A 41987-nucleotide genomic window follows, 5' to 3' on the forward strand; every position below is an offset into this window, starting at 1 on the left:
CCCCTCCTTTTACATTTACTATAAATAATAGACATTTTATGAATTCTATATATTAAATTATCAATGAATGATGACTACATTATGCATTTTATAACAGGATTGTTAAGGAAGTTATTTATGAACAATGTTAAAAATTATCGAAAAAAAGTAATAACTTTTAGTATGTAGGTAAATATAGTTGAGTAAATAAGATTTATTTAAAACACAATAAAATCACAACTATTAGAGAAGGAGAAAAGTAAAAAAATGAAAAAACACTTATTAACAAATTTTCTAACTATCTTGACAGTGTTCATGATGTCGACCATGATAGTATTTGCAAATGGATCGGTAGAGGGAAATATGACAAGCTCAGAATTTTTAGCTAAAAGTAATTCCCAAGGGGACATTACTTTAAGTGATAATGTGGCACTTTCTGATGCATTAAAAATAAATGGAACTAATTATACGATTGATTTAAATGGCCATACTTTAACTCTCACAAAAGATTCAAATTATTTGACTAATGGCGCAAATGTAACCTTTAAAAATGGAACAATGATTCTAGATAAAATCAAAGGTCATGCAGATTGTATCTTAGGAGTAGGTGATTATGGAAGCAGTGCTAACTTAACACTCAATCAAGTAACGCTACAGGCAAGTAACTATACTTCACCCTATGCTTTAATTTATGTCTACAATGACAGTACCTTAAATATCGAAAACAATTCTGTTTTAAATGCCAAAAATGAAAAAAGTTTATCAGGAGGAGTGATAAAAACGAATGCCGGAAAAAATGGAAAAATTAACATCACTGACTCTACTTTAAACTTTCAAAATACTGCACGTGGCTTTTTAGATGGAACAATCAATATAAAAGATTCTACTGTCAACATGAAGGGGTTAAGCAATGGGATCAATACAACCGCTGAAGGGCTAGATTTAACCATCGACCATTCCAAACTTACAATTACCGAAAGCCTAGGACGTGCTTTAACAGTTGATGGAACAAACATAAATATTAAGAATAATTCTGTCGTTGATTTGAGCCATTCCGTTGAAGGCGACATCAGATTTAAAAATTCAGGAAAAATTCAAGTCGATCAGTCTTCTGAATTAAACTTTAAAACCGTTAAACTTGATGATCGAGGGATGGATTTAGGAAACTTAATCGCATCAGAAAAATATGACTATCAATTAGATGATCAAGGAAATGTGATCAAAATAGAAAAACCAATCACTCCAGAAACAGATATGCCTGATACAGGAGATGAGACTAATCTATCTCTTATGATTGGAATGGCCCTCATCTCTACTATCGGTCTATTATATTTCAAAAAAACGACACCTAAAAAAACAGTAGCTAAATAATAATATTCATCAAAAAAGGCGAGAAAAGATTTCATCTTCTCGCCTTTTTATTGATCCTACTTTATATTACTTTTATCTTCAATAGATGATTTCCTTTCACATCTATAAAAAACCTCTCTAAATAATTGAACCTCATGCTTCATTATATATTCCAGATTCCCATTATAGATCCCCCCTAGAAATACGTATTAATCTTGATATATAAACACCTAACCCTTCTTTAAATAAGAGTATTATCCTAACATTTATTGAAATATTTTCACATCATTAATTTCCGTTGAATCTAATCCTGAAAATTTCTCTAACGTCAGCATCACTTATAAATATCCTTTTTCTTTTAATAACATAAAAGTGTTGCGGTAAATATAGTCACTATATATATCTTCTTCGCAGCTTCCTTCCTAATTTTCTAATATTTTATTCTGTTCTTAAAGCAGTTACTGGATCTTTCCTTGCTGCTTTTTTGGCAGGGATGAACCCCCCCATTAAAGTTAGTATGATACTTAAAGCAATAAGAAGAAGTGCACTACTAAAAGGTAATGAGGCATTAACAGTATCTGTACCCGTTAAAGTGTGAATGATAGAATTTGCTGGTATTAGAAGTAACAGCGTAATTCCAATTCCAATTGTTCCTGAACATATACCGATTATAAATGTTTCTGCATTAAACACTTGAGAAATATTATGTTTTGAGGCCCCAATTGCACGAAGTATTCCGATTTCTTTAGTACGTTCCATAACTGAAATATAAGTGATAATTCCAATCATTATTGAAGATACTATTAAGGAAACTGCAACGAAAGCAATTAATACATATGAAATTACATTTATAATTGTTGTTACAGAAGACATTAAAAGTCCTACATAATCTGTATAAGTAATTTGACTTTCCTCATCAACCAATTCGTTGTATTTCCCAATATAATCAGCTATAACATCTTTGTCCTCAAAACTATCACAATATATGTTGATACTAGATGGTGCATCTAAACTTACAACACCAAAAGTTTTCATATTATCATCATAAGTTCCAGTAGATATATAATGATCATAAATCGAAAGAAGTGCCTCATCATCTAAATTTTCATCTAGTGCCGCTGCAAGTTGTGTTTCATTCATTGACATCATTTGAGATGTTGCAGTTGGATTATCTGAATAAGTGTATTGTAAAATCTGTTTAGCAAGATTAGCTTTCTCACTAACTCCTAAATGATCGATATAAGTTTTTGCATCTTTGACTTTATCTACATCATCACTAGGCGAAAATTCCATACCATTTAATACATTTAGATTCTTACTAGCTTCCTGTCCTTTTACAACCTCACTGTTATTTGTATAATCAATGATATAATCTGTTAATGCTTTTGTATAACCTACAGTATTGCTAATTAAAACAGTTTCTGTATCTTCTTTAGGACGAATAATACCTACCACTTTTAACTCAACTGCATCTTCAAGTAGATTTTTTATCTCTGAGTTATCGTCTCCAATATAATCGAAAGTACCATTATCATTTTCTACATATAAATCACAACTAGGGATCATATAAAATGTTTGAGCTATAATATCTTCATAACTTAGTTTTTGTGTATCTAAAGTAACTGTTTCTCCGTCTTCTATCTTCGATATTAATTCATTATATTCAGAAGAAGGAAGAAGTCCAAGTTTATAAAGAGTTGTGGCAGAAATCTCATTATTATGGTTAAGCACTATAACAAGCTCATTGTATTTGCTCGGCCATGAACCATATAAAACATCATAGCTATCTGTAATAGTTGAACTGATTAACTCATCTTCAGTACCTGGTAATAACTCTTCAAAATGATTAGAACTACTTGAACTCATAGCTGCCATCATTGGAGAGCTGACTGAAGCAGAAGATTGACTCCCCTCTAATGTACTACCATCTGTATTTACAAGAGTATCCTCTGAGTCATAAGTATATACATCGAATTTTGTATCGTAAGAATACACAATTCCGTTTTCACCAATATACTGGTGAATTTCATTTTCTGTATCATCTAAGTACTTTTTAAATTCTGTTAGATTATTTTCGGTAATACTTGTCGTCATCTTAGATGCCATTTCAAGTTCTGTACCATTTGAATAAACTGCATCTAAATCATGGTCAACCTCACCGCTTTTCAGTTTCTTCATATTCTCTTGTCCTGATGACATAATGCTACTTAAATCTATAGACTGAGATTGAATGGATATAGGATAAGAAGACATTGTACTTTTTTGAATATCAGAAATATAAGTATTAACTCCATTAGAAATCGATAGAATTAATGCAATCCCTATAATTCCAATAGAGCCCGCAAAAGCTGTTAATAATGTTCTTCCTTTTTTACTTTTTAAATTATTGAAAGACAATGAAAGCGATGTCGAAAATGACATTGAAGATTTACCCATATTTTCATGTCTTGCTTGCCCAAGTTGTGAAGCATCTACCTGATATGGATTAGAGTCATCTATAATTTTTCCATCACGCACTTTTACGATACGAGTAGCATACTCTTCTGCAAGCTCAGGATTATGTGTAACCATAACAACCAGTCTATCTTTTGCTACTTCTTTTAGAAGTTCCATCACTTGAACACTAGTTTCAGAATCAAGTGCACCCGTAGGTTCATCAGCAAGTAAAATATCTGGGTCATTAATTAATGCACGAGCTATAGCCACACGCTGCATTTGTCCACCAGACATTTGATTAGGTTTTTTATGAAGTTGATTACCTAATCCAACTTTTTCTAAAGCTTCTATTGCACGTTTTTTACGTTCTGACTTTGAAACCCCAGAAATAGTAAGTGCAAGTTCAACATTTGAAAGTACCGTCTGATGAGGTATTAAGTTATAGCTTTGAAACACAAAGCCGATTGTATGGTTTCTATAAGAATCCCAATCTCTATCTGTATATCTTTTAGTCGAAATTCCATTAATAATTAGGTCACCGCTATCATAATGATCTAGACCACCAATGATATTAAGTAAGGTAGTTTTCCCCGAACCACTAGGTCCAAGAATAGCAACAAGCTCATTGTCACGAAGATTTAAACTTACGTCATTAAGAGCTGTTTGCACTAAATCTCCAGTTATGTACTTTTTATGGATTTTTTCAATTTGAAGCATCTTTATTCTCCCCCTTTGTTTCCTTGTCATCATATTTTACAATGCTTTTATAAACTGAATGTTAATTTTAGGAATTTATTTATGCTTTTTTTCTAATACATTTAAATTTTCACTTAATCTTTTGAAATATAATAATTTGGATATAGATAAACAACACATTGCTTTAATTATATTAGATGTGATGATGCCTAAAATGGATGGCTATGAATTTACTATGAATTTACAGAGTATCTACGTAACTGTCAGAATAATATAGTGATTCTAATATTTACAGCTAAACAATTACTCGAAGAAACATGTAAAGGATTCCTAGTAGATACCTATGATTATATGGTGAAATCTGTTAACAAAGAGGAGATACTTCTTCGTATGAGAGCACTTTTGTGTCATTCTCAGATTATCAATAAACACAAGTTACATATTGGAAAATCACTTTAGATTAGAATGCGTTAACTATTTCACGATAAGGAATTAGTTATAAAGTAGTATTAAAATATGAATAAAGTAAAAAAAGTATTAAAAGATATGCGACTTTCTTTGATGTTTTCAGTTATTTAGAGATAATAGGTATTTCGAATTTCTTTCGGACGTGGATACTAACCGCTCCCTCCATCTCCACCCTAACTTATAAAAAAACTTCTCTACACCAGAAATCAATTCTGAAATTAAAGAAGTTTTTTTATTTTATATCATAAACCAATGTCTAACACTTAGTAACACAGATTTAACTATTATTCATCTTTTTATAGGAAACGAATTACAAATCTTATAAATGATTCATAACTAAAAGTCTAAGTCATAGTACTTTGTGATTTAAACACTTGAACCTCACACCCCACAGACTCAGTAACTGGACCTCAGTTGAGTTTCGAAGACCAAATGCTCGCCCTACTAGCGATAGAAAACCACGAGCTACGCTACGTGGTGTAGGGAAACCATAAAGTTTCGTCTACACTACTCCTAAAAAGCAGAGGAGTGAGGTAGACGTCAACTCACTATACTTCATACCCTACAGTCACAGTAACTGGAATACAATCTATCTTCGATAACCTGACTCTTGAGAGCAAATACATAAGATTCTCTAGATTTCTTTTAGAAATCAGTTCATCTAAAAAATCGGGAGCATCCCATGTTTCAAAAAGAGAAACACAGGCTACTTCCTTGCATTTTAGAATATCTAGTTGAACTTCTAGTGAAACTTTAGATATTCTTATCCCTTTAGGGGGGGTCAAGAGTCAAAGCGGTTATCTCAGCCTTTTAGATATTCTCGCTGAAGTATGAAGCGTTAGACTATCTTATCCTGGGTATTTAATCTTTCTAATCTCGAAAATTCGAGATTTAGAAAGATTTTACTCAGGGTTACTTCGCGTCGTACCATGTTGGTCCGTATGAGTAGTCTGCTTTTAATGGCACCTGAAGCTTTACAACGTCTTCCATTGTTTTAGTTACAAGTTCGATCATTAAATCTAACTCTTCTTGTGGGACTTCGAAGATTAATTCATCGTGTACTTGAAGTAATAAACGAGATTTAACTTGTTTTTCTTTCATGGCATTTGCGACGTCAATCATGGCTTTTTTGATAATATCGGCTGCTGTTCCCTGGATTGGTGCATTCATTGCAGTACGTTCTCCAAACTGACGAAGTGCATAATTTTTCTGACTTAATTCAGGGATATAACGACGACGATTAAATAAAGTCGTTGCATAACCATGGAATTTTGCATCTTTCACGGTATCTTCCATATACTGATTGATTCCTGAATAAGTCTCTAAGTAATGATCAATATATTTTTTCGCTTCTTTTTGCGTAATATTTAAATTTTCAGATAATCCGAAGGCACTCATTCCATAAATAATTCCGAAATTAATTGCCTTAGCTGAACGTCGTAAGTCTGATGTCATTTCTTCCTCAGATACTTTGAACACATCCATTGCTGTTTTTTTATGAATATCTTCACCTTCTTTAAAGGCTTCGATTAATGACTCCGTATTTGAAATATGAGCTAAAATACGAAGTTCGATTTGTGAGTAGTCCGCTCCTAAAATAACCCAACCTTCTTCACTTGGGACAAAGGCCTTACGAATTAAACGCCCTTCTTCTAAGCGAATCGGAATATTTTGTAGGTTGGGTTCAATCGATGATAAACGTCCTGTTTGAGTTAAAGCTTGATTAAAAATCGTATGAACTTTTCCATCACTGTAGCATGCTTTCTTTAAACCCTCGATGTAAGTTGAATAAAGTTTGGTTAACGTACGATACTCCATAATCGATTTAATGATTGGATGAGCATCACTTAATTTCTCTAATACATCGGCATTTGTTGAATATCCTGTTTTCGTTTTCTTAATAACTGGTAAGGATAATTTCTCAAATAACACCTCTCCTAATTGCTTAGGTGAGTTAATGTTAAATGACATTCCAGCATGTTCATAAATCTCATTTTCAAGCGCCGTGATGCGTCCTTTTAAATCTTGCCCCATCTCATCAAGTGTCTTTAAATCCAGAGCCATTCCGTTAAATTCCATCTCAGCCAACACATCTGCCAGTGGCATTTCCATCTCTTCAAATAACGTTAACTGATCTTGTTCTTTCAACTGTTCAAGCGCTGTCTCCTTTAACTTCAAAACGGCAGTCGCAATATCAATCGAGTGACGGGCAATTTGACTCTCTTCTGCAATAGCACGCTTAGCCCCTTTACCATAAACCTCTTCATCGTACAACACATCATCGTAGTCATAACTCATCGCCACTTTTTTAAACTCATTGCTGACATTCGTCGGATTAATAATATACGTTGCGAGTAATAAATCAAATGCCACCCCACGTAAATCAAATCCTTGCCACATCAGGGCAACTCGTGAACGTTTTAAATCAAAGATATCTTTTGCAATCTTTTCATCTGCTAAGAATGCCATAAAGGCCTCAGACTGCTTCGCTAATTCAAATGGGACATAATAAGACTCTTCATCATTTACAACCGCAATCCCTAAAATATTAGCATGATGATAGTTCTCTTCAAAAATCTCAACATGAATCGCACTATGCTTAAAGATTTTAGTGTTTAATTCTTCTAAACTTCCGATGATTGCAACAGGAGCTTTAGGTGTTTCATCCTTCACCTCTTGCAGTTTCATTTTTTTTAGGAAAGCATTAAACTCCATTTCTTTAAACAATTCAATTAAACCCGCTACATCAGGTCCTTGATATAATAAATCATCAAAAGTCACTGAAAGCGGCACATCTGTATGAATGGTCGCCATTCGTTTGCAAAGCAAAGCTTGCTCAACATTCGCCTCTACTTTCTCTTTCATCTTCCCTTTTAAAGAGGCCGTATTAGCGACTAAATTTTCAACTGTTTGATACTCTTTTAATAATTTAATTGCTGTCTTTTCCCCAACACCTGGGATTCCTGGTAAATTATCTGATGGATCGCCCATTAAACCTTTTAAGTCAACAATTTGGCTTGGTGATAATTCATATTTTTCAAACACCGCTTCTGGTGTAAACGACTCAATATCGGTAACCCCTTTTCTTGTAATATGAACCGTCGTTTTCTCATCCGCCATTTGAAGTAAATCTTTATCTCCTGTGATAATATGAATTTTTTCAAAATCGGCTTTCTCTCCAAGACGAGCCAATGTTCCAATAATATCATCTGCTTCATAAGTTGGTAGCTCTAATCGCTTGACACCTAGTAAATCAAGATACTTCTTAATTAAATTAATTTGAGAACGCATCTCATCTGGCATCGGCTTACGACCATCTTTATACGTTTCTAAAAATTCATGACGAAATGTCGTTTTACCTGCATCAAACGCCACTAGCATATGCGTATGATGATAATCATCCATCACTTTATTCATCATATTAACGAATCCATAAAGAGCATTCGTAAAAATCCCCTGACTCGTCTTCATTAAATTCCCGCTATATGCCGTTGCATAATATGCGCGATACATTAAACTATTTCCATCAATTAAAACTAATGTGTTCATGCTAATCAACCCTTATCTTTGGCATATTTGAACGCCTAATTAACTATACTTTAATATTATTTTAACACAATTTATAAACTGATACATATTTAAAACATACTTTTAAAAGGATGGTGCTAAAAATGGTCGAAAAAACAACAAAAAACTCACAAAGTCTGTTCCTCTTATTCAATATCACCTTATTATTGACCTTCCCCTTCAAACCTAATCACCCCCTCATCTCGCAACTTATCCAGACGTCTAAATTTATGCTCGATTGGATTCCAATTTTAGGATACCTTAGCTTAATTACCTTCACCTTTATCAAAAAGGACAGTGAATTTCCTGCTACTATTCGAATCCTTTCCTTACTGTTTGCTTTTTACCACCTTATCCACTTACTCTTTTACGTTTAATGCATTTTCCCAAACCGAATTAATCTGTGATATAATAAAATATATTTAGATTTTTTGGTAAAGGATGAGTAAAACGTGAAAAAATTTCCTATCTATGTTTTAACGGTCGCAGGTCTTATCATACTCTTTTTCTTCTACTCGCTTTGTATCTTAAAATTTTCGATCAAAGTGGATGAAACGATTATAAAAAACCCGAATATTCCAACTACCTTTGATGGAATCCGCCTCATTCAATTTGGAGATACACTACTTGAGAATGAAGAAGATTTATCCGTATTTGAAAAAGCAGTGAATGAAATCAACCGTTTAAATCCAGATATCGTGATTTTCACAGGAGGACTGTTTCAAAAGGGAACTATCTCATCAGCTCTAAGTAATGAAGCTTCAAAGTTACTTTCAAACATCCAGAGCCCTTTAGCAAAAGTAGCAGTTCTTGGAGACGATGATTTAGAAAATGAACAGGCCATAACCGACCTTCTAACGAATGCCGGCTTTAGAGTTCTAAAAAACGAATCCTTACCTTTATACAATGGTTCAAGCGAATCTATCACGTTAATCGGTGTTAATTCATTAACCACAACGCCTCCACTTCAAACCCTTCTAGCACAGAACAGCGATGCTAATACCTTTAACATTTTATTACTTCATGAACCGACTCTTGCATCAGTTGTTACCGATTATCCGGTTGAATTACAACTATCTGGCCACTGCCGAGGCATTACGTCAAATGATAAGACACAACCCAACTATTGTAGTCAATTCTATAACGGCACTTACCGTTTTGCCGATCGTCTAACTTTACATGTTAACCAAGGACTTAACCGCTCTAATGAGGTGGCAGCCCTTTTAAGAAGACCAACCCTTCAATCATTTTTACTCATAAAAGAGCAATAAAAAAATCGACTTTTAAACGAGTCGATTTTTTTATTAGCGAGAACCTAAACTCAACAGTCTGCATACACTAAAATGAGAACTGCATACTGAAGGAGGAGTTAAAGTTGAATCAAAATATGAGATCGTCTTATCATGGCCAAGTTCCATTGACAAATCAAGTCCCCTATCTAGCGACTATGCCAGGTATTGAAAATGATGAACGATGGGGATTTTGGCCATTCATTGGGGGACTTGCTCTCGGGGGATTAGGTGGATTAGTCCTTGGTGGTGGACGTCCATGTTGTGGAGGATACAATTATCCAGTGTACCAACAACCCATGTATTACCCTCAACCTGTTTACTATCCTCAACCTGTTTATTACCAACAACCAAGCTATCCAATGGGATATCAACAACAAATGGTTCAAAACAGCTATTATGGACCTTATTCGGTGACCACAACCCCTAGCCAAGAACCGATGATTGAATCAAATAAATACTATATTTTATAAAAGAAAGACCTTAAACACTTTAATTAATGTTTAAGGTCTTTCTTTTATTTTTCATACAATTTATAGAGTGCCTGCGTTCCTAAATTTTCAAACTCACGATTCGCACATTCTTCATATAAACTTAAGACAAGATTAAGTCCTGGTAAATCAACTGACATTTCAGATGCTTCTGACGTTGCAATTTTCATATCTTTAATAAAATGTTTAATAAAGAATCCAGGATTAAAATCGTCACGAATAATACGAGGGGCCATATTGCTTAATTGCCAACTTGCAGCTGACCCACTTGTAATGGCACTTAAAACTGTCTCTAAATCTAAATTAGCCCCTTTAGAATAAGCTAAAGCTTCAACCATTCCAATCGCAGCTCCAGCAATCGCAATTTGATTGGCCATTTTTGTATGCTGTCCACTGCCTGCTTCTCCCATATAAACAATTACTTTTCCCATCAAATCTAAGATTGGACGAATACTTTGATAAACAGACTCTTCTCCTCCAACCATAATTGTTAACGTTCCATTTTTAGCTCCAACATCTCCACCGGTAACGGGAGCATCTAAACATTGAATCCCTTTTTGCATTCCCGCTTCATAAATTCGCTTTGCAAGTTCTGGTGTTGAGGTTGTCATATCAACTAAGATTGTTCCTTCTTTTGCCGTATCAATTAACCCACCTTCACCTAAATAAACAGCCTCAACATCTGCAGGAACACCAATAATCGTAAAAATTAAATCAGCATGATGCGCAACCATTTGAACATCTTCGCACCAAATAGCACCAGCTTCAACAATTTGATCTGCTTTACTTTTTGTACGATTATAAACATACATCTTATGGCCAGCGTTTAATAAATGAGTCGCCATGGCTTGCCCCATGACACCAATTCCGATAAATCCAATGTTCATTTAAATCCCTCTTTCAATTTCTTAGTCATCTTAATAAATTGATTATAACACAGGCAACAAAAAAGACTAGGAAAACTTCCTAGCCAATTTATCTATTTTTTGAAAATATAATCTAACGTCCCTTTATTTGCGATACTTTCATAATAAGCTGTTTTCACCGTATAATAAGCCTCAACTGTTGTCATATAGTCTGTATGTAACGTTTGAACTTCACTGAAGGCCACATTTACACTTTGAAAATATTGAACAGCCTCACTTGTTTTCGTGTTATAGAACATTTCTTCAAAGTTTGATAAGGTGTTAACTAATGAAGAAAGTTGTGCTTCTAAAGCCGTTAACTTTGTTGTACGTTCTTGTTGAAGGGATGTCATATCATGACCTAATGTCTGTAAATCTGTTGGTAATTTTTTAATCACTTTTTCAATTTGTTCAAAATTAGTTTTTTCAATGGCTGATGAAATACATGTTGCCACCGATTCATTATATTGTTTTAACATGTTATATTGTGTGTTAAATGACTCAAATAACTCAGTTAAGTCTGCACTTCCATCGTAAGTCTGACCTGCACTAATCAAACTGCTCACCGATGCTTGTAAAGCATTTAAATTATCCTCTAATGTATTTGTATTTTGTTTTTCACAAGTGACAATTTCTTGATCTAAATGTTGATACATTTGAAATACTTGTACTTCAGGAATCTTATAAGTTAAGGCAAAGAAAATTCCTACAGCCGAAATAAGGATTACAATTAAAACTGGTAAAAATGGTCGACGCATTTAGAATTCCCCTTTCCTATAAATCGCTACTTCCAAATAAATTTTTAACAATATGATTATCAGGATTATAAGGTAAGAACTCATATCCTAAATCTAAATAATACTGAATAACAACAGGTAAAACTTGTACGGTAATATCTTTTTCATGGAATAAAATAACCGTATTAGATGGATAGTTCCACAACTTCATATTACTTTCAACATTTTTCATAATACTATCAACTGTTGCTCCCGATTCCCAATCATATGAATCAACGTCCCAATCCCAACATTTTACGCCAATTTCATTTAAAGCAACAACATGTTCATCCGTAAATGTTCCGCCCGTTCCATAAGGAGCACGACATAATTTACTTTCAAACCCACCTGTAATCTCTTTAATTAAGGCTTGTTCTTCCTTCATCTCACCAGCGAAATTAGAAGCGGCATTAGCATCTCCATATAAATAAGCATAATCATGAGTCATTGAATGCATCCCAATGTAATGACCGTCATTAGCCATTCGTTTTAACATGGCCTCCGAGTCAGAGTAATTATCGATAGCTGTCCCTAAAACAAAAAATGTCCCCTTAATTCCATAGCTATCTAAAATGTCTAAAATGGCACTTGTATTGCGTGAAGGTCCATCATCAAATGTTAAATAAGCAAATTTAACTTCTTTATTATGCCAACTTTTAACCGTTTTGATTTCCTCGAAATCTAAATAGGTCGGCTCTACTGTTGCCATACTTAATCCTTTTACTTGTCCTGCAACATTAGCAAAGAAACATCCTGTCATCACTAAAATTGCAATTAACGTTACAAAAACATAAAAACGTGGTTTAACACGTCGACGTCGTCCTCGACTACCATAATTTGAATAATACTGCTGTTTTGCCACTACTCTTTCCTCCATCTATGCTATTTGTTTTAATTATACAATATTAACTTTAAAAAAGCATTCTAAAACCTTGCATAATGTGACAAATTATGCAAGGTAATTTATGGATGACTTCTTTCTTTATTTTTCATTTGATAAGGTACAATTAAAATCTTCACCTTCACAATAAGGCATAAATTCATAACCTAAACTGCGATAATATTCAATCACTTGAGGTAATACTTCTAACGTGAATTTTTTTTCATGAAATAACAAGACAACTTCTTTTGCATCCTGATTGCGTTTTTGTTCTGCAACAACTTGTCTAAATATTTGATCGGCACTTGATTTTGACCAATCTAAAGAATCAACATTCCAATCGATACATGTGATTCCTGCTTCTTCTAAAGCAACATAATGTTCTCTTGTTAAATGATTTCTTCCACCATATGGTGGACGGCATAATTGACTTGTAAATCCTTCCGTTAAATCATAAACCATTTTTTGATCAGCCAACATTTCCTTAACAAAGTTTTGAGGAGCATTTGGACCATGATATAAACTATCCATATTATGTGTCATGCTATGAAGCCCAATATAATGTCCACGCTCCACCATTTCTGTTAATATCTCTTTGGCATTCGAAAACAGTTCAATATTTTCACCAATCACAAAGAAAATGGCGGGTACATCATATTGATCTAGCACATCTAAAATCTCTAAACTATATCTAGAAGGTCCATCATCAAATGTTAAATAAACGACTTTTTCTGGTTTTTCCTTATTATAAATAAAATCGTCCACTCTATCTTCAACGGTTGCCGCAAATGTATCAAATGACCCCATAAATAGACTACAAAAAGTTATCATCAGGAACATAAAAAATAATCCACTTTTTAAACTGATGGATCCAAAAAATTTAGTTTTTAACACTGATATCATTTTTATCTCAACTCTTTTCCTTTCGAAGTTCTTTATTAGGATGTCGTTTTTTGTCTTAATTATTCTTCAATTTAAATTTCTGCTCTTAGAAAACAAAAAAAATGTGAAGAATAAATTCTTCACATTTTAATTTGGATTATTTTTGAATGTTTTCAACTAATTCAATAACTTCTTCAACTGTTGACATATTTAAAGCTTTTTGAGCTAATTCAGCCATTTCAGCTTTTGATAATTTGCTAATTAATGAACGAGCAGGTAAGATTGAAGTCGCTGACATTGAGAATTCATCTAATCCTAATCCTAATAATAATGGGATAGCTGTTTGATCTCCTGCCATTTCTCCACACATTCCAGTCCATTTACCTTCTTTGTGAGCAGCATCAATAACCATTTTTACTAAGCGTAAAATACTTGGGTTATATGGTTGGTATAAGTATGAAACTTTTTCGTTCATACGGTCAGCAGCCATAGTATATTGGATTAAGTCATTTGTTCCGATAGAGAAGAAGTCAACTTCTTTAGCGAATTGATCAGCTAATACCGCAGCAGATGGAATTTCAACCATCATTCCGACTTCGATTTCTTCAGAAACTGTCACACCTTCTGCAATTAAGTTAGCTTTTTCTTCTAATAATAAAGCTTTAGCAGCGCGGAATTCATTTAAAGTTGCAATCATTGGGAACATGATACGTAATTTTCCGTATGAAGAAGCACGTAATAAAGCACGTAATTGCGTACGGAATAAATCTGTATCATCTAAACATAAACGAACAGCGCGGTAACCTAAGAATGGGTTCATTTCTTTTGGTAAATGTAGATATGGTAATTCTTTATCTCCACCGATATCTAATGTACGAACAACAACTGGTTTTTCTCCCATTGCTTCTAATACTGCTTTATAAGCTTCGAATTGCTCATCTTCAGTTGGGAAGTTATCGCGTCCCATATATAAGAATTCAGTACGGTATAATCCAACGGCTTCTCCACCATTAGCAAGTACTCCTTCAACATCTTTTGGAGTTCCGATATTAGCAGCAAGCTCTACATGTTGTCCGTCTTTTGAAACTGTTGCTTCATTTTTTAATTTTGCCCATTCAGCTTTTTGAGCATCATAAGCTTTAGCTACTTCTTCGTAGTGTGCGATTTGCTCAGCTGTTGGGTTAATGATAACATTTCCTTCTAATCCGTCTAAGATAATCATATCTCCATCTTTAACGTCTTCTAAGATTGTTTTTGTTCCAACTACAGCTGGAATTTCTAATGAACGAGCCATAATCGCTGAGTGAGATGTACGTCCCCCGATGTTTGTCGCAAACCCTTTAACGAAGTTACGATCAAGTTGAGCTGTATCAGAAGGTGTTAAGTCTTCAGCAATAATAACCACTTGCTCATCAATTGTACTTGGATCATTTACTTTAACACCTAATAAGTGTGCTAAAATACGTTTTTTAATATCTTTAATATCTGCTGCACGTTCACGGAAATATTCATTATCCATGCTTTCAAACATCATAATAAACATGTTTGATACTTCATCGAATGCATAAGGTGCATTAACGCTTTCAGATTTAATTTTATCTGTTGTTTGAGAAAGTAACTCAGGATCATTTGCCATATTAATATGAGCATCGAATACAGCCGCTTCTTCTTCACTTAAATTTTGAGCAGCTTTTACTTTAATCTTTTGTAAATCTTCTGTTGTTTTAACTAACGCCGATTTATAAAGTTCTACTTCGGCTTCAATATCTGTAACTGTTGATTTAACAACTGTTAATTCTGGTTCAATTAATTTAAATGCTTTTGCAATAGCAATTCCGTTTGATGCTGCAATACCTTTAATGTTCACAATGCTACCCCTTTCAATTATGAAATGCTTTTGTACCTAACTATTATAACAGATAAAACCCGTTACACAACACCGTTTTATTTTTTTAGGTCGTCTGAAACCCGTTACATATAGTGATTTTGTCGCAAATTAATGTTTTTTTGACATATTTTATATTTTTATTAAAATGAAGGTAAAATAATTTAATAACGCTTAAAAATATGTTTTTCAAAAAACAAAAAGTACTGGCGAGCCAGTACTATTGTTTGTTATTTGAAAAGGTATTATTCACCTAATCCTTGAGTTGTGATAGTTTCTGTTAATGCTGCGATAGCTGCTTCTGCATCGTCACCTTCAGCAGAAATAGTGATTTGTGCACCTTGTTGGATTCCTAAAGACATAACACCCATGATTGATTTTAAGTTAACTTTTTTATCACGGTAAGTTAATGAAATTTCTGATCCAAATTTGCTAGCTGTGTTTACTAATACTGTCGCTGGACGAGCATGTAATCCAGTTTCATCTGTAATTGTGAAAATCTTTTCCATCAATAATCGCTCCTCTTTGTGATAGTGATTTCAAGTTTATTTTATCTTGTCACTATCTAAAAATCAAGATATATGTTTACGAAATTATTTAATCTCTAAAATATCAGCTTTACCGTGTGTAACTGGACCTGTTACTTTTAATTCAATAACTTTTTCATTTAAGTTAGTGAAAACAACTGGTGTTACTAAAGATGGTACTTTAGGACGAACAGCGTCTAAATCTACTGATAATAATAAAGTCTCAGGTGTAACGATATCTCCTTCACCTACGTGAGCAGTAAATCCTTCACCTTTTAATGTTACAGTATCCATACCGAAGTGAATTAAAATTTCATGTCCTTCGTCAGATTGTAATGCAACTGCATGTTTTGTTGGGAATACGTTTAACACTTTCCCGGCAACTGGAGAATATACTTTTCCTTCAGTTGGTTCAATTGCAAATCCGTCTCCCATCATTTTTTGGCTAAATACTGGGTCTGGAACTTCAGTGATTGATAATAATGTTCCTGTGATTGGAGCAAAAACTCCTTTTTTAGGTTCTTCTTTCTTCTTTTTGAATAAATCGAAAATTCCCATGTTGCACCTCCTAATATCTTTCATATATATTATATTGTTTTTTTCCAACAAATATAGATATATTTCGATATTTTTTATAAAAATAACGCTAACATTAGTTAAAAAATGTTTTTTTTAAGGTCTTTTTGTCTTATTTTTACTTTTCTTTTGCCATAATTGCTTCAATTTGCGTTTTCAATTGATCAGAAGTTGTTCCGAAAATAGCCTGTAAATTATTTCCTGAAACAAACATTCCAGTGGCACCTAAAGCTTTGATTTTAGTCTCATCCACTTCGTCTATATCATGAACTGAAACACGTAAACGTGACATACAGGCATCTAATGTTTCAATATTACTAGCCCCACCTAATGCTTCTAAAATAGCCGCTGCTTTTTCACTTGAATTCGTTCCTTTAGCCGCTTGGTAATCAGCTTTACTCATCAGCTTATCTTCAGCTTCACCACGTCCTGGTGTTGGTAAATTGAAACGACGAATCGCAAAACGGAATAAGAAATAATAAATTGGAGCGTAGAAAATTCCGACAATGATAATACGAACCCAGTTCGTAAAATCATTACCAGGTAAAATTCCGTAAATTAATAAGTCAATTAATCCACCTGAAAATGTCATTCCGACATGAACATTAAATAAGTACATCAGCATGAATGATAATCCTGCTAGTACCGCATGAATTGCAAATAAAACAGGTGCTACAAATAAAAAGGTGAATTCAATCGGCTCTGTAATTCCTGTTAAAGCAGCCGTCAACCCAGCTGATAACAATAATCCACCAATCGCTTTTTTACGGGCTGGTGCTGCTTCTTGATACATCGCATAAGCAGCCGCTGGTAATCCAAAAATCATAAATGGATATTTTCCAGTCATGAATCGTCCTGCAAGTGTTGCACCTTGTGCCTGAACATTTTCAATCATCGCTTGATAGCCATATGTCGAATAATCAGCTAATTGCTGGAACCAAATTTGTTGGTCCCCCATTTTCATCACACCATCAATTGAAGTATAAATACCTCCTGCTTCTGTGTACCATAATGGGAAATAAAAAACATGATGTAGTCCAAACGGAATCAAGGCACGTTCTGCAATTCCATAAATCCAAATATAAAGAGGATTCGTTCCTTCTGCTGCCACAATTTTACCAAAGCTTGCAATTAGGTTTCCAATTGGAGGCCAAATAAAAGCCAAAATAACCCCTACAATAATCGCTACTACTGATGTAATAATGGGAACAAATCGTGCCCCAGCAAAGAAAGATAAGAAATCAGGAAACTTAACGGTATAAAATTTATTATATAAATATGCCGTTAATAACCCAATAAGCACTCCACCAAAAACAGAGGTCTGTAACGTTTCGATTCCTAATACATTTGCATATAACTGATCAGGTAATGTAACCGGCATAAATACCCCAATCACCACATTCATAATTAAGAATCCAACCGTCGCCGCTAAAGCAGCCACTCCTTTGTCTCCTGTTAATCCAGAGGCAACTCCAATTGCAAATAATAACGGCAAGTTATCAAAAACAATCTGTCCCGAACTTTTCATTACCATTGCGACCATCTGCCAAAATTCTGTACCTAAAAACGGTAAATAATCTAATAATGATTGCTGCATTGAGGCCCCTATTCCTAGTAGTAGACCTGCCGCTGGTAAAAGCGCAACCGGTACCATAAAGGCTTTACCAACGCGTTGTAATGTTTTCATTATAGAATAAACTCCTTTCTATGATTTAAACTCTTTGTAGTACACCAACTATACTCTCTCTTTCTAATTTTAGAAAAATTATACAAGTACTACTTGTTATATTGTAACCTAACAAGTAATGATTATGTAGATTACAAATTCATTATTTTTCTATTTTTTTACTTAATAAGAATAGATTATATTAAAATGGGAATTATTCAATTAAATATGACTTATAAAATAATAATTTTACAAAAAAAAAGACAAATCAGAAAATGATTTGTCCATTGAAATTTCATTATTAGTGTTGACGAGCTAATAATTGATTGGTAACCCATTCTAGATGATCACGGGCTTGACCTGCTGGCAAACTTTTAATTTCTTTTAAAGATTTCACTGTATATTTATGTGCTAACTCTTGAGCTTGTTTAACACCACCCAATTCATTAACGCGTTCAATAATACGTGAAACTACTTCATCTGTATAAGTTTCTGACGCTAATAACTCATTTAGCCTATCATCATTATGTTTTAAAGCATATAGTAACGGAAGCGTATAATACCCTTGACGAATATCATTTCCTAATGTTTTTCCAACGCGAGACGCGTCACCAACATAGTCCAAAATATCATCAATAATCTGGAATGCGTTTCCAATATGAAGCCCAATTTTTCCAAGCTTCTTACAGAATTTTTCGTCACATCCACTTTCATAAGCCCCAACGGATAAACTAACAGCTAATAAAGCAGATGTTTTAGCACCAATGACTTTTAAATACTTTTTAACCGAAGTATGAGATTTAAATCGGCCATCAAATTGATCAATTTCTCCCATACAAACACGAGAAACTGTTTTAGATAATTCTTTCATATGATGCAATTCATAATGCTCTGCTAAGATTTCAAAACATTTAGTAAAAATATAATCACCTGTGTAAACAGCATAATCTTTACCGTATTTTTGTTGTGTCGTTAACTGACCACGACGTTGTACCGAATCATCTATAATATCATCATGAACAAGTGTTGCCATATGCAACATTTCTAAAACAGCAGATAAGTGATAAAGATGCTTAATGTCCTTATCTCCAAATTCACCACCGATAATACATAATCCTGGACGAATTTTTTTACCTCCAGACTGAGCTAAATCTTTTAAAATCTCATTCATTTTTGATTGTTTAACGGTTAACTGTTGATTAATAATATGATTGACTTGTTCTAAATGTGCGACAATGTCTGGCTGATCCTTCCAGAATGATTTCATGTGTTATCACCTACATTTTTTGACTAACGATTGTATGTATTGCTTCTTGTTGAATTTGTTAGATACTACAATAACACTAAATGAGAAGAAAAACATAGCGAATACTACTATAGTATTCTCTATGTTTCTCTTTCAAATCATATTATTTAGTCAACGTATAAATACCATTTTTTAAGTAATGGAATACGTTTCATCATTTCGCGTAACCAAGGCCACACATAATAGTCTAATCCAAGTACCATACCTGAATTTCCGATTAACGCAAATCCACCTACTAAATACCATAACATCTCAGTTGGTGCCATTCCTGAAGCCCAAATCATACATCCCATTGCAATAGTACCAATAGCAGCGACCGGTGTGAATAAACCAATAATTAACATAATACCAAAGATGATTTCTCCGAAAATCATTCCACCTTGAACTAAGCTTGCAAGAGTAGTGAATTGTGTTCCATCTGGAGTATAGAAGAAGGCATCCATTGACCAATTAACCATATCTGAAACAAATCCTGGAACTGGTAATACTGCAATCCAGTTCATGAAATCATGAATTAAATTTGAAATTGTTGTAAAGATATCACCATTTGCAGCTACTTGATTTACAGTTTCAGTCACAACACCTGATGCTTGAGTGACAGCATCTGCTACAGCTCCTGATGCTTGAGTGACAACTTCCGTTACAACTCCTGATGCTGCTGTTACAGCCTCTGACACTGCTCCTGATGCAGCAGATAATGTATCTGCTTTTGGAGGTGAAGGTAATAAGAAAACATTATTAAAGTCATGAATAACTTTAGGTAATTTTGTTAAACCTTGTTGTAACCACATGAATCCGACAAAAATACGTAATGGGAATTTCCAGAATACTGGAGCTGAATTTGATAATAATCCACCTACCATTGAACGGTTATTTTTTGTATGGAAGAATTCATGCATTAAATAAGACCAAATTTTATTAAATCCTAAAACTTGAACAAAGTACACTAAGTTAATGAAGTGTTTTGAGAACATCGCGAAGAATCCAGATAAATTCATCCAGAATCCTGGCATTCCAACTTGAGCTACCCCATAACGAGAACCGATACATACCATTGAACCATGGAATGTTGGCTTGTATGATTTGTGCTCTCCACCTTTAATATCTACATAGATGTTATGTGCAACAACTGGCGCTGAATGCTCTGCATTTTCAACCATCTGTGGCACAGGACGTTCTTCTCCCTCAGGAATGTAGAAAATGTTATCTCCAACAACATAAACATCTTTATGATCTTTAGCCTGTAATTGAGCATTTGTCACAATACGTCCGCGTCCTGCTTTTTCTACTTGAGCAGAATCAACAATATCTGATCCTTCAATTCCTGCTGCCCAAATAACAGTACGTGTATTGATAACCATTTCACCTTTGTTTAAGACAACACTGTCCGCTTTAATTTCACTTACAGCAGAGTTCATCACTAATTGATTTCCTAATTTTTCTAAACGACGCTCCGCTTTTTTAACTAATTTATCTGGATACATTGGTAACACTTTTGGAGCAAAGTCTACGATATATAAAGACACTTCTTCTTTATCGATATGGAATGAACGGCATAATTCATCTTTCCATTCTCCAAGTTCCCCAGCCATTTCAACTCCTGTGAAACCAGCTCCAACGGTTACGAATGTTAATAATTCTTTACGTTTTTCTTTATCGCATGTTAGCGCTGCTTGACGGAACATATTTAAAATGTGTTCACGTAAGTTGACAGCATCTGTATATGACCATAATTGGTGAGCATTTTCTGAACCTGGAATTCCAAAGAATGTTGGTTTACATCCTGTTCCCATTACTAAATAATCATAGTCATATTTTGTTGAATTTGAAGTTAAAACTTTTTGTTCAAAATCAATTGATGTAATTTCATCTAAAACAACATCCACTTTACGACCAGCAAAAATCTTTTTTAAATCCATACGGATTGATTCTTCATCCACACGACCAGCAGCAACTTCATGTAACTCTGTTAACATTGTGTGATAAGATTGCTTGTCAATTAATGTAATGCTTACATCTTGATCTTTTTTGAATTTTTTTGCTAATTTTTTTGCGGTAAGTACACCTGCGTATCCTCCACCAAGGACAACAATCTTTTTCATGATACTCCTCCTAAAATCTTTCATGTTTTATTTTCCTACGTTAATACTCCTTAACATAAAAAAGCTAACTCTATTAACACCACTTGATTAGTAGATGTATCTAACCTTTACCTATAAAAAATCCATTCATTTGTAATAGCATCAAATTAGATAAAAGTTAAATATAAGAGTTATTTGTAAAAACATGTCGTAATTTACCCACCTTAATTTTATCACATTTTTTCACAAATTCAACCTTTTTATGTAGATGCAATCCCTTCAAAATTCCTACCTTCCCTCTTTATAACTATATCATTTATAAATTTTTTTTATACATATTCGACAACAATTACATCTTTTTCCTATATAATAGTCTTTCAACCTATGTTAGAATAACACTAACTATACTAAAGATAAGACCATAATTTATTTAAAGTTATAGGGAGGGGTATTTTTATGAATTATAAAGTCGTATCTCTGACAATTATTTCTGCGTTTAGTCTATTAACAGCCTGTAGTGCTAATGAAGTTAACTCTAAAGAGCCACTATTACTAAGTGATAACAATTTAGTTCAATTAAGTGATATAGATGCCCGTGAACAGCTTACTGTTTTAAAAGATGGTCTATACTTCGCTGAAGATTCAACTTATTCAGAAGATGGATGGAAAAACACGGTAACCTTAGAGATTAAAGACGGCATCATCACCACCATTGAATTTAACTCAATTAATGAAACTGCAACTGAAGATAAACGCACTCTGTCACAAACAGATGAGTATCTTATGTCTGATGCAGATACTGAATCCTTAAAGTGGCACGAACAAATCGAAAAATTAGAATCATATATTATTAATAATCAAGATACTTCTGCTATCCAAACAACAGAAGATGGAAAAACTGATACTATTTCTGGTGTGACAATCTCAGTCACTCCATTTTTACAACTTATGAATACGGCTCTTGCAGACGGTCCAATTGAAAAAGGAAACTACCAAGATGGACATTATTATGCAGAGCAGGAAACATTTACAGATGGATATAAATATAATATTAACCTTATTGTTGAAAATGGCTACATTGTTGCAGCCCATTGGGATGCCATTAAAGAAGATGACAACTTAACAGGTGGACATTCAACAGAGGAAATTCAAAATTGGAATCACCAAGCTCAACTTTTGGAATCTTATCTTATTAACATCCAAGATCCAACCCTAATTACTTATAACGAAGATAATAAAACTGATGCTATCTCTGGCGTTACAATTGAAGTGAATCAATTTATTGAATTAGTCATTCAAGCCTTAGCAAGCGGACCAACAATCGATTAAAAAAAACGACAAGATTTCACAAAGTGAACATCTTGTCGTTTTTTTATGCTCTATATTGTGGTATCCTATTAAAGGACAATTATTGGAGGTTACATACTATGAAATATTTGAAATCCTTAATGCTAGTAGCCGTTTTACTCACAACAGGTTGCCAAGCAAAAGAACAAGTAGAAACACCTAACCAGAATCTAGGAACTGAACAAAAAAACTACGAACCTGTCTCGCAAAATAAATACTTACTAGGAACCATCGTTACGATTACCTTATACGATAATCCTGAACAAGAAATCTTTGATGAAATTTTCAATGCGATTGAGCAAATTGAAAAAGAAATGACCATTAATAATGCTACAACGAGTGAAGTAATCAGTATCAATCAACAAGCAGGAGTCGACTACGTTCCTGTTTCAAAACAAACATTCGATGTCATTAAAGCGGGAGTTTACTATTCGCAACTTGGAAATGGTAGCTTTGATATCACAGTCGGCCCTCTCGTTAAACTATGGGAAATTGGATTTGAAGATGCTCATGTTCCAAATAGTGATGAAATTGCACAAAGCTTAACTCATATCGATTATCATAAAGTGCTACTTGATGAAGAAAATTATGCTGTTAAACTAGAAGATAAAGGAATGCAACTCGACTTAGGTGGCATTGCAAAAGGATATGCAGCTGATGTCGCAGCCCAAATTCTAAAAGAACACGGAAATAAACAAGCCATCATCAATTTAGGTGGAAATGTCTATGCCTATGGTGAAAAAGCAAATGGAGACTCTTTTAGAATTGGAGTTCAAAATCCATTCTCTCCACGTGGTGACTACTTAGGAATTTTAAGTGTCAAAGATAAAACCGTTGTGACATCTGGAACATACGAACGCTACTTCCAACAAGATGGAAAGATTTATCACCACATCCTTGATCCTAAAACAGGCTATCCTGTAGAAAACAATCTAAAGTCAGTTACAATCGTCACAAAAAGTTCAATGTCTGCCGATGCTTTGTCAACTATGTCATTTGTACTAGGACTCGATGAAGGAATGAAGCTAATCGAATCTTTATCTGATGTGGAAGCCTTATTTATTACAGATGATCAAAAACTTTATGCCTCTTCAGGATTCTTAGCTAACTTTGAACTAACTGATACTAGTTTTGTTATCGAAACACTGAAATAATCATCCTATAAGGACTTTTTATCTCGTATAAAAGTCCTTTTTTTCATCCTTTTCTTTGCTAACTTGGGCATGTGCCATAACCATTTAAGCTCTAGGTAATATACTATATTGTAATTGAATTACAAAATGAAAGGATGTTATGATTTTTATGAATGGATATAATAGATGCTGTGGAATGATGTCTCCAATGAGAAAAGAATACCTTCAACCTCAAATGATGTATGCAATGCCTGCAACTCAACAAATGCCTGTTAAAACTGAAATGGTAAAAGTTCCAGAAACAAAAGAAACAAAATGTGAAACAAAAGTCCCTGTGATGCCTCAACCTCAAATGATGTGCCCAGCTCCAGTAATGCCTCAACCTCAAATGTGCCAAACACAAATGCAATGTTGCCCAATGCCTGTACATTATGAAACTTGCTGCCAAGTCATTGAACCAACTGTTTGCTGTATGCCAGAAGTACACCATCATCACCGTGTAGAACATGTGGTACCAGTCGTTGTTAAAACAGTTCATCACCATCACAATCACCATGATTATGTCATCTGTAAAGAAGAAGGAATGGAATGTCATCAATATGATCATGGTCTAAGAAATGAAGACTGGTGTGCCCTTGCCATGCAACCACAATGCCCTCAACAACCAAAACGCCCATTGTGCTAATCATTAAAATAAAATAAAAAAAAGAACGGTTTATCTCAAGCCGTTCTTTTTATCGTTGTAATAAAACTTTTTTAATAATAGACTTAAAGTACGTGACTTCCTTTTTCAATCGAAAAACGAATTAAATCAGATTCACTCCCCTTTTTAATCTCATATGACCTTAAAACTTTCCCCTCAAAGTGAAACACCCCAATAAAACGTTCACCGCGTAATACATACGATAAAAAGACTTGATCACTTTCCCAAATATTTAACGATAACAACTGCTTTTCATCAATCCAACTCAAATCTCCTTCATTACACTCAATCAAATCCCCTTCAAAATCAATTGCCTTATATAGATACATCAATTCTTCCTCTCCATCAAAACTAGGAAAATAACAAACCCCTAGTAGCTCTGGATTCTTGATGATTAGCCCTGATTCCTCTAACACCTCTCGTCGTATCCCCTCGTATGCCGTTTCGCCTTCTTCTATCTTTCCGCCTAATCCATTCCACTTCCCTTCATGAAAATCATTTTCTTTCTTATTTCGGTACATCATTAAAACCTTTTTCTCATGAATTATATAACATAATGTTGTTTCTACCATTCTAATCAACCTCTTAATAATAAAAAAAGGAGGGAAATCCCTCCTTTAAAAAGTGTGTGTATGTATAGGTAAATTATTTAACTTCGTGAATGTGCATTAAGTTAGTGTTACCTTCACCAGCTGGTAATCCAGCAGTAACAACAGCAGTTTCTCCTGCTTCTAATCCAGCAACTTCTGTAGCTACAGTAGCAGCTGTTTTTAATAATTCATCAGTGTTAGCTGTTTCAGCAACAACAACTGGTTGAACTCCCCAGTATAATGCTAATGAAGTAGCTGTTTTTTCACATGAAGTAGCAGCGATTACTGGTGCAGATGGACGGTATTTAGAGATAGCACGAGCAGTAGCTCCTGATTGAGTGCAAGCGATAACTGCTTGAGCTCCTAAATCTTCTACAGTATCAGCAACAGCTAATCCCATAGCAGATGCTACGTCACGGCTTGAAGAAGCCATAGCGCGAGCGATGATTTCTTGGTGATCTAAAGCTTGCTCAGTACGACGAGCGATACGAGCCATTGTTTCAACAGCTTCTAATGGATATTGTCCAGCAGCAGATTCTCCTGATAACATGATTGCATCAGTTCCATCGAAGATTGCATTAGCAACGTCAGATACTTCTGCACGAGTTGGACGAGGATTTTTTTGCATAGACTCTAACATTTGAGTTGCAGTGATAACGATTTTTCCAGCAGCATTACATTTAGCAATGATTTCTTTTTGGATTAATGGTACATCTTCAGCAGGTACTTCTACCCCTAAATCTCCACGAGCAACCATGATTCCGTCAACAACTTCAAGGATTGAATCCATGTTGTCAACACCTTCTTGGTTTTCGATTTTAGCGATGATTTGTGTATGTGTATTTCCTTGCTCAGCAAAGATTTCACGGATAGCTAATACGTCTTCTGCACGACGAACGAATGATGCAGCGATGTAATCCACTTGCATTTCACATCCGAAGATCATATCTGCGCGATCTTTTTCAGAGATGAATTCCATGTTTAATTTAGCACCTGGTACGTTGATTCCACGACGGTCTTTAACGAATGCAGAGTTTTTAACTGTACATACGATTTCTTGGTTAGCAGTATCTAATTCAGTTACTGTTAATTCAACATATCCATCGTCAACTAAGATTGTTCCACCAACAACTACGTCGTTGATTAATCCTGGGTAAGTGATAGAGAATTTTTCAGCTGTTCCTAATACTTCGTTCATAGCAACGCGTACAGTTTGACCAGCAACTAATTCAACTCCACCGTTTTCGAATAAGTGAGTACGGATTTCAGGTCCTTTAGTATCTAATAAGATAGCTACATGAGTTCCTTTTTCTTTATTGATTTCACGGATTAAATCCATACGATTTTTTTGCTCTGCATGATCACCGTGAGAGAAGTTACAACGGATACAGTTCATTCCTGCATCAACTAATTTTGATAACATCTCTTTTGGTTCTGATTTAGGACCAATTGTACAAATCATTTTAGTGTTTTTGAAAGATTGTTTCATTTCCTAGTTCGCTCCTTTGGGTATATTCAATAATCTTATGCCTATTTCAGTTGAAATAATTAAGATAATTGTTTAGCTAAATTGAACATTGTTTCATCGAATACACGTGGTAAATCAAGTGCTTCTAAGATATCAAAGTGAGTTAACTTGTTGTCACGAATTCCAACACAGCGTCCTCCTTCACCTGCGATTAATAAATCAACCGCATAAGCACCCATACGGCTTGCTAACACGCGATCAAATGCTGTTGGAGCCCCACCACGTTGAGTGTGTCCAAGAACAGTTGCACGAGTTTCAACACCAGTACGTTTTTCAATTTCTTTAGCTAATTCATGTGCATCTGTCATTAACTCAGCTAAAGTCACGATGTAATGTTTCTTTTGACGTTTTTTACCTTCTTCGATTTGGGCTACGATTTCATCCATGTTGATTCCTTTTTCAGGAACGATTAACTCTTCAGCTCCAGATGCAATAGCACCCCAAACTGTTAAGTCACCACAGTGACGTCCCATGATTTCAACAACGCTACAACGAGCGTGTGAAGCTGACGTATCACGTAAGCGATCAATGGCATCGATAACTGTGTTTAATGCAGTATCAAATCCAATTGTGAAATCACTGCTTACGATATCGTTATCAATTGTACCTGGTAATGCGATACAGTTGATTCCCATCTCTGTTAATTTTTTTGCTCCCATGTAAGAACCATCGCCACCGATAACAACAACTGCTTCGATACCATGTTTCTTTAATTGTTCTACACCTAGTTCACGAACTTCGATGTTTTTGAACTCTGGAAGACGTGCTGAACCTAAGAAAGTTCCACCACGGTTAATGATTCCACCAACCTCTGTATTCGTTAGAGGTTTAATATCACCTTTAACTAATCCAGCATATCCGTTGTAAATACCGAAAACTTCGATATTATTAGCGATTGCTGCGCGCACAACGGCACGAATGGCTGCATTCATACCCGGTGCATCTCCACCACTAGTAAGCACACCAATTCTTTTTACCATAGTGTTTCACCTCACACTAGAATTTTGATCATCATCCACTTAATGAAGATTATTCCTCCCATATTATATCAGTATTTTGTCTATTTATAAATCATTTCCGACCTGAAACTGTCATGAAATCGCTATTATTTTACTGAGATTAATATTTTTTTCACTATTTCTTATTGAAACACGTCCATTAATAACCACAATTTTCCCTAATAACGCTTTATATTCTGATTTATAAACATCAGAAAAAATAGTGACAGACACTGTTCCATTTTCATCAGAAATATCCATAAATGCCATCAGCTTTCCTTTTTTATCTCTAATTTCTCTAAATTTTTCCACAAATCCGACACACGTAATAGTTGAAACATTTAGGTGAATCAAATCACTCGGGAAATACCAACCCTTCTCCTTTGCCTGATCTCTCATTAAATGAATCGGATGAGAATTCAAATAAAAACCAAGCAATTCTTTTTCCCGCTTCATCTTCTCAGCTGATGACAACGTCTCCTTCATCATCATAATCTCAAAATCAGTCTCAAACAACCCGCCATCATATTTCGAAAAATCTAAGATCGCAGTTAAATTATGATGTAGAGTTGTCCGGTTATACCCAAACTCATCCATTGCTCCCACATCAATTAACCCCTCATAGGCACGTTGATTTAAAAAACTTCTTGTACGACTCACAAAATCATAAAAACTCTTATACAATCCCCGTTCACGCTCCGCCACAATTTGCCGAGCTAAATTCATCCCGATATGTTTAATCGGTAATAAACTAAATCGAATATTTTCATTTTCAATCTGATACATTAAACCACTACTATTAATTGACGGCGGTAACACTAAAATATCTAACTGTTTCGCCTCTTTTACATACTGTGCCGTATTACTTTCACTACCAATCACATTTGAAAGAGCCACCGTCATAAAATAACTTGGATAATGTCTCTTCAAATAAGCCATCTGATAAGCAATCATACTATACGCCACTGCGTGGCTTCGATTAAATCCATAATTTGCAAACTTCAAAATTAACTCATACAACTGGGTGGCAATCTCTTGGTGATAACCACGTTCTATTGCTTTCTCAACAAACGTCTTCTGTTCTCTCTCTAAAATTTCCTTCTTCTTTTTCGACACGGCACGTCTTAAAACATCAGCTTCTCCTAAAGAATAGCCTGATACCACATTCGCAATCTGCATAATCTGCTCTTGATAAACAATAATGCCATACGTTTTAGATAAGATATACTGTAAACTTGGATGATAGTATTCAATCGGCTGTTCATGATGCTTCCTTGCTGCAAATAACGGAATTCCTTCCATCGGTCCTGGTCGAAACAGGGCATTACAAGCAATAATATCCTCCAAACAATTAGGTCGAACCGCTCTTAACACCTGCCGCATTCCTTCTGATTCTAACTGGAAGACCCCCGTCGTTTGTCCCTGTGAAATCATTTCATATGTCTTTAAATCATCATATGGAATTTTATTAATATCAAACTCAGGTGCGACACTACTTTTAATTAAAGTCGTGATTTGTTGTAACATATTTAAATTTTTTAAACCTAAGAAATCCATCTTTAATAAACCAATCATCTCTAAATCTTCAGCTTCATACTGAGAGACATAAATGCCTGTTGGACCCTCCATAATCGCTGTATAATCTGTTAAATCATGATCGCTAATAATAACACCCGCTGCATGAATCGACGTATGACGTGGCAATCCCTCAATTTTTTCAGCCTCTTTATAAATAGCTTCAAGCTTTGGATAAGTGGAGAAAAAATCTCGTAATCCTTTTGTTTGCTCATAAATTTCTTTCAACGTACTTCCTGAATAAATAAAGCTCGCCACTTTATTAATTAAAGTCGTTTCCACCTGATGAACACGTGCTAAATCACGCCAGGCAGATCTAGACTGGAAAGTTCCAAACGTTGCAATCTGAACAACACAGTGACTCCCATACTTATTCTGTACATATTGAATCACTTCATCCCGTCGATTATCCTGAAAATCAATATCAATATCTGGCATTGTAATTCGTTCAGGATTTAAAAATCGCTCGAATAACAACTCATACTTGATCGGATCGACATTCGTAATACCTAAAACATACGCCACCAATGATCCCGCTGCTGAGCCACGACCAGGACCTACATAAATATCATGACTTTTCGCATAACGCACAAAATCCCAGACAATCAAGAAATAATCCGAAAATCCCATCTTATGAATGACCGATAACTCATACTTCAATCGATTAGCATACTCTAAATGGCCATAGCGTTTCTCAAGTCCCTTAAAACAAAGTGCCTCTAAATAAGAATCAGAAGATACCCCCTCAGGCGTTTGATACTTCGGCAATAACGATTGATGTAGTGGAATTTCTACCTCACAATCATTTGCAATCTGCTCAGTTTGCATCAAAGCGTTTGGTACATCTGCAAACAACTCTTTCATTTGACACTCACTCTTAAAATAACGCTCGTAATCAACAAGTGGCAACTCTTCTACCGATTGATTCTGCTTAATCGCCTGTAACAACGTTAACGTCTTGGCATCCTCTTTTTTCAAATACCTGACATCGTTGAGTGCCACAATCGGACGATTAACATTACTTGCAAAAGAAATCAAATGCTTTGACAACTCATATGTTCGTTGATTAACGCGCATCAGCCCGATATACAAATGCGGAATAGACTTCAAATATGACTCATAATATTGAAGCAAACGCTCCTCTTTGTATTCCTCAATTCCACTACAAAGCATCCCGTGCTCACCGCTTGTAATCACGACTAAATCCTGAACAAAGGGCAACACTTGCTCATAAAGAACAACACCTTCTTGCTTCGCAATAAAAGAGGCAATTTTTAAAAGCCCTTGGTACCCGCACTGATTACGCGCCAATATTACCCATTCATCAATAAATGAATCTCCCTGAACGTTAACACTCATTCCGATCAGCGGCTTAACATTCACACGCCGACAAGCATTATAAAACTTAATCGCACTATGCATGGTCCCCTCTTCAACTAAAGCTAAACAACTCATTTGATTTTCAAGTGCTAAATCAACAAGTTCTTTAATCTTAATTGAACTACTTAACAGTGAATAGGCTGACCGCACTTGCAAATGTACAAAACTCATACCGATCCCTACCTTTTCTCAAACCCAAACATACGTTTGAACTCATTCTAACATAGAAAAAGACCACTGGCAATTGTCAATAGTCTTTCCAAACATTTACTTTTTATACATTAAAATAGGATATACATGCCTCATCTAACGCTTTAATCACTGCATCACACTGTGACCATTCATAAATCATCGCACCAGATGCTTTAGGATGTCCTCCACCCTCAAAATTTTGAGCAACCGTATTAATAACCGGTCCATTTGAACGAATATTCACTCGAATCTTTCCATCCTCATTCTCAAAGAAGCAAACCCATACATGAATCCCTTCAATATTTGCCAACACGTTCACTAATGCGGAACGAGTTCCAGTTGTTAAACCAAATGATTCCTGCTCATCTTTTGTCATTGTAAAATAAGCAACGCCTTGTTCACTAACGTTAAAGTGACTTAACACAAACCCTTGTGCCTGAATAATATTTAAAGGACGCTTATACAGCTGATCATGAATTTGATTACGATTAATCCCACAATCATATAAAAAGGCTGCACACTCAAGAGTTGATGTTGTTGTATTATCATATAAGAAACGACCACTATCCGCAATAATTCCAGTATATAAACGCTCCGCTGAAATAAGTGGCATCGTTAATTGATACTGCTCCTGATTAGCTTTAAATAAATGCACAATAATTTCTGATGTAGCGGTTGCCGACGTATCTACATAATTTAAATCCGCATAATCTTCAACAACAGGATGATGATCAATTTTTATCATAAAGGCACCCGTTTTATAACGTGTATCATCAATACGTGGAGAATTCGCCGTATCTAAAACAATCACCAATGCCCCTTCATACTCCTCATCCTTTACCTCATCCATCTCTCCCATCCACTGTAACGATGGTTCTGTAAAGCCAAGCATCTTTACCACCTTATTTGGATAAGTTGACTTAATTAACGTTGCTAACCCAATTTGTGATCCTAACGCATCTGGATCTGGGCTTACATGACGATGAATCATAATCTTATCGTACTTCACAATTTCACTCCAAATTTGCTGCAACATAATTTCACCTCTTAAAGAATTTATTATTTAAATTATATCATAATGTTGTAAAATTCGACTGAAATTAGTCTGATATAAAAAAAGAGATTCTATCACTAGAATCTCTTTTTTTTCATTTACTATTTAACAAATGCGTAAGTATCTTTTGCAATCATTAACTCTTCATTTGTTGGAATAGCGAATACTTTAATTTTTGAATCTGCTGTTGAAATTAAAGCTTCTTCTCCCATGACATTATTAGCAGCTTCATCTAATGTAATTCCTAAAGCTCCTAAACGTTCAACAACTGCTTTACGAACTGGAATAGAGTTTTCACCGATACCAGCTGTAAAGACAATCGCATCAACTCCACCTAAATATACAAAGTAAGAACCGATGTAGTCACAGATACGTTTAACATATAAGTTAAACGCAATAATTCCACGCTCATTACCTTCAGATACTAATTTTAAGATATCACGCATATCTGAAGATGCTCCAGATACTCCGTATAATCCTGACTCTTTATTTAATGCATTAACCGCTTGGTCAATTGTTAAATTTTCTTTTTCCATAATGAATGGTAAAATCGCTGGATCAATATCTCCAGAACGAGTTCCCATCATGATTCCCGCAAGTGGAGTGAATCCCATTGTTGTATCAACAGATTGTCCACCTTTAACAGCTGCTAAAGACCCACCGTTTCCGATATGAACTGTGATAATTTTAGTTTCAGCTAATGGTTTTTCTAATAACTCAGCGCAACGCTCTGCAACGAATTGATGAGATGTTCCGTGGAATCCGTATTTACGAATTGCATAGTCTTGATACCACTCGTATTTTACTGGATATAAATAAGCATCTTTATCCATTGTTTGATGGAATGCTGTATCAAATACTGCAACTGAAACAGCATGTGGTAATTCTTTCATAAATGCTTTAATTCCTAATGCATTTGCTGGGTTGTGAAGAGGTGCTAATTCTGATAAAGCTTCGATATCAGCTAACACTTCAGGTGTCACAACGACTGAGTGACCGAATTTTTCTCCACCGTGAACTACGCGGTGTCCAACTCCACTAATTTCATCGTAAGATGCTACGATATTATGTTCAAGTAACGCTTCTAATAATAATTGAACCGCTACGCTATGATCTTTAATTGGTAATACTTTTTCAACTTTTTCATCTTCAAATTTAATACTGAAGATTGCATCCTCAAATCCAATACGCTCAACTAAACCTTTTGTAATAACGGTTTGTGCAGGCATCTCTAATAATTGAAATTTTAATGATGAACTTCCGGCATTTACTGATAAAATTTTAGTCATGACTATTCCCTCCACTTTTACTTATTAAGTTTGATCCAATTATCAATACGATTTAAAGTTTGACCAAATTTTTCTCTATCATTAAAGCTTGGTAATTGGGCTACTAACACTTCTTTAATCGGTTGAATTGCTTCACCGTTTTTTTGAATGATAAATAAACTCTTACCTAACTCATGACTTTTAAACATTGATGATGGCAATTGTAATAATGCCTGAATATTGGCCTGTGATGTCAGCATCTGATGAAACTCAGTTGAACCTTTTTGACTAAATAAATCATTTGGAATGACATAAAAAGCATAACCACCTGGTTTTAAATACTTGAGATGATTTTCAATTAATAAATAAGGTAAATACGTTACCTGCTTACTCACTAATGATAACTCCAAGTCAACTAACTCTGATGAGTCTACTACTTCTCCAGTCGGTAAATCTCCAACAATTAAATCTAGTGGCTCAACTAACATCGGCTTTAATGAACTTTGTTGATAGAACTGAACCGCATGCTCTTGCATATCAGAAAGCGTGTATGCAATTTGTAACAAATCTTTATCAACATCTACTCCATAAATCGCCTGAGGCTCCACATCAATCTGATTTAAAATGGCTGTTAAAAAGTTTCCTGTTCCCACTGTTAAATCAGCGACAGTCATCTCTTTAGCACTTGGAATAAATTTTGAAATTAAATAAGACACCATTAAGGCAATCGAATCTGGAGTCATTACCGCGTTCGTTACACGCTCGGCTTTTAATCCTTTCAAAATAGCTAACTGAAGAGCTTTTCTTATTTCCTCTTGAGTAAACTCTAATTCCTCTAAATCAGAATACTGCTTCTCTAATGCCTGTCTAATTTCCTCGTTAACTGATTGACTTACATCTTGTGACATAATATTTCCACAAGATTCACACATGGCTTGTAAATAATTCATTTTCAACTCGGAACTGATGATCATCGACGTTTCATCGACAAGATCAAATAGTTGTTCAATTACTTCAGGTCTTGGCACTAAACATCACCTCTTCATGATATACAAATTGATTTTACTACAACTTTTATTGAATGTCACTCACTAAACCAAAAAATGTTATAACGTTTACTTTTTTACTTGAACATTATAAAAAGCTTCACAACCTTACCTAGCTCTATCATTTTTTTCATCCCCCTTAATTCATCTAGATGTTTTAACAAAAAAAAACGAGTAAATGATTTACTCGCCTTTTTTTGAATCTTTATCAAATTCGTTCATAATACTATTGACTGTTTTAGGTACTTGTTCAAGAAGACGTTCATATAAATGTGTACGTTCCTCAAGATGTTTGATTTCAACACCTTGTTGATTTACCACTAAAAAGGCAATAGGCGTAATTGAAACTCCTCCACCACTACCTCCACCAAATGGAGGATTTTGATCAGAATTTGTATTCGTAGTGGATTCAAATTCACTACCTCCTGCTGCGAATCCAAATGCAACTTTAGAAATTGGAATAATCGTGTCTCCGCTCTCTGTGTTAACAGGATTTCCAACAATCGTATCTACATCAACCATTTGTTTTATATTTTCCATTGAAATTTTCATTAAATTATGAATTGGATGCTCACCCATACTATAAATCCTCCTCTTTACGAATTAGTTTTAAAATTGTCATTAAATCTCTAAAAGACGTTAATAAGACAACTATAATATCGACTAATTTAAATGAGACTATGCACGTAAAATCAACAAAAATACGATTTCCACTAAATTGGCTCAAAACATCAAAGTGATAGTGGTCAACTTTCTTGACATAACGACTAATAAATCCATAAACATTAGCTTGCATGGCCCAAAGACTACCGAGTAAGCACCCATTTAACATCGGATCATCTACACTAAAATGAATCACTGAATCCAACTGATGCACCCTAATCTTTTTCGTAAAGCGCACAAGCACTCGTTTACCCGTTTTAAATAACAATTTAAACTTCCTAATCATCTGCCTTAATTTTGGGCGACTCACTTTTTCCTGCGTTTTTTCAACTCGCTTCTTTTTCTTAACTCGTTTCACCTTTATCTTGGGCTTCTCATCTAACTCCATGGAATCTTCAATGACTTTCTGTTCAACCGTTTTCGTTTTAACAACGACTTCTTCCTTTTTCACTGTAACCTCATCTTTCATTTTATCAGCTGATAGCTCAGCGTTTTTCTCTAGCTCTTTCATCATCGGATTTAAATCCATCTTATATTTAAAAAACAAATATTTCACTTGTACAAAACGAGACTCATCTTGAAAAACAACTCGAATCTTAATCTTTACAAAAATAAATAAGATAAATAGACACAGTAAAAATAACAAAAAATAACCAATCCATCTCATTACAGTAGTCCCCTTAATCTCAATCTTTACTCTTATTATGTAAAAAATATTCATTCCTTATTCTTTCAAGACAAAAAAAATCTGCCGCCATTAGCGACAGACCCCCTCTACTCCACAATATTTAACTGATACGCTTTAAACCAAACATGAAATTGATACAAATAAGCAATAAGCTGCGGCTGTGTCATCAGTTGTCCAAACCAAGGTCTTGTAATAATCTCATCATCTGAATTAGCTAAAGCCCATAACTTATTCTCGTCAAAAATCTCATGCAAAATAGACGTTTCATCACTCAACGCTTCTCTTAACAAAGCTTGGACAATCGCTGTGTAATGAGGATTATGTGTTTTTGGATACGGGTTTTTTTTTCGATACAACACTTCATTTGGTAAAATTCCTTCCATCGCTTTTCTTAACAAGCCTTTTTCTTCATTCCCATAGAACTTCATATCCCAAGGCACATTATAAAGATATTCCATAATTCGATGATCCGCAAATGGCACACGAACTTCAAGACTCGCTCCCATACTCATACGATCTTTACGATCAAGCAATGTCGTCATAAACCATTTAATATTTAAATAAGTCAATTGTCGTTTCTCATTATTCAAAGCACTATCGCCTTCTACAATATCTGCCTGTGCAATGGACTCATTAAAACGATCTGTTGCATAACCGACTAAATTCAATTTTTCTTGCCACTCTGGTTTTAACAACGTATTACGAATTGCTAAATCACGAAGCCATGGAAACATCCCATTCATTGGTTCACGATAAAACCAAGGATATCCTCCAAAAATTTCATCGGCACATTCACCTGACAAACCAACCGTAAAATCTTTTTTAATCTCTTTACAAAACCAATGTAACGATGAATCTACATCCGCCATCCCTGGCATATCACGTAATAAAACAGCATCTTTTAAAGCATCCGCTAAATCTTGATTTGTAATGACACAATAATGGTGATTCGTATGAAAACGATCAGACATCAACTTAATAAAATCATTATCTTCAGATACCGTAAAAGCCGTTTTTTGAAAATACTTTCTATTATCTTCATAATCAATTGAAAAGGTATGAAGATTTTTCATCTCATTTGCTGCAATAGCTGTAATGATTGAAGAATCAAGTCCTCCTGATAAAAAGGTACAAAGTGGCACATCAGAAACCAGTTGTCGTTTAATTGCATCTACTAAAATTTCACGTGTTTTTTCAACAGTTGTTTCAAAATCATCTGTATGTTCTTTTGCGACTAAATCCCAGTATTTCGTAATTTTAATACCCCCTGATTTAACCACCATATAATGACCTGGTTTTAACTCTTTGATCCCTTTAAATAATCCGTTTCCTGGCGTATGAGAAGGCCCAACACCTAATAACTCTTGAAATCCTTCAATGGTCACTTCATTTTTTTGCGTATAGTGTAAAATTTGCTTTTGCTCAGACGCTACAATAATTCCATCTGGTAACAAAGAATAATAAAGCGGCTTAACACCAGCACGGTCTCTCGCCACATATAATGTTTGCTCTTTAGAATTCCATACGGCAAAAGCATAAATCCCATTTAGCTTTTCAACTACTTTTTCGCCAAAGCAGACATACGCCTTTAACAAAACCTCAGTATCTGAATGTCCTTTAAAAGTATAGCCTAAAGCTTTTAACTCCTCGCGAATCTCTTCGGTATTATATAACTCACCGTTATAAACCATCGTATAATGATGAAATGACATCGGCTGTTTCCCTTGCTCAATATCAACGACCGATAAGCGACGATGCCCTAAAAAGACATGTTTCCCATAAAACATCCCCCCTTCATCTGGCCCTCGATGAAAAACAGCTTGTACACAACTCATGTCATAAGGTGTTTTCATCTCAATTTGTTTATAATTTACTACCCCAAATAATCCACACATATCATAACCACCTCTTCTAAATTCTCCTTTTTTGGAATTAAATGGAAATTATTGTTCACGACATATACTATGTCAAAACTCCTCATCTTGAAACAAATTTTCTTATCTGATAACATAAATTTATCGAATACAGAAAGGACGTCTTCCATGAAAAAACTCATGATCAAATTCATACAATTTTATCAAAAATACATCTCCCCACTTTCTCCCCCCAACTGCCGATACTATCCTACCTGTTCTCACTACGCCATCGAAGCCATCGAAAAACACGGTGTCCTAAAAGGAGGCTACCTAGCCTTTAAACGCATTTTACGTTGTAATCCTTGGGGAAGCCTTGGTTACGATCCTGTTCCAGAAAAAAAATCATGTCACTGTCATAAGCATCAAAAATAAAACAAAAAAACTTTAACATAGCACATCAAATCCTTTTTAAAATCAAAACGCTGTGAATCATTATCTTTACTCATTGACACCCTAAAATCCGCTTGCTATAATGTGAAACGATATGAACTAATAAACAATCTTTTATGGGGGCTTAACATGGATCTAATCACATTCTTTGAATATATCGGACTCTTCGTATTTGCCGCATCCGGTGCGATGTGTGCTATCGAAAAAAAAATGGACTTCTTTGGAATCCTAACACTTGCAACCGTCACAGCTATCGGTGGAGGAGTTATACGTGATGTTGTAACAGATATCGGAGTACCTGTGTTCTTTTCAAAATACGAATACATGCTAACCATTCTCATCTCAACCATTCTTGTTATCTGCTTACGAGGACGTATCAAATGGCAGACCTCTTTTCTCATTCTAGATGCCATCGGATTATCCGTTTTTACTATTGCAGCCGGAATGAAAGCCATCGATCTCAACTATAACTTCATGACCTTCCTCTTCGTATCAGTTATTACAGCTGTTGGTGGTGGTGTGATTCGTGACATCTTAGCACAAGAAGTCCCAAGTATTTTAAAACATGAAATTTATGCCGTTGCATCCTTAATTGGGGCCATCTGCTTTTGGTTCTTACACCCTTATCTCGGTATAATGATTAGTGCTTACTTATGTCTTTCAATCATCTTTATCATTCGTTTAGTCACAATCCATTATCAAATGCATCTTCCTTACATCGAAGAAGGTAAAATATACTTAAAGAAAACCCAAGCATCTTAATGCTTGGGTTTTTCTTTTCATCAAAAACAAGGTATAATGAAAGATATAAATTTTATAGAAACCGTGGTGAGACACATTGAATCTAATGACAATTGAGAATATAAGTAAAAGCTACTCAGTCAAAACATTAATCGATAACATTTCATTTGGAATTAGTGAAGGGGAAAAAATCGGAATTATTGGGGTTAATGGAACTGGAAAATCAACCCTTTTAAAAATTATTGCCGGTATTGAAAACCCTGAAACAGGCCGCATTACAAAAGGCAATCGCGTCCGAATCGAATATTTATCACAAAATCCTGAATTTCATGATGAAGCAACTGTTCTTGAACAAGTCTTTAAAGGAAATTCACCTGAAATGACATTACTTCGCGACTATCAAGAAACACTTGACGAACTTCAACAAAACTACAATGAATCATTAAACGAACGTTTATTAAAACTACAAGATCAAATCGATCGCTTAAATCTATGGGATTTGGAGAGTGAAGCCAAATCAGTTTTAACAAAACTAGGAATCACAAACTTTTCACAAAAAGTCAAACACCTATCTGGGGGACAAAAAAAACGCGTCGCTTTAGCATCAGCACTCATTACACCATCAGAACTTCTCATTTTAGATGAGCCGACCAACCATCTAGACAATGACACCATCGGCATGTTAGAAGACTACTTAAACAGTCGTAAAGGTGCCCTTTTAATGATCACTCATGACCGTTACTTTTTAGATCGCGTTACAAACCGAATTCTAGAACTAGATAAGGGGCGACTATATAGCTATGATGGAAACTATTCTGTCTTCCTTGAAAAGAAAATGGAACGCCTTCAACTAGAAGCCGCCATGGAAGATAAACGCCAAAACCTCCTTCGAAAAGAATTAGCTTGGGTTCGTCGAGGAGCACAGGCACGTTCGACTAAACAAAAAGCTCGTCTTCAACGTTTTGAAGACTTAAGCAACCAAGAAAAATTTACGCCACAGGGTAATCTTGATATTTCAGTCGCTTCAACACGCCTTGGTAAAAAAATCATGGAATTCAATCATGTTGCAAAATTCTATGGTGACCGCTGTATGATTCGTGACTTAGATTACACTCTAACTCGTACTGATCGTATCGGAATTGTGGGACCAAACGGAATCGGAAAATCAACATTAATTAATCTAATCCGTGGAAAAATCAAGCCTGACTCAGGATTCATTGATATCGGTGAAACCGTTAAAATTGGATGCTTCGCACAAGAAAGCGAAGAAATGAATCCAACAATGAGAGCCATTGACTACATTAAAGAAAATAGTGATTACATTGAAACAGGCGATGGAACACGCATCACTGCCTCTCAAATGTGTGAACGCTTCTTATTCGATGGACATCTTCAGTATTCACAAATTGGTACCCTATCGGGTGGAGAGCGCCGACGTCTATACTTACTTCGTATTTTAATGGATGCACCTAACGTTCTACTATTAGATGAACCTACCAATGACTTAGATATCGATACGCTAAGACGTTTAGAAGATTATTTAGATGATTTTAATGGAATCGTTATCACAGTTTCCCATGATCGCTACTTCCTAGATCGAATCTGTAATAAAATATTTGCTTATGAAGGGAATGGTGATATTACTATCTACACTGGAAACTATAGTGATTATCTCATTTTCAAAGAAGCAAAAACTCAACTTGAGGAAACCGCCATTACAGAATTAAAATCAAAAGAAACAACGAAAGCCAAGCCACGTCTTGAGAAAAAACTTAAATTCACGTTTGCTGAACAAAAAGAATTCGAAACAATCGATGATGAAATCGCAACCTTAGAGGAGCAAATCTCAACTCTAGATGAACAACTCATCGAATTTGCAACTGACTACGTTAAACTTCAAGATATCATGAATGAAAAAACATTAGTCGAAGAACAACTGACCTATAAATATGAACGTTGGGAATATTTAAACCAATTAGCAGAAGAAATCGAAAACTCAAAAAAATAAAAAAAAGCTCGACCGATTTGGTCGAGTTTTTTTTTATAAACTAAAGAATGTTGTAAATAATTTAACCGTAAAATCATGATCTTCAACTGATGCTAATTCACGAATCGAGTGCATCCCTAAAAGTGGAGCCCCCATATCAATCACAGGAATATTTAATCGAGAAGCCGTTACTGGTCCAATTGTTGTCCCACCACGTACATCCGAACGATTATAGAATTTTTGATAAGGCACACCAGCCTCTTGACATAACCCCTCAAATACTGCCGCACAGTAACTATCCGTACTATATGAACCAGATGCTGCTGTTTTTAAAACAGGACCTTTTCCTAAAATAGGACGATTTGTTGGATCATGCTTTTCACCCACATTTGGATGCACCGCATGTGCTAAGTCAGCCGAAATCATCATCGAATTAGCAAGTGTACGGTGAACCCCTTCACGATCATGACCAAGTGCTAAAATAATACGCTCTACAACATTTAAGTGTAAATTAGATGCTGCGCCTTGAGCAGTTAAACTTCCAGTCTCTTCATTATCTAAACACACCATCATCTTAGTTGCAGCTGTTGTAGGACTATCAACTAACCCTTTAAGTCCTGCATAGACCATCCACATATCATCTAGACGGCCTGAAGAAATAAACTCCTCATTTGCTCCTACTAACATTCCTTTATCAATCTCATATAAACCTAAATCAAATCCCATAATATCTGTAACAGAAACATCTAATTCTTCTGCTAATAAGTTTAATAAATATCCGTCTTTTTTAAATGTCTCATTCACTAACCCAACTAAAGGTAATGTATCCTTTTGTGCATTGATTGCGAACCCCTCATTTACTTGTCGATTCATATGAATGGCAAGACTAGGAATAATTAATAATGGCTTATTAATATTTACTAATTTTGTTTCAGGCTTAAGCACATTAACACCACGTACTGTCACTTTCCCTGCTAATCCAAGTGGACGGTCAAACCATGTATGTAAAATTGGCCCTCCATATACTT

General features: G+C 35.0%; 32 protein-coding genes (1 of these 32 running past the window's edge). 9 read left to right on the top strand and 23 right to left on the bottom strand.

The annotated features are described in order from the left end of the window. The first annotated feature begins 246 nt into the window (after positions 1-246). A complete protein-coding gene (locus HLK68_RS01040) occupies positions 247-1350 on the top strand; it encodes an LPXTG cell wall anchor domain-containing protein (RefSeq protein ID WP_132942801.1) in 1104 nt (367 codons plus the stop codon). A 417-nt stretch (positions 1351-1767) separates the two neighbouring features. Here the strand turns inward: HLK68_RS01040 and HLK68_RS01045 are convergent, their stop codons facing one another. Both HLK68_RS01045 and polA read right to left on the bottom strand, forming a co-directional pair. Next, the gene (locus HLK68_RS01045) at positions 1768-4482 is read right to left on the bottom strand and encodes an ABC transporter ATP-binding protein/permease (protein ID WP_006785447.1); all 2715 of its coding nucleotides are present in this window, start codon (positions 4480-4482) and stop codon (positions 1768-1770) included. A 1359-nt stretch (positions 4483-5841) separates the two neighbouring features. After that, the gene (gene polA / locus HLK68_RS01050) at positions 5842-8478 is read right to left on the bottom strand and encodes a DNA polymerase I (protein ID WP_132942802.1); all 2637 of its coding nucleotides are present in this window, start codon (positions 8476-8478) and stop codon (positions 5842-5844) included. Positions 8479-8948: 470 nt separating this feature from the next. Between polA and HLK68_RS01055 the strand changes: the two genes are divergently transcribed. After that, positions 8949-9767, top strand: a complete 819-nt coding sequence (locus HLK68_RS01055) for a metallophosphoesterase (protein ID WP_009606906.1) — start codon at positions 8949-8951, stop codon at positions 9765-9767. A gap of 104 nt (positions 9768-9871) precedes the next feature. Continuing rightward, a complete protein-coding gene (locus HLK68_RS01060; protein ID WP_009607455.1) occupies positions 9872-10258 on the top strand; it encodes a hypothetical protein in 387 nt (128 codons plus the stop codon). Positions 10259-10302: 44 nt separating this feature from the next. On the opposite strand, the gene HLK68_RS01065 is transcribed toward HLK68_RS01060, so the two are convergent. The 10 genes from HLK68_RS01065 to HLK68_RS01110 form a co-directional block, all read right to left on the bottom strand. Then, complete coding sequence (locus tag HLK68_RS01065) at positions 10303-11163, bottom strand: NAD(P)-dependent oxidoreductase (protein WP_006785168.1); 861 nt, start codon at positions 11161-11163, stop codon at positions 10303-10305. A gap of 92 nt (positions 11164-11255) precedes the next feature. Then, entirely contained in the window at positions 11256-11939 is a 684-nt protein-coding gene (locus tag HLK68_RS01070) for a hypothetical protein (RefSeq protein WP_132942803.1), read from the bottom strand. A gap of 16 nt (positions 11940-11955) precedes the next feature. Continuing rightward, positions 11956-12819: a polysaccharide deacetylase family protein gene (locus HLK68_RS01075; protein WP_129821530.1), complete on the bottom strand. Its 864-nt coding sequence runs from the start codon at positions 12817-12819 to the stop codon at positions 11956-11958. A gap of 120 nt (positions 12820-12939) precedes the next feature. Beyond that, entirely contained in the window at positions 12940-13644 is a 705-nt protein-coding gene (locus HLK68_RS01080) for a polysaccharide deacetylase family protein (protein ID WP_132942804.1), read from the bottom strand. Positions 13645-13876: 232 nt separating this feature from the next. Further along, complete coding sequence (gene ptsP / locus HLK68_RS01085) at positions 13877-15586, bottom strand: phosphoenolpyruvate--protein phosphotransferase (protein ID WP_006785164.1); 1710 nt, start codon at positions 15584-15586, stop codon at positions 13877-13879. Positions 15587-15849: 263 nt separating this feature from the next. After that, on the bottom strand, positions 15850-16113 hold the full coding sequence (locus tag HLK68_RS01090; RefSeq protein ID WP_006785163.1) for a phosphocarrier protein HPr: 264 nt from the start codon (positions 16111-16113) through the stop codon (positions 15850-15852). A gap of 84 nt (positions 16114-16197) precedes the next feature. Beyond that, a complete protein-coding gene (locus HLK68_RS01095; protein ID WP_006785162.1) occupies positions 16198-16689 on the bottom strand; it encodes a PTS sugar transporter subunit IIA in 492 nt (163 codons plus the stop codon). A gap of 136 nt (positions 16690-16825) precedes the next feature. Further along, positions 16826-18394, bottom strand: coding sequence for a glucose-specific PTS transporter subunit IIBC (gene ptsG / locus HLK68_RS01100; protein ID WP_006785161.1), 1569 nt, complete (start codon positions 18392-18394; stop codon positions 16826-16828). Between the two features lie 280 nt (positions 18395-18674). After that, entirely contained in the window at positions 18675-19640 is a 966-nt protein-coding gene (locus HLK68_RS01105; protein WP_006785160.1) for a polyprenyl synthetase family protein, read from the bottom strand. A gap of 146 nt (positions 19641-19786) precedes the next feature. Continuing rightward, positions 19787-21781 (bottom strand): FAD-dependent oxidoreductase, encoded by a 1995-nt coding sequence (locus HLK68_RS01110; RefSeq protein WP_006785159.1) that lies wholly within the window; start codon positions 21779-21781, stop codon positions 19787-19789. Between the two features lie 435 nt (positions 21782-22216). On the opposite strand from HLK68_RS01110, the gene HLK68_RS01115 reads away from it, so the two are divergent. The 3 genes from HLK68_RS01115 to HLK68_RS01125 all read left to right on the top strand — a co-directional run bounded on the left by HLK68_RS01115 (position 22217) and on the right by HLK68_RS01125 (position 24925). Further along, the gene (locus HLK68_RS01115; RefSeq protein ID WP_006785158.1) at positions 22217-23089 is read left to right on the top strand and encodes an FMN-binding protein; all 873 of its coding nucleotides are present in this window, start codon (positions 22217-22219) and stop codon (positions 23087-23089) included. 98 nt (positions 23090-23187) lie between these two features. Further along, positions 23188-24261, top strand: a complete 1074-nt coding sequence (locus tag HLK68_RS01120) for an FAD:protein FMN transferase (protein ID WP_006785157.1) — start codon at positions 23188-23190, stop codon at positions 24259-24261. A 148-nt stretch (positions 24262-24409) separates the two neighbouring features. Continuing rightward, positions 24410-24925, top strand: a complete 516-nt coding sequence (locus HLK68_RS01125; RefSeq protein ID WP_006785156.1) for a hypothetical protein — start codon at positions 24410-24412, stop codon at positions 24923-24925. 83 nt (positions 24926-25008) lie between these two features. Here the strand turns inward: HLK68_RS01125 and HLK68_RS01130 are convergent, their stop codons facing one another. From HLK68_RS01130 to asnB, 10 genes are all read right to left on the bottom strand, one after another. Continuing rightward, complete coding sequence (locus HLK68_RS01130) at positions 25009-25515, bottom strand: NUDIX hydrolase (protein WP_132942805.1); 507 nt, start codon at positions 25513-25515, stop codon at positions 25009-25011. A 73-nt stretch (positions 25516-25588) separates the two neighbouring features. Then, entirely contained in the window at positions 25589-27022 is a 1434-nt protein-coding gene (gene pyk, locus HLK68_RS01135; protein ID WP_009607459.1) for a pyruvate kinase, read from the bottom strand. 59 nt (positions 27023-27081) lie between these two features. Next, entirely contained in the window at positions 27082-28041 is a 960-nt protein-coding gene (pfkA, locus tag HLK68_RS01140; protein WP_006785153.1) for a 6-phosphofructokinase, read from the bottom strand. Between the two features lie 111 nt (positions 28042-28152). Next, on the bottom strand, positions 28153-31185 hold the full coding sequence (dnaE, locus tag HLK68_RS01145) for a DNA polymerase III subunit alpha (RefSeq protein WP_006785152.1): 3033 nt from the start codon (positions 31183-31185) through the stop codon (positions 28153-28155). 103 nt (positions 31186-31288) lie between these two features. Beyond that, positions 31289-32242, bottom strand: a complete 954-nt coding sequence (locus HLK68_RS01150; RefSeq protein ID WP_006785151.1) for a DHH family phosphoesterase — start codon at positions 32240-32242, stop codon at positions 31289-31291. A 119-nt stretch (positions 32243-32361) separates the two neighbouring features. Further along, positions 32362-33549, bottom strand: coding sequence for an acetate/propionate family kinase (locus HLK68_RS01155; RefSeq protein WP_006785150.1), 1188 nt, complete (start codon positions 33547-33549; stop codon positions 32362-32364). A gap of 17 nt (positions 33550-33566) precedes the next feature. After that, positions 33567-34556, bottom strand: coding sequence for a class I SAM-dependent methyltransferase (locus HLK68_RS01160; RefSeq protein ID WP_006785149.1), 990 nt, complete (start codon positions 34554-34556; stop codon positions 33567-33569). Positions 34557-34757: 201 nt separating this feature from the next. Further along, positions 34758-35153 (bottom strand): GerW family sporulation protein, encoded by a 396-nt coding sequence (gene ytfJ / locus HLK68_RS01165; protein WP_006785148.1) that lies wholly within the window; start codon positions 35151-35153, stop codon positions 34758-34760. A gap of 1 nt (position 35154) precedes the next feature. Next, on the bottom strand, positions 35155-35904 hold the full coding sequence (locus HLK68_RS01170) for a DUF2953 domain-containing protein (RefSeq protein WP_132942806.1): 750 nt from the start codon (positions 35902-35904) through the stop codon (positions 35155-35157). A gap of 107 nt (positions 35905-36011) precedes the next feature. Then, a complete protein-coding gene (asnB, locus tag HLK68_RS01175) occupies positions 36012-37820 on the bottom strand; it encodes an asparagine synthase (glutamine-hydrolyzing) (protein WP_006785146.1) in 1809 nt (602 codons plus the stop codon). Positions 37821-37979: 159 nt separating this feature from the next. Here asnB and yidD point away from each other — a divergent pair, with 159 nt between their 5' ends. From yidD to HLK68_RS01190, 3 genes are all read left to right on the top strand, one after another. Continuing rightward, positions 37980-38213, top strand: a complete 234-nt coding sequence (gene yidD, locus HLK68_RS01180; protein ID WP_230311932.1) for a membrane protein insertion efficiency factor YidD — start codon at positions 37980-37982, stop codon at positions 38211-38213. A gap of 147 nt (positions 38214-38360) precedes the next feature. Beyond that, a complete protein-coding gene (locus HLK68_RS01185) occupies positions 38361-38993 on the top strand; it encodes a trimeric intracellular cation channel family protein (protein WP_006785144.1) in 633 nt (210 codons plus the stop codon). Between the two features lie 85 nt (positions 38994-39078). Beyond that, a complete protein-coding gene (locus HLK68_RS01190; protein WP_229040177.1) occupies positions 39079-40980 on the top strand; it encodes an ABC-F family ATP-binding cassette domain-containing protein in 1902 nt (633 codons plus the stop codon). 33 nt (positions 40981-41013) lie between these two features. Here HLK68_RS01190 and HLK68_RS01195 read toward each other — a convergent pair whose 3' ends face one another. Beyond that, positions 41014-41987 carry the 3' portion of a M18 family aminopeptidase gene (locus HLK68_RS01195; protein ID WP_129821523.1) on the bottom strand. Its footprint extends 322 nt past the window's final position, so the window shows 974 of its 1296 coding nt (coding positions 323-1296); the start codon falls outside the window, past its right edge; its stop codon occupies positions 41014-41016.

It is taken from the genome of Turicibacter sanguinis, from assembly GCF_013046825.1.
Lineage (GTDB): Bacteria > Bacillota_I > Bacilli_A > MOL361 > Turicibacteraceae > Turicibacter > Turicibacter sanguinis.

Excerpts from the sequence above, each read along its gene's own strand:
- HLK68_RS01090 (WP_006785163.1), bottom strand. The coding sequence starts at position 16,113 with ATGGAAAAGATTTTCACAATTACAGATGAAACTGGATTACATGCTCGT.
- pyk (WP_009607459.1), bottom strand. The coding sequence starts at position 27,022 with ATGAAACAATCTTTCAAAAACACTAAAATGATTTGTACAATTGGTCCT.
- polA (WP_132942802.1), bottom strand. The coding sequence starts at position 8,478 with ATGAACACATTAGTTTTAATTGATGGAAATAGTTTAATGTATCGCGCA.
- HLK68_RS01115 (WP_006785158.1), top strand. The coding sequence starts at position 22,217 with ATGAATTATAAAGTCGTATCTCTGACAATTATTTCTGCGTTTAGTCTA.
- HLK68_RS01150 (WP_006785151.1), bottom strand. The coding sequence starts at position 32,242 with ATGTTGCAGCAAATTTGGAGTGAAATTGTGAAGTACGATAAGATTATG.
- HLK68_RS01080 (WP_132942804.1), bottom strand. The coding sequence starts at position 13,644 with ATGGGGTCATTTGATACATTTGCGGCAACCGTTGAAGATAGAGTGGAC.
- HLK68_RS01170 (WP_132942806.1), bottom strand. The coding sequence starts at position 35,904 with ATGAGATGGATTGGTTATTTTTTGTTATTTTTACTGTGTCTATTTATC.
- HLK68_RS01185 (WP_006785144.1), top strand. The coding sequence starts at position 38,361 with ATGGATCTAATCACATTCTTTGAATATATCGGACTCTTCGTATTTGCC.
- asnB (WP_006785146.1), bottom strand. The coding sequence starts at position 37,820 with ATGTGTGGATTATTTGGGGTAGTAAATTATAAACAAATTGAGATGAAA.
- HLK68_RS01065 (WP_006785168.1), bottom strand. The coding sequence starts at position 11,163 with ATGAACATTGGATTTATCGGAATTGGTGTCATGGGGCAAGCCATGGCG.
- pfkA (WP_006785153.1), bottom strand. The coding sequence starts at position 28,041 with ATGGTAAAAAGAATTGGTGTGCTTACTAGTGGTGGAGATGCACCGGGT.
- yidD (WP_230311932.1), top strand. The coding sequence starts at position 37,980 with ATGATCAAATTCATACAATTTTATCAAAAATACATCTCCCCACTTTCT.
- HLK68_RS01125 (WP_006785156.1), top strand. The coding sequence starts at position 24,410 with ATGAATGGATATAATAGATGCTGTGGAATGATGTCTCCAATGAGAAAA.
- HLK68_RS01070 (WP_132942803.1), bottom strand. The coding sequence starts at position 11,939 with ATGCGTCGACCATTTTTACCAGTTTTAATTGTAATCCTTATTTCGGCT.
- ytfJ (WP_006785148.1), bottom strand. The coding sequence starts at position 35,153 with ATGGGTGAGCATCCAATTCATAATTTAATGAAAATTTCAATGGAAAAT.
- ptsG (WP_006785161.1), bottom strand. The coding sequence starts at position 18,394 with ATGAAAACATTACAACGCGTTGGTAAAGCCTTTATGGTACCGGTTGCG.
- HLK68_RS01155 (WP_006785150.1), bottom strand. The coding sequence starts at position 33,549 with ATGACTAAAATTTTATCAGTAAATGCCGGAAGTTCATCATTAAAATTT.
- dnaE (WP_006785152.1), bottom strand. The coding sequence starts at position 31,185 with ATGAGTTTTGTACATTTGCAAGTGCGGTCAGCCTATTCACTGTTAAGT.
- HLK68_RS01120 (WP_006785157.1), top strand. The coding sequence starts at position 23,188 with ATGAAATATTTGAAATCCTTAATGCTAGTAGCCGTTTTACTCACAACA.
- HLK68_RS01190 (WP_229040177.1), top strand. The coding sequence starts at position 39,079 with ATGACAATTGAGAATATAAGTAAAAGCTACTCAGTCAAAACATTAATC.
- HLK68_RS01045 (WP_006785447.1), bottom strand. The coding sequence starts at position 4,482 with ATGCTTCAAATTGAAAAAATCCATAAAAAGTACATAACTGGAGATTTA.
- HLK68_RS01095 (WP_006785162.1), bottom strand. The coding sequence starts at position 16,689 with ATGGGAATTTTCGATTTATTCAAAAAGAAGAAAGAAGAACCTAAAAAA.
- HLK68_RS01105 (WP_006785160.1), bottom strand. The coding sequence starts at position 19,640 with ATGAAATCATTCTGGAAGGATCAGCCAGACATTGTCGCACATTTAGAA.
- HLK68_RS01130 (WP_132942805.1), bottom strand. The coding sequence starts at position 25,515 with ATGGTAGAAACAACATTATGTTATATAATTCATGAGAAAAAGGTTTTA.
- HLK68_RS01040 (WP_132942801.1), top strand. The coding sequence starts at position 247 with ATGAAAAAACACTTATTAACAAATTTTCTAACTATCTTGACAGTGTTC.
- HLK68_RS01110 (WP_006785159.1), bottom strand. The coding sequence starts at position 21,781 with ATGAAAAAGATTGTTGTCCTTGGTGGAGGATACGCAGGTGTACTTACC.